Annotated in this window: 49 protein-coding genes and 1 riboswitch (2 of these 50 running past the window's edge); of the genes, 17 read left to right on the top strand and 32 right to left on the bottom strand. The window is 72.1% G+C overall.

Annotated elements, in window-relative coordinates:
* On the top strand, positions 1 to 1,501 hold the 3' portion of the coding sequence (locus tag ABZT14_RS02635) for an LCP family protein (protein WP_356295815.1). It extends 197 nt beyond the left edge of the window; only the last 1,501 of its 1,698 coding nucleotides appear in the window; its start codon lies off the left edge, out of view; the stop codon is at positions 1,499 to 1,501.
* A 359-nt stretch (positions 1,502 to 1,860) separates the two neighbouring features.
* On the opposite strand, the gene ABZT14_RS02630 is transcribed toward ABZT14_RS02635, so the two are convergent.
* On the bottom strand, positions 1,861 to 2,907 hold the full coding sequence (locus ABZT14_RS02630) for a glycosyltransferase family 2 protein (RefSeq protein ID WP_356295812.1): 1,047 nt from the start codon (positions 2,905 to 2,907) through the stop codon (positions 1,861 to 1,863).
* A 308-nt stretch (positions 2,908 to 3,215) separates the two neighbouring features.
* Here ABZT14_RS02630 and ABZT14_RS02625 point away from each other — a divergent pair, with 308 nt between their 5' ends.
* Positions 3,216 to 4,679: an LCP family protein gene (locus tag ABZT14_RS02625; RefSeq protein ID WP_356295809.1), complete on the top strand. Its 1,464-nt coding sequence runs from the start codon at positions 3,216 to 3,218 to the stop codon at positions 4,677 to 4,679.
* Positions 4,680 to 4,691: 12 nt separating this feature from the next.
* On the opposite strand, the gene ABZT14_RS02620 is transcribed toward ABZT14_RS02625, so the two are convergent.
* The gene (locus tag ABZT14_RS02620) at positions 4,692 to 5,240 is read right to left on the bottom strand and encodes an acyl-CoA thioesterase (RefSeq protein WP_356295807.1); all 549 of its coding nucleotides are present in this window, start codon (positions 5,238 to 5,240) and stop codon (positions 4,692 to 4,694) included.
* A gap of 224 nt (positions 5,241 to 5,464) precedes the next feature.
* Between ABZT14_RS02620 and ABZT14_RS02615 the strand changes: the two genes are divergently transcribed.
* Positions 5,465 to 6,616: an LCP family protein gene (locus tag ABZT14_RS02615; protein WP_356297016.1), complete on the top strand. Its 1,152-nt coding sequence runs from the start codon at positions 5,465 to 5,467 to the stop codon at positions 6,614 to 6,616.
* A 107-nt stretch (positions 6,617 to 6,723) separates the two neighbouring features.
* Here the strand turns inward: ABZT14_RS02615 and ABZT14_RS02610 are convergent, their stop codons facing one another.
* Together ABZT14_RS02610 and ABZT14_RS02605 are read right to left on the bottom strand one after the other, a co-directional pair.
* Positions 6,724 to 7,092, bottom strand: a complete 369-nt coding sequence (locus ABZT14_RS02610) for a VOC family protein (protein ID WP_356295804.1) — start codon at positions 7,090 to 7,092, stop codon at positions 6,724 to 6,726.
* A gap of 87 nt (positions 7,093 to 7,179) precedes the next feature.
* Positions 7,180 to 8,520 carry a UDP-glucose/GDP-mannose dehydrogenase family protein gene (locus tag ABZT14_RS02605; RefSeq protein ID WP_356295801.1) on the bottom strand — a complete coding sequence of 447 codons (1,341 nt, stop codon included), beginning with the start codon at positions 8,518 to 8,520 and terminating at the stop codon, positions 7,180 to 7,182.
* A gap of 174 nt (positions 8,521 to 8,694) precedes the next feature.
* Between ABZT14_RS02605 and ABZT14_RS02600 the strand changes: the two genes are divergently transcribed.
* The gene (locus ABZT14_RS02600) at positions 8,695 to 9,852 is read left to right on the top strand and encodes an acyl-CoA dehydrogenase (protein WP_356295798.1); all 1,158 of its coding nucleotides are present in this window, start codon (positions 8,695 to 8,697) and stop codon (positions 9,850 to 9,852) included.
* 99 nt (positions 9,853 to 9,951) lie between these two features.
* Here the strand turns inward: ABZT14_RS02600 and ABZT14_RS02595 are convergent, their stop codons facing one another.
* The gene (locus ABZT14_RS02595) at positions 9,952 to 11,145 is read right to left on the bottom strand and encodes a hypothetical protein (RefSeq protein WP_356297013.1); all 1,194 of its coding nucleotides are present in this window, start codon (positions 11,143 to 11,145) and stop codon (positions 9,952 to 9,954) included.
* Between the two features lie 454 nt (positions 11,146 to 11,599).
* Between ABZT14_RS02595 and ABZT14_RS02590 the strand changes: the two genes are divergently transcribed.
* The 3 genes from ABZT14_RS02590 to ABZT14_RS02580 all read left to right on the top strand — a co-directional run bounded on the left by ABZT14_RS02590 (position 11,600) and on the right by ABZT14_RS02580 (position 14,041).
* Entirely contained in the window at positions 11,600 to 12,595 is a 996-nt protein-coding gene (locus tag ABZT14_RS02590) for a hypothetical protein (protein WP_356295795.1), read from the top strand.
* A gap of 207 nt (positions 12,596 to 12,802) precedes the next feature.
* Positions 12,803 to 13,573, top strand: a complete 771-nt coding sequence (locus tag ABZT14_RS02585) for a hypothetical protein (RefSeq protein ID WP_356295792.1) — start codon at positions 12,803 to 12,805, stop codon at positions 13,571 to 13,573.
* A gap of 111 nt (positions 13,574 to 13,684) precedes the next feature.
* A complete protein-coding gene (locus ABZT14_RS02580; protein ID WP_356295789.1) occupies positions 13,685 to 14,041 on the top strand; it encodes a hypothetical protein in 357 nt (118 codons plus the stop codon).
* Positions 14,042 to 14,141: 100 nt separating this feature from the next.
* Here the strand turns inward: ABZT14_RS02580 and ABZT14_RS02575 are convergent, their stop codons facing one another.
* The 3 genes from ABZT14_RS02575 to ABZT14_RS02565 all read right to left on the bottom strand — a co-directional run bounded on the left by ABZT14_RS02575 (position 14,142) and on the right by ABZT14_RS02565 (position 16,367).
* Entirely contained in the window at positions 14,142 to 15,242 is a 1,101-nt protein-coding gene (locus ABZT14_RS02575; protein WP_356295786.1) for an NlpC/P60 family protein, read from the bottom strand.
* Between the two features lie 6 nt (positions 15,243 to 15,248).
* A riboswitch (cyclic di-AMP (ydaO/yuaA leader) is annotated at positions 15,249 to 15,402 on the bottom strand.
* A gap of 171 nt (positions 15,403 to 15,573) precedes the next feature.
* Positions 15,574 to 16,125, bottom strand: a complete 552-nt coding sequence (locus ABZT14_RS02570; RefSeq protein ID WP_356295783.1) for a hypothetical protein — start codon at positions 16,123 to 16,125, stop codon at positions 15,574 to 15,576.
* Positions 16,122 to 16,367 (bottom strand): helix-turn-helix transcriptional regulator, encoded by a 246-nt coding sequence (locus ABZT14_RS02565; protein ID WP_356295780.1) that lies wholly within the window; start codon positions 16,365 to 16,367, stop codon positions 16,122 to 16,124. Before ABZT14_RS02565 ends, ABZT14_RS02570 begins: the two co-directional genes overlap by 4 nt.
* Before the next feature lie 1,030 nt (positions 16,368 to 17,397).
* Between ABZT14_RS02565 and ABZT14_RS02560 the strand changes: the two genes are divergently transcribed.
* Complete coding sequence (locus ABZT14_RS02560; RefSeq protein ID WP_356295777.1) at positions 17,398 to 18,108, top strand: DUF3060 domain-containing protein; 711 nt, start codon at positions 17,398 to 17,400, stop codon at positions 18,106 to 18,108.
* Between the two features lie 93 nt (positions 18,109 to 18,201).
* Here ABZT14_RS02560 and guaA read toward each other — a convergent pair whose 3' ends face one another.
* Entirely contained in the window at positions 18,202 to 19,791 is a 1,590-nt protein-coding gene (gene guaA / locus ABZT14_RS02555; RefSeq protein ID WP_356295774.1) for a glutamine-hydrolyzing GMP synthase, read from the bottom strand.
* Between the two features lie 457 nt (positions 19,792 to 20,248).
* Here guaA and ABZT14_RS02550 point away from each other — a divergent pair, with 457 nt between their 5' ends.
* On the top strand, positions 20,249 to 20,536 hold the full coding sequence (locus ABZT14_RS02550; RefSeq protein ID WP_356295771.1) for a chorismate mutase: 288 nt from the start codon (positions 20,249 to 20,251) through the stop codon (positions 20,534 to 20,536).
* A 594-nt stretch (positions 20,537 to 21,130) separates the two neighbouring features.
* Here the strand turns inward: ABZT14_RS02550 and ABZT14_RS02545 are convergent.
* The 7 genes from ABZT14_RS02545 to ABZT14_RS02515 form a co-directional block, all read right to left on the bottom strand.
* Positions 21,131 to 23,038: a GMC family oxidoreductase gene (locus ABZT14_RS02545; protein WP_356295768.1), complete on the bottom strand. Its 1,908-nt coding sequence runs from the start codon at positions 23,036 to 23,038 to the stop codon at positions 21,131 to 21,133.
* Positions 23,039 to 23,109: 71 nt separating this feature from the next.
* A complete protein-coding gene (locus tag ABZT14_RS02540; RefSeq protein ID WP_356295764.1) occupies positions 23,110 to 24,744 on the bottom strand; it encodes a succinic semialdehyde dehydrogenase in 1,635 nt (544 codons plus the stop codon).
* 163 nt (positions 24,745 to 24,907) lie between these two features.
* Complete coding sequence (locus tag ABZT14_RS02535; RefSeq protein ID WP_356295761.1) at positions 24,908 to 26,479, bottom strand: serine/threonine-protein kinase; 1,572 nt, start codon at positions 26,477 to 26,479, stop codon at positions 24,908 to 24,910.
* Between the two features lie 95 nt (positions 26,480 to 26,574).
* Positions 26,575 to 28,071, bottom strand: a complete 1,497-nt coding sequence (locus ABZT14_RS02530; protein ID WP_356295759.1) for a serine/threonine-protein kinase — start codon at positions 28,069 to 28,071, stop codon at positions 26,575 to 26,577.
* Positions 28,072 to 28,192: 121 nt separating this feature from the next.
* Positions 28,193 to 30,583 carry a protein kinase gene (locus tag ABZT14_RS02525; RefSeq protein ID WP_356295757.1) on the bottom strand — a complete coding sequence of 797 codons (2,391 nt, stop codon included), beginning with the start codon at positions 30,581 to 30,583 and terminating at the stop codon, positions 28,193 to 28,195.
* Positions 30,584 to 30,827: 244 nt separating this feature from the next.
* Positions 30,828 to 32,546, bottom strand: coding sequence for a protein kinase (locus tag ABZT14_RS02520; protein WP_356295755.1), 1,719 nt, complete (start codon positions 32,544 to 32,546; stop codon positions 30,828 to 30,830).
* Positions 32,547 to 32,917: 371 nt separating this feature from the next.
* Entirely contained in the window at positions 32,918 to 34,624 is a 1,707-nt protein-coding gene (locus ABZT14_RS02515; protein WP_356295752.1) for a glycerol-3-phosphate dehydrogenase/oxidase, read from the bottom strand.
* 223 nt (positions 34,625 to 34,847) lie between these two features.
* Here ABZT14_RS02515 and ABZT14_RS02510 point away from each other — a divergent pair, with 223 nt between their 5' ends.
* Complete coding sequence (locus tag ABZT14_RS02510; RefSeq protein WP_356295749.1) at positions 34,848 to 36,128, top strand: nucleotide sugar dehydrogenase; 1,281 nt, start codon at positions 34,848 to 34,850, stop codon at positions 36,126 to 36,128.
* A 145-nt stretch (positions 36,129 to 36,273) separates the two neighbouring features.
* Here ABZT14_RS02510 and ABZT14_RS02505 read toward each other — a convergent pair whose 3' ends face one another.
* From ABZT14_RS02505 to ABZT14_RS02490, 4 genes are all read right to left on the bottom strand, one after another.
* A complete protein-coding gene (locus ABZT14_RS02505) occupies positions 36,274 to 37,389 on the bottom strand; it encodes a GuaB3 family IMP dehydrogenase-related protein (protein WP_356295746.1) in 1,116 nt (371 codons plus the stop codon).
* A gap of 102 nt (positions 37,390 to 37,491) precedes the next feature.
* On the bottom strand, positions 37,492 to 38,994 hold the full coding sequence (guaB, locus tag ABZT14_RS02500; RefSeq protein WP_356295743.1) for an IMP dehydrogenase: 1,503 nt from the start codon (positions 38,992 to 38,994) through the stop codon (positions 37,492 to 37,494).
* Between the two features lie 92 nt (positions 38,995 to 39,086).
* Positions 39,087 to 39,689 carry a sigma-70 family RNA polymerase sigma factor gene (locus ABZT14_RS02495; protein ID WP_356295740.1) on the bottom strand — a complete coding sequence of 201 codons (603 nt, stop codon included), beginning with the start codon at positions 39,687 to 39,689 and terminating at the stop codon, positions 39,087 to 39,089.
* Positions 39,690 to 39,942: 253 nt separating this feature from the next.
* Positions 39,943 to 40,554 (bottom strand): response regulator transcription factor, encoded by a 612-nt coding sequence (locus ABZT14_RS02490; protein WP_003948568.1) that lies wholly within the window; start codon positions 40,552 to 40,554, stop codon positions 39,943 to 39,945.
* 382 nt (positions 40,555 to 40,936) lie between these two features.
* On the opposite strand from ABZT14_RS02490, the gene ABZT14_RS02485 reads away from it, so the two are divergent.
* Positions 40,937 to 41,251: a WhiB family transcriptional regulator gene (locus tag ABZT14_RS02485; RefSeq protein WP_356295739.1), complete on the top strand. Its 315-nt coding sequence runs from the start codon at positions 40,937 to 40,939 to the stop codon at positions 41,249 to 41,251.
* A 29-nt stretch (positions 41,252 to 41,280) separates the two neighbouring features.
* Here ABZT14_RS02485 and ABZT14_RS02480 read toward each other — a convergent pair whose 3' ends face one another.
* Positions 41,281 to 42,174 (bottom strand): LysR family transcriptional regulator, encoded by an 894-nt coding sequence (locus ABZT14_RS02480; RefSeq protein ID WP_356295736.1) that lies wholly within the window; start codon positions 42,172 to 42,174, stop codon positions 41,281 to 41,283.
* A gap of 36 nt (positions 42,175 to 42,210) precedes the next feature.
* On the opposite strand from ABZT14_RS02480, the gene ABZT14_RS02475 reads away from it, so the two are divergent.
* Together ABZT14_RS02475 and ABZT14_RS02470 are read left to right on the top strand one after the other, a co-directional pair.
* Positions 42,211 to 42,936 (top strand): MOSC domain-containing protein, encoded by a 726-nt coding sequence (locus ABZT14_RS02475; protein ID WP_356295733.1) that lies wholly within the window; start codon positions 42,211 to 42,213, stop codon positions 42,934 to 42,936.
* A gap of 88 nt (positions 42,937 to 43,024) precedes the next feature.
* Positions 43,025 to 43,822 (top strand): SDR family NAD(P)-dependent oxidoreductase, encoded by a 798-nt coding sequence (locus ABZT14_RS02470; RefSeq protein ID WP_356295730.1) that lies wholly within the window; start codon positions 43,025 to 43,027, stop codon positions 43,820 to 43,822.
* 137 nt (positions 43,823 to 43,959) lie between these two features.
* Here the strand turns inward: ABZT14_RS02470 and groL are convergent, their stop codons facing one another.
* Both groL and groES read right to left on the bottom strand, forming a co-directional pair.
* On the bottom strand, positions 43,960 to 45,576 hold the full coding sequence (gene groL, locus ABZT14_RS02465) for a chaperonin GroEL (protein WP_356295728.1): 1,617 nt from the start codon (positions 45,574 to 45,576) through the stop codon (positions 43,960 to 43,962).
* A 120-nt stretch (positions 45,577 to 45,696) separates the two neighbouring features.
* Positions 45,697 to 46,005 carry a co-chaperone GroES gene (gene groES / locus ABZT14_RS02460; RefSeq protein ID WP_356295725.1) on the bottom strand — a complete coding sequence of 103 codons (309 nt, stop codon included), beginning with the start codon at positions 46,003 to 46,005 and terminating at the stop codon, positions 45,697 to 45,699.
* A 396-nt stretch (positions 46,006 to 46,401) separates the two neighbouring features.
* Between groES and ABZT14_RS02455 the strand changes: the two genes are divergently transcribed.
* A complete protein-coding gene (locus ABZT14_RS02455) occupies positions 46,402 to 46,944 on the top strand; it encodes an AAA family ATPase (RefSeq protein WP_356295723.1) in 543 nt (180 codons plus the stop codon).
* A gap of 72 nt (positions 46,945 to 47,016) precedes the next feature.
* Here the strand turns inward: ABZT14_RS02455 and ABZT14_RS02450 are convergent, their stop codons facing one another.
* Entirely contained in the window at positions 47,017 to 48,015 is a 999-nt protein-coding gene (locus tag ABZT14_RS02450) for a polysaccharide deacetylase family protein (protein ID WP_356295721.1), read from the bottom strand.
* Positions 48,016 to 48,023: 8 nt separating this feature from the next.
* Here ABZT14_RS02450 and ABZT14_RS02445 point away from each other — a divergent pair, with 8 nt between their 5' ends.
* Entirely contained in the window at positions 48,024 to 49,391 is a 1,368-nt protein-coding gene (locus tag ABZT14_RS02445) for a methyltransferase domain-containing protein (RefSeq protein WP_356295718.1), read from the top strand.
* A 337-nt stretch (positions 49,392 to 49,728) separates the two neighbouring features.
* Here the strand turns inward: ABZT14_RS02445 and snpA are convergent, their stop codons facing one another.
* Entirely contained in the window at positions 49,729 to 50,400 is a 672-nt protein-coding gene (gene snpA / locus ABZT14_RS02440; RefSeq protein WP_356295715.1) for a snapalysin, read from the bottom strand.
* A 254-nt stretch (positions 50,401 to 50,654) separates the two neighbouring features.
* Between snpA and ABZT14_RS02435 the strand changes: the two genes are divergently transcribed.
* A complete protein-coding gene (locus tag ABZT14_RS02435; protein ID WP_356295712.1) occupies positions 50,655 to 51,650 on the top strand; it encodes a LysR family transcriptional regulator in 996 nt (331 codons plus the stop codon).
* Between the two features lie 33 nt (positions 51,651 to 51,683).
* On the opposite strand, the gene ABZT14_RS02430 is transcribed toward ABZT14_RS02435, so the two are convergent.
* The 3 genes from ABZT14_RS02430 to tsaB are packed head-to-tail and all read right to left on the bottom strand — an operon-like array spanning position 51,684 to position 53,129.
* Positions 51,684 to 51,959 (bottom strand): hypothetical protein, encoded by a 276-nt coding sequence (locus ABZT14_RS02430; RefSeq protein ID WP_356295709.1) that lies wholly within the window; start codon positions 51,957 to 51,959, stop codon positions 51,684 to 51,686.
* Between the two features lie 28 nt (positions 51,960 to 51,987).
* Positions 51,988 to 52,470 (bottom strand): ribosomal protein S18-alanine N-acetyltransferase, encoded by a 483-nt coding sequence (rimI, locus tag ABZT14_RS02425; RefSeq protein ID WP_356295706.1) that lies wholly within the window; start codon positions 52,468 to 52,470, stop codon positions 51,988 to 51,990.
* Complete coding sequence (gene tsaB, locus ABZT14_RS02420) at positions 52,467 to 53,129, bottom strand: tRNA (adenosine(37)-N6)-threonylcarbamoyltransferase complex dimerization subunit type 1 TsaB (RefSeq protein ID WP_356295703.1); 663 nt, start codon at positions 53,127 to 53,129, stop codon at positions 52,467 to 52,469. Before tsaB ends, rimI begins: the two co-directional genes overlap by 4 nt.
* 195 nt (positions 53,130 to 53,324) lie before the next feature.
* On the opposite strand from tsaB, the gene ABZT14_RS02415 reads away from it, so the two are divergent.
* Positions 53,325 to 53,894 carry a hypothetical protein gene (locus ABZT14_RS02415; protein ID WP_356295700.1) on the top strand — a complete coding sequence of 190 codons (570 nt, stop codon included), beginning with the start codon at positions 53,325 to 53,327 and terminating at the stop codon, positions 53,892 to 53,894.
* A 323-nt stretch (positions 53,895 to 54,217) separates the two neighbouring features.
* On the opposite strand, the gene ABZT14_RS02410 is transcribed toward ABZT14_RS02415, so the two are convergent.
* The 4 genes from ABZT14_RS02410 to alr all read right to left on the bottom strand — a co-directional run.
* Positions 54,218 to 54,445 carry a hypothetical protein gene (locus tag ABZT14_RS02410; protein WP_356295697.1) on the bottom strand — a complete coding sequence of 76 codons (228 nt, stop codon included), beginning with the start codon at positions 54,443 to 54,445 and terminating at the stop codon, positions 54,218 to 54,220.
* 370 nt (positions 54,446 to 54,815) lie between these two features.
* A complete protein-coding gene (gene tsaE / locus ABZT14_RS02405; RefSeq protein ID WP_356295694.1) occupies positions 54,816 to 55,352 on the bottom strand; it encodes a tRNA (adenosine(37)-N6)-threonylcarbamoyltransferase complex ATPase subunit type 1 TsaE in 537 nt (178 codons plus the stop codon).
* 57 nt (positions 55,353 to 55,409) lie between these two features.
* Positions 55,410 to 56,711, bottom strand: a complete 1,302-nt coding sequence (locus ABZT14_RS02400) for an alpha/beta hydrolase (RefSeq protein ID WP_356295691.1) — start codon at positions 56,709 to 56,711, stop codon at positions 55,410 to 55,412.
* A protein-coding gene (gene alr / locus ABZT14_RS02395; protein WP_356295687.1) for an alanine racemase crosses the window boundary here: on the bottom strand, positions 56,708 to 57,057 show its 3' end. It continues 934 nt past the right edge of the window; only the last 350 of its 1,284 coding nucleotides appear in the window; its start codon lies off the right edge, out of view; its stop codon occupies positions 56,708 to 56,710. The genes ABZT14_RS02400 and alr overlap by 4 nt, the downstream gene beginning before the upstream one ends.

Genomic DNA, 57,057 nt, shown 5'->3' with positions numbered 1-57,057 from the left:
CTCCGCCGACGGGGGACGCCGGCGCCCCCGGCGCAAACGCCGGGTACTCCTCTGGTTCGCCGGCGGTCTCGCCCTGCTGATCCTGGTGACCGCCGGCGGCGGCTACCTCTACTACGAGCACCTCAACGGCAACCTCACCAAGGACGCCCTCAACCTCGGGGACAGCAAGCTCAACAAGACCAACCCCAACTCCGAGGGCCAGACCCCCCTGAACATCCTGCTGTTGGGCTCCGACTCCCGTAACTCGGACCGCAACGCCAAGCTGGGCGGCTCCCACATCGACCGGGGCCGCGAGCCTCTCGCCGACGTACAGATGCTGCTGCACGTCTCGGCGGACCGCAGCAACATGTCCGTGCTGTCCATCCCCCGCGACACCAGGGTGGAGGTGCCCAAGTGCACCGACACGGACGACGGCAAGGTCTACAAGCCGATGACGGAGCGGATCAACACCAGCCTCCAGCGCGGGGGCCCCGGCTGCACCGTCGCCACCTGGGAGAACCTCACCGGCATCCCCATCGACCACTTCATGATGATCGACTTCGCCGGTGTGGTGTCCATGGCGGACGCGGTGGGCGGGGTGCCGGTCTGTGTGGACCGCAACGTCCACGACCGCCAGTCCCAACTGAAGCTGAAGAAGGGCACGTCCGTGGTCAAGGGCGAGCAGGCCCTGCACTGGCTGCGCACCCGGCACGGCTTCGGCGACGGCACCGACATAGGCCGGGCCCGGGCCCAGCACATGTACATGAACTCGATGGTGCGGGAGCTGAAGGCCGGAACCAAGCTCCGTGACCCCGGCAAGATGCGCAACCTGGCCGAGGCCGCCACCAAGGCGCTCACCGTCGACGAGGGCATCGGCACCGTCAGGAAGCTCTACGACCTGGGCAACGACCTGAAGCGGGTGCCCACCAAACGGATCACCATGGCCACCATGCCGTGGGTGTACTCCTCCGGGGGCACCGTGGTGCCCAAGGAGCGGGAGGCGGACCAGGTCTTCTCGATGATCCGTCACGACGTGGCACTGGACGGCCGGGACAAGAAGAGCAAGAAGCCGGAGCCCACCAAGACCTCGACTCCCAAGGAGGAGCTGTCGGTTCGGGTGATGAACGGCACCGCCACGGCCGCGCGGCCCGCCGTACCCGGTCGGGCCTCCACCATCACCGACGCCCTCAAGGCCAAGGGGTACGAGCGGTCGGCCGCCGACCAGACCCCCAACCCGCAGACCGACACCACGGTCAGCTACGCGGAACGGGAGCAGCGCGGGGACGCGCTGGCGCTGGCCAAGGCGATGGGGCTGCCGGAGAAGGCGGTCAAGCACTCCTCCGGGGTCAGCGAGGTGACCCTGGTGGTCGGCGCCGACTGGCGCGAGGGCAAGAGCTTCCCGGCCGCCGAAGGCGGGGGCAAGGGCGGAGGCGACGAGGACAAGACGCCGGACAGCGCCGACGCCCTCAACGGCTCGGACCGCAAGGCCTGTATGAAGGTCAACCCGCAGTACAGCTGGTGACCTGAATGAGCGCCGGGGGCGCTGAGCTGGTGCCCCCGGCACCAGCCCAGCGCCCCTCGCTGTCACCGGACGGGCCCCGGTAGCCCCGCCTGGGGGCGCCGGCTCGGCGCCGCGACGGGTTCCCGACACCGGCGGTACCCGGTGCCGTGTTGCCGGTACGCCGCCCCCACCGGACGGCGCCGTCTCCCCGGCCCACGGGCCTAGGGGGCGGACAGCCGGCGGACCACGGCGGGTCCGGTCGGGGGTGGCCCCGGCCCCACCCGTACGGACGCCCCGCGTCCGCCCCCGGAGACCCGCTCCGGGAACGGGCCCCGAGGTGGGGAGCGACACTCCCGGCTCGGCCCGGTGGGCGGGCCGGGTCAGTCGGCGGCGGGCACCGGGGAACGACGGCTGGCGATCACCTGGCGGGCCAGCTTGCGCGGGCTGGTGAGGAAGCCCCAGCCCCAGGACATGTGCATGGTGGCGAGTGCCAGCGGGATGCGTACCCGGGCCCCGACCGGCAGGCCACGGCCGGCCGGCAGCGAGCCGACGACAAGGGCGGCCAGGTAGCCGCCGGGGACCAGCAGCGCCCAGGGGGTGACGGTGACGCCCAGCAGGGTGCCGGCGGCGATGGCCACCAGCGCGGTGGGCGGCGCCAGGTAGCGGGGGTTGATGGAACCGGAGTGGTAGCGGGCGACCACGTGCCGCCAACGGCCGTAGTTGCGGTACTGCTTGGCCAGTTCCCGGACGTTGGGGCGGGGGCGGTAGGACACCCGCAGCTCGGGGGAGAACCAGACGATCCCGCCGGCTCCCCGGATGCGGAAGTTCAGTTCCCAGTCCTGGGCGCGGATGAACTCCTCGTTGTAGCCGCCCTGTTGCTCCAGCACCTCGCGGCGGAAGACGCCCAGGTAGACGGTCTCGGCCTCGCCGGCCCGTCCTCCGGTGTGGAAGGCGGCGTTGCCCACGCCGATCTTCGAGGTCATCGCGGCGGCCACCGCGTGCTCCCAGTCGTTCTCCCCCTCGGCGTGCATGATGCCGCCGACGTTGGCCGCCCCGGTCTCCTCCAGCAGTCGTACGGCGGTGGCGATGTAGTTCGGGGAGAGCATCCCGTGTCCGTCCACCCGCACCACCACCGGATGGCGGGAGGCCCTGATCGCGGCGTTCAGCGCGGCCGGGGTGCGTCCGGTGGGGTTGGGCACGGTACGCACCCGGGGGTCCTCCCGGGTCAGTTCGGCCGCGATCTCCTCGGTACGGTCCTCGGACGGACCGACCGCGATCACCACCTCCATCTCGCCCCCGTACTCCTGCTCCAGGATGTGCCGTACCGAGGTGCGCAGGTGCCGCTCCTCGTTGAGCACCGGCATGATCACGGAGACGGGCGGCTGGGCCGGGGTCGTCTCCGGGGGCTTCGAGGGGGTCGCGTTCACTTCACAGGCCTCGCGGTCGCGGTCGGTTCCCCGTCTCCCGGGGCGGAGACGGCCACTACCCCACCCCGGGGTCGGAGGTGGGAGACGACGGCCACGTTACCGCGAACGGGCGACCCCGAAGGACGCCGGCGGACGGGCCACGACAGCGCCGGCGGCGTGTAAGCCCGGGCCCCTGGGGCGACAGGCATACGGTACGACGACCAGGGAAGCGGCACCGCCTCGTCCGCCCGGAACCGTACGCCGGTGGCGCCGCCCCAGCCCCGAGGCGTGTCCCAACCCCCGCCCCGCAGCCCGGAGGTGACCCCGCTTTGTCCGTACCGGTACGTCGCGCCCCCCGCCCCGCCCGCCCTCGGCGCTCCCGTTCCCGGCGCCCCCGCTGGGGACTGCGGGTGGCCGCCGGGCTGAGCGTCCTGACCCTCGGGGTGAGCGGGGTGGGCCACGCGGTGGTGTCCGAACTGGACACCGGGGTGCGCCGGGTGGACCCCTTCGCCGGGCTCACCGACCGGCCGGACAGCGCCAAGGGACTCAACCTGCTGGTGGTGGGGACGGACAGCCGCAAGAACGTGTCGGCCGAGGACCGCAAGAAGTACCGGCTGGGCAACAACGACTGCGACTGCACCGACACCATGCTGATGGTGCACCTGTCCGGCGACCACAAGCGAGCCAGCGTCGTCAGCCTGCCCCGGGACTCCTACGTGCGCCTGCCGGCGCACACCGACCGGCAGACCGGGAAGCGGAAACCCGCCCAGCCGGCCAAGCTCAACTCCGCGTACACCCTGGGCGGTCCCCAGCTGACCGTCCGCGCGGTGGAGCGGCTCACCAAGGTCCACGTGGACCACTACCTGGAGGTGGACTTCACCAGCTTCATGCGCACCGTGGACGTGCTGGGCGGGGTGCGGGTGTGTACGGTGCGACCGCTCAAGGACGACTACAGCGGCCTTGACCTGCCGGCCGGCAGCAGCGATCTGAACGGCGGCGAGGCGTTGCAGTACGTCCGCGCCCGGCACCTGGACGGCGCCTCCGACCTGGGGCGGATGAAGCGGCAGCAACGTTTCCTGGCCTCGGTCATCGCCAAGGCCACCGACAGCGGGGTGCTGATGAACCCGGTGAAGTTCAACCGGCTCGCCTCCACCCTGCTGTCCTCGGTACGCGCCGACCACGGCTTCGGCAGCGACCAGATGATCGCGCTCGGCCGGGCGATGCGCGGCTTCACCCCCTCCTCCTCGGAGTTCGCCTCGGTACCGCTGAGCGACACCGACTACCGGGTCGGCAACCTGGGCTCCACGGTCCGCTGGGACTCCGAGAAGTCCGCGGCCCTCTTCCAACGGCTGCGCGAGGACCGGCCGTTGGCGCAGAAGAAGCCGAAGCGCAAGAAGACCGTGCCGGTCCAGGTGAGCCCCCAGCAGGTCCGGGTCCGGGTGGAGAACGCCACCGAGAAGGCCGGCCTCGGCCGGGAGGTGGACAACCGGCTCCGTGGCACCGGGTTCGCCACCACCGGCACCCCCGGCAACGCCGAGGGCGACGACCAGGCCAAGCACACCGTCATCCACTACGACCCCCGCTGGGAGCGCTCCGCCCACTCACTGGCCGCCGCCCTGCCCGACGCGCGGTTGAAGAAGGCCAAGGGCCAGGGCCAGGTCATGCGGGTGGTGGTCGGCGAACAGGGCCAGCGGGTACGGGCGGTGCGAGCCGGCGACCCGGTGCTGGACGCCGGCACCATGCAGAACGGCGGCTTCTCCACGGTCACCGGGGACGAAGCGGCCTGCGACTGACGAGGGCCGCGCTCAGTCCTGGAGCCCCTCGCGACCGCGTCGCTCCCGCAGCTCCCGGATGGCCCGGCGACGGGCCAGCCGGTGGGAGCGACGGATCTGGGCCTCCTGGTACCGCCGGTGGTCCCGCTCGCTCTCCGGCAGCACCGGCGGTACCGCCCGGGGTTTGCCGTCGGGCCCGACCGCGGCGAACACCAGGTAGGCGGAACCGACCTGGCTGGCGGGCGTGGACTCGTTCCAGCGCTCGGCCATCACCCGCACCCCGACCTCCATGGAGGAGCGGCCGGTCCAGTTCACCTGGGCGTGCACGTGCACCAGGTCGCCGATGCGGACCGGCTCCAGGAACACCATCTCGTCCATCGAGGCGGTCACCGCCGGTCCCTCGGAGTGCCGTCCGGCCACCGCGCCCGCCGCGTCGTCGACCAGTTTCATGATGACCCCGCCATGCACGGTGCCCAGCAGGTTGGTGTCGTTTCCGGTCATGATGTGGGACAGGGTGGTGCGCGAGGCGGAGGTGGGTTTGCCCTGGAGCGCGGCGGATTGGGATGTGGCCTGGTCGGTCATGGGTTCACTGTATGTCGGGCGCGAACGTCAACATCCGCGTGTGGGGCCGCCGTACGAGCTGGCCGGAATTGCATCAGCTGTGCAACAGGGGTGGGCGGATCTCGTACCCGACCTGTCAGGGCCCTGGCGCGAAGGGGCAGACTGCCCCTATGAACCAGTGGCCCGAAATGAATCGGGACCGGCGCTACGGCGGGCAGCCCGCCCAGCCGGCCCCCACCAGTGAGATGCCACACCAGGCCGGCGGTGTGCCCGCCCAGTCCAGGGGATACGACGACGTGTACGGCTCTCAGAACGCGCCCGGCTACGACTCGGGCTACAGCGAGGGCAGGGTCTACGGCGGCGACTCCGGCTGGAACGGGGGCCAGGGTGGACCTCCCCCCGGGTACGACGAGCGCCCCCAGGCCGACTGGGGTCGACGGCTCAAGGTCGGCGCGGTGGTACTGGTGCTGGTGCTGCTGGTGTGGTCGATCGGCACCTACGCCTACGCGGAGTCCAAGCTCCGCGACGAGGTGGACCTCGGCAAGGTCGAGGACCGCCCGGAGGCCGGCGAGGGCACCAACTACCTGATCGTGGGTTCGGACAGCCGGGAGGGCATGACCAAGGAGGACCAGAAGCGGCTGCACACCGGTGCGGTCGACGGCCAGCGCACCGACTCCATGATCATCCTTCACGTCGGGGACAACGGGAACACCATGGTGAGCCTGCCGCGTGACTCCTGGGTGACCATCCCGGAGTTCACCGGCTCCGACTCGGGCAACCGGATCAAGGCGAGTAAGAACAAGCTCAACGCCGCCTACTCCATGGAGGGCCCCTGGCTGCTGACCCGGACCGTGGAGTACAACACCGGGCTGAAGATCGACCACTACGCCGAGATCGGCTTCGGCGGCTTCGCCAAGATCGTGGACGCGGTCGGCGGGGTGGAGATGGACATCCCCGAGGACATCAAGGACCGCGACTCGGGCGCGGACCTGAAGAAGGGCAAGCAGACGCTGAACGGCGCCGACGCGCTGGCCTTCGTCCGTAACCGCAAGCAGGCCGGCAGCGACCTGGTGCGGACCCAGAACCAGCAGAAGTTCCTGTCCGCGCTGGCCAACCAGACGGCCACCCCCTCCACGATCCTCAACCCCTTCCGGCTGTACCCGACGATGAGCGCCGGCCTGGACTCGCTGGTCGTCGACTCCGACATGGGCGTGTGGACCCTGGGCAAGATGTTCTGGGCGATGAAGGGCGTGTCCGGTGGTGACGGCAAGCAGCTGAACATGCCGACCACCTCGACCCCCGCCCCGATGGGCTCCCTCCAGTGGGACATGCCCAAGGTCAAGCAGCTGGTCTCCCAGCTGAAGAACGACGAGAAGGTCACCGTCTCCAGCCAGTGAGACCCCCGCCCCGGGACACCGGCCCACGGGCCGGACGGACGGAGGCGCGTTCGAGGGGGCCGGCGGTTCGCCGGCCCCCTCGGCGTTCGTCAGTCAGCCAGGCGGAGTCAGTCACACAGGCAGAAGGGGTGCCCGACCGGGTCGAGGTAGACCACGAAGTTCCGGGCCCCGTCCCCGTCGTCCTGCACCAGTCGGGCACCCAGCTCGATGAGCCGGGCCCCGGCCTCGGGCCAACGGTCCCGGGGCAGGTCGAAGTCGAGGTGGGCCTGCTGGGAGTGCTCCTGGCCGGGCCAGCGCGGTGGGATGTACCCCTCGGACCGCTGGAAGGCCAGCACCCGGGTCCCCTCCGGTGACTCCACCTCCACCCAGTCGCCCTCGCCCCGCACCGTGCCGCCGATGACCGTGGCGTAGAACCGGGCCAGTGCGCCGGGGTCGGGGCAGTCGAGTACGTAGACGCCCAGGGACGCGATCGTCATGCGCTCCTCCTTGGTGTGGGGGCCCGGAACCGAACCCCCACCCAGGATGGCCCCGGGGTCTAACAGCGGCCCGCCGGGGCGCACCGCTCAGGCGGTGGGGCGCCCCAGCGCGCGTACGTTCCAGCCGGCCTTGCGCCACAGCTGGAGGTCCAAGGTGTTGCGCCCGTCCAGCAGGCGCCGCTCGGCCACCGCCTCGCCCAGTTCCGCCGGGTCCAGCTCCTGGAACTCCCGCCACTCGGTCAGGTGCAGCACCACGTCCGCGTCCCGGGCGGCCTCCAGGGCGGTGTCGGCGTAGCCGAGGGTGGGGAACAGGGCGCGGGCGTTCTCCATGCCCTTGGGGTCGTAGACGGTGACCTGGGCGCCCTGGAGGTGGAGTTGCCCCGCGACGTTGAGCGCGGGCGAGTCCCGTACGTCGTCGGAGTCGGGCTTGAAGGTGGCGCCCAGGACCGCGACCCGCCGGCCCAGGAGGCGCCCGCCCACGGACTGCCGGGTCAGCTCGACCATCTGCGCCCGGCGCCGCATGTTGATGGAGTCGATCTCCCGGAGGAAGGTCAGCGCCTCCGAGGCCCCCAGCTCGCCCGCGCGGGCCATGAAGGCGCGCAGGTCCTTGGGCAGGCAGCCACCGCCGAAGCCGATGCCGGCGCGGAGGAACTTGCGGCCGATGCGGTCGTCGTGGCCGATGGCCTCGGCCAGCTTCACCACGTCGCCGTCGGCGGCCTCGCACACCTCGGCCATCGCGTTGATGAAGGAGATCTTGGTGGCCAGGAACGAGTTGGCGGCGGTCTTCACCAGCTCGGCGGTCGGGTAGTCGGTGACCACCAGGGGGGTGCCCTCGGCGAGGGGCTGGGCGTAGACCTCCCGCATTCGGCGTTCGGCGTCCTCGCTCCTCAGGCCCACCACGATGCGGTCGGGGTGGAGAGTGTCCTGGACGGCGAAGCCCTCGCGGAGGAACTCGGGGTTCCAGACGAGTTCGACCTCCGAGCCGGCCGGGGCCAGCTCGACGAGCCGGGCGGCGAGCCGTTCGGCGCTGCCCACGGGCACGGTGGACTTGCCGACCACCAGGGCGGGCCGCCGCAGCTGGGGGGCCAGGGCCTCCACGGCGCTGTCCACGTAGCTCATGTCGCAGCCGTACTCGCCGTGCTTCTGCGGGGTGTTGAGGCACAGGAAGTGGACGTCGCCGAACTCTCCGACCTCCTCGTAGGAGGTGGTGAAGCGCAGGCGGCCGGTGGAGCCGGGGAGGCCCTGCACGTGGCGGGCGAGCAGTTCCTCCAGGCCGGGCTCGTACATCGGGGCGCGGCCGGACTCCAACAGCGCGATCTTCTCGGGGACCACGTCCAGTCCCAGCACCTCGAAGCCCATGTCGGCCATGGCGACGGCATGGGTGGCGCCGAGGTAGCCGGTGCCGATGACGGTGATCCTGGGCGGCATGGGATGCCTCCTGCTCGCTGGGTGGGTGCGCGCTACGGCGGCGCGGGCGCCGCGCGGGCGAGCATAGCGGCCGGCTGTCGCCAACCTCACGCGTGCCGGGTGAAGAGGACCCCACTAGAATTGAGTTACTTAACGGTAATTAGCTGAGGCAGCAGCACAAGGGAGTGAGACACCGTGGCGGGAACGCCTGATTTCGACCTCTACCAGCCGTCCGAGGAGCACGACATGCTCCGTGACTCGGTGCGCTCGCTCGCGGAGGCGAAGATCGCCCCGTTCGCCGCCGAGGTGGACGAGGACGCCCGCTTCCCCCAGGAAGCCCTGGACGCCCTGGTGTCCAACGACCTGCACGCCGTCCACGTGCCCGAGGCCTACGGCGGGGCCGGCGCCGACGCCCTGGCCACCGTGATCGTCATCGAGGAGGTCGCCCGGGTCTGCGCCTCGTCCTCGCTCATCCCGGCGGTCAACAAGCTGGGGTCCCTGCCCCTGATGCTCTCCGGCTCCGAGGAGCTGAAGTCCCGGTACCTCGGCCCCCTGGCCAAGGGCGACGCCCTGTTCTCGTACTGTCTGAGCGAGCCGGACGCCGGCTCCGACGCCGGCGGCATGAAGACCAAGGCCGTACGGGACGGCGACTCCTGGGTGCTCAACGGCGTCAAGCGCTGGATCACCAACGCCGGCCACTCCGACTTCTACACGGTCATGGCGGTCACCGACCCCGAGAAGCGCACCAAGGGCATCAGCGCCTTCGTGGTCGAGAAGACCGACGAGGGCGTCTCCTTCGGCGCACCGGAGAAGAAGCTCGGGATCAAGGGCTCCCCCACCCGCGAGGTCTACCTCGACAACGTCCGTATCCCCGCCGACCGCATCATCGGTGAGGAGGGCACCGGCTTCGCCACCGCGATGAAGACCCTGGACCACACCCGGATCACCATCGCCGCCCAGGCCCTCGGCATCGCCCAGGGCGCCCTGGACTACGCCAAGGGCTACGTCCAGGAGCGCAAGCAGTTCGGCAAGCCCATCGGCGACTTCCAGGGCGTGCAGTTCATGCTCGCCGACATGGCCATGAAGCTGGAGGCCGCCCGGCAGCTCACCTACGCCGCCGCCGCCAAGTCCGAGCGGCTGGACAACGACCTCACCTTCTTCGGCGCCGCCGCCAAGTGCTACGCCTCCGACGCCGCCATGGAGATCACCACCGACGCGGTGCAGTTGCTGGGCGGCTACGGCTACACCCGCGACTACCCCGTCGAGCGAATGATGAGGGACGCCAAGATCACGCAGATCTACGAGGGCACCAACCAGGTGCAGCGCATCGTGATGGCCAGGAACCTGCCGTAACGCCTCCCCGGCCGTGACCGGCCCTCGGGGCACCCGCCCCGGGGGCCGTCGCCTGCCCGCGGCGAACGCCGCGCGCCGCCCCGCGAGGGCGGCGGGGCGTCAGTCCAGGACCTCGATCGGGTAGCGGTTGGTCTCCACTCCGGCCGCCGTGACCACCTGGACCTCCACCCGGCCGGGTTCCACCTCGGCCGGGACCGGCACGGTGAGGACCGCGTCGCGGGGGTTGCCGAAGCCCCTCGGCTCGGGGATCAGCGGGGCGCTGACGTGGACCGCGCCCACCCGCACCGCGACCCGGGAGAGGCGGTCGGGGTCGCCGGCCCCGCTGGGGACGAAGCCCGCGCCCCGGATCTCGATGTCGTCCCCGGGGCGCAGGGGCCCGTCCAGGGCGCCCAGTTCACGTGCCCGGACCACCGAGGTGATCACCGGCCGGCCGCCCTCGGCGTACTTGGCGGCCAGGTAGGTGGCCGTGGACAGCAGGACCAGCAGGGCGAGGCCCCAGGGCAGGTCGGGTACCCGCTCGGGCTGGCGGGCCAGCCGTACCGCGCAGAACACCCAGGCGACACCGTTGAGCAGGACGTACTGGATGTCCGCGAAGCTGCCGCGACCGGAGTCGTCGGTCAGCAGGTCGGCCGCGTGCGGACGGTCGGCCCGCACCTTCTGGAGACGTTGGGCGGCGATCCGCACCGTCACCGTGCGGCGTACGAAGACCGCCACCGCGCAGGTCAGGGCCAGTACCGTCAACACCCCGGCGGCCCGCTCCAGTTGCATTCCGTCCAACAGCCGCTGCCGGCGCTCCCCTCCGCTGGCGAACCCCAGCTCCAGGGCCAGCACCAGGGTGGCGTAGGTCAGCAGGGACACCCAGCCGGCCGCCACCACCCGGGAGGTCGACAGCCGGTTGTCCTCACCCAGCAGGGGCGCCAACAGCCCGCCACGGCGCCGGTGGTGGTAGGCGGCGAGCAGCGCCACCCCGGCCACGACCAGCGCGGCCAGCAGTCCCGCCGTACGGGCCAGGGTCCAGCCGGCGACCACCGCGGTGGACACCTGGGCCACCAGCAGCAAGGCCACCGCGCCGCCGACCGTGTACAGGCTGGGGCGCCACAACCCGGACAGCCAGCCGTGCCCCGCCACGTCCCGCAGCCGGGCCAGCTCCCTGGCACGGCTGGCCAGTTCGTCGGAGATCCACTGACGGCGGGCGCTGGGCGAGCTGACCACCGAGTCCGGTACGCCCTCGCCGGCGGCGAGTTGCCGGTGCCGTTCCTCGTACTCCGCCCGGGCCCGCCGGTACCGCTCCAGGGCGGTCGGCTCGGGCGGTTCGGCCGGGGTCTCCTCGGCGCCGTCGGGCTCCGAGGGCTCCCGGGAGGTCTCGGCTTCCCCGGCCCCCTCGGTCTCGGATCGTTCCTCCGAGGCGACCGGTTCGCTCCGTTCGGACGCGCGGGGCGGGGGCACCTCGCCGGGGTCGGTGGCGGCGGACGCCTCGGCGTCCGACCGCTCGGCGGTGGTCGGCTCGCCCGGGCCGTCGTGCTCCGGGCCGTCTCCGGTGGTGTCGACGGCCACTCTCACTCACCCCTCCCGCGCCGGGCACCCCTCGCGCCCCGCGACAAACGACGGTACGGATTCTGCCTTACCGCCCCCGTGGCGCACCGGGTGGGGAGGGCGCCGGAAAACGAGCGGGTACGCCGGCGGGAAGCTGCCGTATGCTCCGTGAGCGCCCGGGTCGACGGGGCGTTTCACCACGGGGGAGAACGCCATGAGCAAACGCCAGGTGTCGAGGATGCTGCGCGAGATGGCCAGCCAGGACACGGTGCAGGTCACCAGCAAGACGACGGTGACGAAGCTGGCCCGACTGGCCCTGATCGCCGAGCAGTTCGGCTTCATGTACGGGGACGCCGAGCAGGTGGGCAGTGGCCAGAACGTACGCACCGTGATGACCCTCCACCGCGACCTCAGCCCGGAGGCCCAGCGAAGGGCGGCGGAGAACTTCGCCCGCTTCCCCCAGGCCGGCAACGGCGGCGACCTCCCCGGGATGCAACCCGGCGGCCGGTTGCGGCCCCTGCCGGACGCGGCCGACCACCTGGAACTCCTCAAGGCGCGCGTCAACTTCGACCTCACCGGGGACAGGGGTGAGAAGCGGATGCTGTGGGGCGTGGGAAGCGTGATCTTCGGCTTCGCCTTCACCGCCGTCCTCCACTGGTCGGAGCCCGACTTCGTGCTCGTGGTGCTGTGGGTGACCCTGGGCTGCCTGTTCCTCCTGGGCATCGGCTTCGTGTGGAACCGCCGTCGCAACGCCCGCTTCCAGCGGGTGCTGGTGGGGGCCGGGCTGACCCCGGTACGGGACGGACAGGGGCGGCTCCGGTACCTGCCTCCGGGCGGCCAACTCCCCGGTCACCACAATCCGTTCGCCCCTCAGGGGTTCGGGTTCCCACCGGTGCCCGCACCCTCCGCTCCGGGACACCCCTCCCCCACGCCGCAGCCCGCGCAGCCACCCATGCCCCCGCAGGCGCAGCCGCCCGGGCAGTACGGCCAGCCGCCCCACGCCCCGGGACCGTACGGGGCACCGGCCCAGCCCTACGGTCAGCCACCCGCGTACCAGCCCCAGCAGGGGCCGGCGTCCGCGCCGAACCCGGGACAGGGTGGGCACCCCACCCACGCTCCGGGACCGTACGGCGCTTCCCCCCAGCCCTACGGCACCCCTCCGACGCCCCATGGGAAGGCCCCCGGCCACCAGCCCCACGGGCAGGGGTAGTTGCCGGGTGGGACGTCCGTGACCCCTGGCTGACCAGCGACCCGGCCCCTCACCGCCACCGCGACAGCGCTACCCGACCCACCCCGCCGGCCCTGCCGCACAACCAGGCGAGGAAAGCGGAGGAAAACCGACGGAGAGCGGTTCGGCCAAAGCCCCTATCCTCCGTGGGGCCGTTCAGACGAGCGGCCCCACTAGGGGGAGGACCTCGTGAGCAAACGCCTGGTGTCGAGGATGCTTCGCCAGATGGGCAGCCAGGAGACCGTGCGGGTCGTCGGCAAGATCCCGGTGAGGCGACTGGCCCGACTGGCCCTGGTAGCCGAGGAGTTCGGTTTCGCGTACCAGGACACCCACCACGCGGGCGAAGGCCAGTACACGCGGAACGTGATGATCCTCGGCCGCGACCACAGCCCGGAGGCGCAACGGAGAGCGATGGAGAACTCCGTCCGCTTCCCCCAGGCCGGCAACGGCGGCGACCTCCCCGGGATGCTACGGGGTGGCACCCTGCGGCCCCTGCCCGATGTCGCCCCTCGCCTGGAACTGCTGGAGGCGCGCATCAACTTCGACCTCACCCGGCCGCCCACCCGGAACGAGGCACTGGCTCTGGCGGTGTTGGCCGTCCTGGCCCTCGCGGTCAACGTCGTGGCGTTCAGGTCCGACCCCGACTTCCTGCTGATGATCCTTTGCCTGTACCTGGGCGTACTCGCCCTGGGAAGCGCCCTCTTCCTGTGGGCCCGTCGACGCAACGCCCACTACCGACAGGTGTTGGACCAGGCGGGCTTGGTCCCGGTACCAGACCGGGACGGCCGCCTCCGCTACCTGCCTGGGCCACCCGACGACACCCCGGCCGTTCCCCGGTACGTCGTGCCCCCACCACCCCCGCGCGCGCCCACACCACCCCCGTACGCGCCACCCCGGCCGGTCCATCCGCCGATGCCCCCGCAGGCGCCGGGGCACCCCCGGCAGGGGGCCCGGGACTGACCTCGCGGGGCCCCACGGCTGACCGGTTCGCGGACGCACCGGGCCCCGGGCCTTCGGCCGAGGGGGACCTCGGTGAACGGGTGCCCGGAGGCCGGTGGTTAGGCTGCGGCCATGGACGTACTGATCCATCTGTTCGTCGGGCTGCACATCATCGGGATCGCCGCGCTGCTGGGCGGGTTCCTGTTCCAGTTGAAGGCCATCGGGCCCGGAGAGGCCCGGGTCTCCCCCGGCATGTGGCACGGCGCGCTGACGATGCTGCTGACCGGAATGATCCTGGTCGGCCTCAACCAGGCCGACGACAACCCGGTCAACAACCTGAAGATCGGGATCAAGACCGCCGTGCTCGTGGTGGTGATGGCGCTGGTCTACCTCCAGCGGGACGAGGAGCGGGTACCCGCACCCCTGTTCACCGCCATCGGCGCGCTGACCACGGTGAACATCTTCGTGGCCGTGCTGTGGACGAGCTGAGGCGACACCGGGCGAACACCCGGCGCCCCGACCACGGTCACGCCTGACGCCCCGCGACGAACGGGGACGCCGGCGTGACCGTGAAGTGTGGTCCGGCGCCTCAGGCCGGGCGCACCGCGCTGTGGAAGGGCATGTAGTCGATCGACTCGTAGCGGATGTTGGTACCCGGCTTGGGCGCGTGGATCATCTGCCCACCGCCCACATAGATCCCGACATGGCTGATGTCGTCGTAGAAGAAGACCAGGTCGCCCGGGAGCATCGACGACTTGGACACCTTGGTCCCGACCTCGACCTGGTCCCAGGTCGTACGGGGCAGCTGCACCCCGGCCTCGGACCAGGCGTCCAGGGTGAGCCCTGAGCAGTCGTAGGAGTTGGGGCCGGTCGCACCCCAGACGTAGGGCTTGCCCAGCTGCTTCTTGGCGAAGTCGATGACCTTGCGGGCCTTGGCGGAGTAGCTGCCGTCGTCGGGCACGTCCTGCGGCGGGGGCTCCTTCTCCCGTTCCTTCTCCCGCTCCCGCTCGCGCTGTTCGGCCTTGCGGCGGGCCTCCTCGCGCTTCTTCCGCTCGATGGCCGCCAGCCGCGCCTTCTCCTCGGCGGTCAGCTTGGACAACAGCTTGCGCGCCTCGGCCAGCTTGCCCTGGACCGTCTGCTTGTCCTCGCGCAGGGTGGCCTGCTTCTCGCTGAGGGACTTCAGGCTCTTGCCGGCCTCCACCCGCTGCCGGTTGGTCTGGCGCTGCTGCTCCTGGAAGTCCTTGACCGCCTCCTTCTGGCGGCCCGTCATCCGGTCCAGCAGGTGGGACTGCTTGAAGAAGCCCTGGGGATCCTGGGTCAGCAGCAGGGTGGCGGTGCCGGACACACCCCCGGTGCGGTACTGCGCGGTGGCGTAGTTCCCCAGGGTGCGGCGGGCGTCGTTGAGCTTCTCGGTGCGCTGAGCGGCCTTGTCCAGCAGCTTGTTGACCTTGGTGCGCTGCTGGTCGGTCTGCTCCTTCTTGGCGTTGTACTTCTGGGTGGCGGTGCCGGCCTCCCGGTACAGGGTGTCGACCCGCTCCTTGACCTCCTCCAGGGAGGGCTTGTCGTTCGGTGCGGCCTGGGCGCTCTGGGCCAGCATTCCGACCGAGGCGAGGGCGACGGTGGTGACTCCGACCGCCGGACGGCGGGAGTGGGCGAGTATCCCGCCGCGGGGTTTGCGATGCGACGCCAAGGTCGCGGCTCCTTCCGTGGACCGCCTACCGGGTTAGCTGTCGGGTTCGGGCTTCGGAAGGTCGCCCTACGGAGGACACGCGTCGCATGTCCCCTGATTCACCCCGGTGTTGCCTGTGGGTCCCCGGTTCCGGTGAGACCGGACTCGACGGGGCAACCCGTGTCGACGCCTTCGCCGACTGGGGGTACGGGTCGCCTGGCAGGGCACGGTAGCCAAGAAGTGGGGTTGCTGTGAAGCCTGGGGCTCGATACGTCCGATATCTCATCGTTACCCCACGTCCGGCCCCAGCGCCCCGGTCATCCGCGGGGGTTGCTCGGCCCGTCGCGACCGCCTACACCTCGTCCCCACCCAACGGCTCGTCCTCCACCCGCAGTACGGCGATCCACAGCGGCGACAGGAAGTGGGTCACCAGCAGGAGGAAGCCCAGCGCCGCCATCGGCCCGGACAGCTCCCGCAACGAGGAGCCCAGGGCGTGCGCGGCCACGCAACCCACCAGGGCGACCAGCAGCCCCCAGCGGGTGAGCTGGTACGCCCGCGCCATCACCACGCCGCGCTCGGCCTGTTGGCGCTCGTCCAGCATGTGGGGGCGCAGTTCCAGCAGCCCCCGCGTGGCCGAGTTCAGCATCCCGGTCAACGGCACCCACATCACCAGGGACAGCAACAGAGCCAGCGCCCACCAGGGTTCGCCGAGCGCGCACATGGCGATGGCGGAGCCGGCCATCAACGAGGTCACGGCGATGTGCCCCAGCACCAGTGTCGTGCGGCGGGTACGGGTGGCATGGAGGTGCCGCCCCTCCTCGCGGTTCATGGTGCGCAGCGTCCACCGGTCCCGGCGGCTGGGCTCGCGCCCCGTTCCGGCGGCGGGGTTGTGGGGACGGGTCATGTCTGCCTCCCGTAGATCTCGTCGGTTAGGGGGGTGAACGGTTTCAGGGAGAACAACGCCTCCACCGGCAGGCCGAAGAACGCGGCGATCCGCAGGGCCAGGTCGAGACTCGGGTTGTACTGCCCGCGCTCGATGTAGCCGATCGTCTGGTAATGGGCCCCAACCGCCTCGGCCAGCTTCTGACGGGAAACCTTCCTCTCCGCCCTCACCACCGACAGCCTGTTGTGCACCTGCTCGCTCATGTATAAGGAGTACTACATTTCTCAGCGGTACCGCAACAGCGGGGACTGACCTCACAGGAACCCACCGAACAAAGCGACCCTCGGAAGCCTCGGCCGACCGGGCGCCCAGGGCCCCCAACTCCGCCGCCCACCAAGCCCGTTGGGAGTGGGGCGGGGTACGGGCCAGGGGGCGACCGGACATCGGACCGGCTGGGACCCGGGGCACCCGGAAGTACGCGGCGACGCCCGGGGGCGGGGCGCCGGGGCCACCCTCGGGTCGCCCCCCTTGTGGCCCCGCCTCGAACCGGTCGACCCCAACGAAGGGTGGGAGCACTGCCGTCGGCCGACCCCCGTCCGACGGGATCCGCTCACCACCAGGGGCGCCCCACAGGGAGCGTGCCGCCGCTCCCTCCATGCCGCACCCCCTGACGGCCGCGACCGCATCCAGACCCTCGGCGTCGGACAGGTCGCGAGGCCGGAGCCTCCGCCGTACCCCCTTCCCGAAACCCCTTCCCTACAGAGACTCCTGGAGACGTACGGAGAAAGGGGCCGCGCCCAGGAGCCGGCAACCTCGTACGGAGCGAGCCGGCCACCACGGGCCGAGCCCCTCCCTCACACGAGGGAGCGCATCCCGCACGAGGAACCGTCAGGAAACCTTCCTGTCCCCCTCGACCGGCGAAGGGCACCGGCCCGTACCCCCCACCCGCCTCCACGACGGAACCCGAGGCGAGCCCCAAGTCACCGCCCCCACGGAACCGTTGGGAAACCTTACTTACCGTCCGTCGGGCATCCCTGACGCGTCCTCACCCCCCGGCACACGCCCGTCCGGCGGCAGGTGGCACCCCACCCGACGGCTCCGCCCACCACCCCGTGACCCGGCCTACAAGTCCCCGTTCCCACAAGGCTGTTGGGCACCGTGAAAGCCACTAGGTTGGCCCACCCGGGGTTCCCCTGGGCAGGTCGGTAGGGAAGGCTGTGCCCTCGTTCCCGTCCGATCCGTAGAGCCCGGAAGCCCCAGAAGTCCCCCGAAGACGCCGCACCGAGGAGTCCCGTGAAAGCCCCGAGCCCCAGGCCCCGTCACCTGCTGCTGGTCACCGCCCTGCTGGCCCTGGCCGCCTGCTCTCCCGAAGGGACCGACTCCGACTCCGGCGACGGCGGGAAGTCGGGCGAGCGGACCGTGATCAACGGAACGTCGGAGCGTCGCACCGTGGACTGCGGATCGGGCGGGGAGGTCAGCCTGTCCGGCGCCTCCAACAGCGTGACGCTCACCGGGGAGTGCGCCAAGGTCGACGTCACCGGGGCGAGCAACACCCTGAACGTCCAGAAGGTCGGCACCCTCAACGTCACGGGCGCCGGCAACACCGTCACCTGGGAGGAGGGCCTCGACGGGAAGAAGCCGAAGGTCAACCTCAACGGGGCCGGAAGCAGGGTCAACCAGGGCAGGGTGAAGGGCGGGACCGACCAGGAGGACGGCGGAACGGGCCAGGAGGACGGCGACACCGGCTCCGGCGACCGCTTCGTCGCCGGCAGCGAACGCAGGGAGAAGGTGGAGTGCGAGGGCAACCAGGTCCTGACCGTCACCGGCTCCCGTAACACCCTCACGGTGCGGGGCTGCGAGAAGGTCACGGTGATCGGGACCGGCAACACCGTCGCGGCCGACCAGGACACCACCGAGGTACGGCTCATCGGCAGTCAGAACACGCTGTCCGCCCCCGGCTCCCCCAAGGTCACCGACCTGGGAACCGGTAACAAGGTGAACTGACCCGGACCGGACGGTACGGACCGCCCGCCGACGGTCCCGGACGCGGGGGTGGTACGACTCCACCCCCGCTACTCCCCCACGGGGAGGGGAGGTTCACTCCCACTCGATGGTGCCCGGCGGCTTGCTGGTGACGTCCAGCACCACCCGGTTGACCTCCGCGACCTCGTTGGTGATCCGGGTGGAGATCCGCTCCAGCACGTCGTACGGCAGACGGGACCAGTCGGCGGTCATCGCGTCCTCGGAGGAGACCGGGCGCAGGACCACCGGGTGACCGTAAGTACGGCCGTCCCCCTGGACCCCGACCGAGCGGACGTCGGCGAGCAGCACCACCGGGCACTGCCAGATGTCCCGGTCCAGTCCGGCCGCTGTCAACTCCTCGCGGGCGATGGCGTCGGCCTCCCGCAGCAGGTCCAGCCGCTCGCGGGTGACCTCCCCGACGATGCGGATGCCCAGTCCGGGCCCGGGGAAGGGCTGGCGCTGCACGATCTCCTCGGGCAGGCCCAACTCCTCGCCCACGCGCCGCACTTCGTCCTTGAACAGCTGGCGCAACGGCTCGACCAGCTCGAACTCCAGGTCCTCGGGCAGCCCGCCCACGTTGTGGTGGGACTTGATGTTGGCCGTACCGGAGCCGCCACCGGACTCCACGATGTCCGGGTAGAGCGTGCCCTGCACCAGGAAGGCCACGTCCGCCCCCTCCTGACCCGCCTCGACGACCAGTTCGGCCTGGGCCTGCTCGAAGACCCGGATGAACTCCCGGCCGATGATCTTGCGCTTCTCCTCCGGGTCGGAGACCCCGGCCAGGGCGTTGAGGAACCGCTCCTGGGCGTCCACCACCCTCAGCTGCACCCCGGTGGCGTTGACGAAGTCCTTCTCGACCTGTTCGGTCTCGCCCTTGCGCATCAGCCCGTGGTCGACGTACACGCAGGTCAGCTGGCTGCCGATGGCCTTGTTCACCAGGGCGGCGGCCACCGCCGAGTCGACTCCGCCGGACAGCCCGCAGATGGCCCGCTTGTCGCCGACCTGGGCGCGGATCGCGGCCACCTGCTCGTCGACCACGCTGGTGGTGGTCCAGGAGGGGGTGATGCCCGCGCCCCGGTACAGGAAGTGCTCCAACACCTGCTGGCCGTGGGTGGAGTGCATCACCTCGGGGTGGTACTGGACGCCGAACAGCGACCGTTCCTCGTCCTCGAAGGCGGCCACCGGAACGGTGTCCGTGGCGGCCGTGACCGTGAAGCCCTCGGGGGCGGCGGAGCAGGCGTCACCGTGGGACATCCAGACCGTCTGCTCCTCGGGGGTGCCCTCGAAGAGGGTGGAGCTGCCCCGGGTCACCGTCAGCGTGGTGCGGCCGTACTCCCGGGCCCCGTTGTTGTCCACCGTGCCGCCCAGCACCTGGGCCATCAGCTGGAAGCCGTAGCACATCCCGAAGACCGGGACCCCGGCCTCGAACAGCGCGCGGTCGATACGGGGCGCCCCGTCGGCGTACACCGAGGAGGGGCCCCCGGAGAGGATGATCGCCGCCGGTTCACGGGCCAGCATCTCGGCGACCGGAGTGGTGGAGGGGACGATCTCGCTGTAGACCCTGGCCTCGCGTACGCGTCGGGCGATGAGCTGGGCGTACTGCGCGCCGAAGTCGACCACCAGGACGACGGCGGATGCTCCGGTTTCGGGGGGCGTGGGTGCCACAGGCTGCCTTTCGGCGGAGGGGAGGGACGTGCGCTGCTCCGCACCTGTGCGGGCCGGCCCTCCCGGGAGTACGGGCGGACGCTGGCGATTCTACCGGTGCCCTCCGGCCCTTCCGGTGCCGACGGTCACCGCTCCGGCGCCGGTGGGAGCCCCCTGGGTGCCGTCGGACCGGGCCGGCTCTCCTCCCCGGGGGCGGCCGGATGGTCCAGGACCTGACGTAGGTCTCCCGGCATTACACCCGCGACTCCCGGCGGTTCCGACGAGGTGCATACTGGGGGCGTGTTCACCACCCGCGCCCCTCGATTTAGCTATGGCACCGGCCCGGCCGGCTGCCAGCTGGAGCGATGGTGCGCTCAGTGAGCCACTGACATCCGACAGGCGCCCCGGGTCCCGTACCCGGGGCGCCTGTGGTGTGCCGGGTGACGTGGTCCCGGGGCCCGAGCCCCGAGGGGAAACCGTGACACACACCTCCAGCGCTCCCGCCCCGGCTCCCGAGCGGTCGGCCGACTCGGCCATCGCCGACAGCCGGCGGAGCATCGACGACCTGGACGCCCGGATCATCGCCCTGGTACGGGAACGGATGGCCGTCTCGGCCGACATCCAACGGGCCCGCGTCCAGGACGGTGGACGCCGGGTGAACCTGACGCGGGAGATGGAGATCCTCCGCCGGTACCGCGAGGAGCTGGGCCGCCCGGGCACCTCGCTGGCGATGACCCTGCTGGAGCTGTGCCGGGGCCGGGTCTGACCCTCATGGCAGCCGCCGGGGCACGGGAGCGGGTGGACCACCCCGCCCACTCCCCCCGCTCCGGGGTGCGCCATCCCGTCCACCCGGGCGGGGAGTCGACCTCGGCTCCGACCAGGGGCGGATGGGCGCGCGGCCGGTCACCCGTACGGAGCGTGACCGGGGCTGGGGCCCTTCGTTGGACCCGGTGTCTCAGCATGGCCGGGCGCCCGGCGTCGCTGGGATCACAGTACCGAGGCGATGGGACGCCCGTGGGCCACCGAGACGGTGGGCACGACCGCGTCATGGGACCGCGCCCCGGTGCGGTGACCGGTCGGCAGGGGACAGCAGCCCGGTCACTTCCCTCGCCAGCGGCGAGGACTCAGCGGCCGGTTCCGGGGACGCTCGGACCGGCCGCTCCGCGGACCGTTCCCCGGCCGTACCGGACGGGGCCCGTATCGCGACCCCCCGCACAGCACCGGCCCCGCGCGCCGGCGACGCCGGACGGCCCCCCGAGTCACCGCGCCCCACTCGGAGCGCGGTACCTCCGCGTACGGCGACCCGGTTCACGCGACGTCAGGCGCCGCCTCCCCCGCCTCGTACGGCGGACCAGACCGGTCAGTTCGGCTCGGCGGTGGCTGAACCCCCCGACGTGACCTCCGAGTTCGGTTCCTTCGCGGTGCCCGCCCCGGTGGTGGGTTCCCCGTCCGGTGCCCGACGCGGCACCACGGGCACCGGCAGCACCGTGACCCGGTACGCCCCGAAGGCGTCCTCCGGTACGGCAGGGCTGCGGGGCGCCACCGGCTCGACCTCGACGTAGTCGCCGCCCTGGGCGGGACGGGGGTCCTCCTCGCCCTTGTTGGGCCACAGGGACATGGCCCGTTCCGCCTGGGCGGTGATGGTGAGGGAGGGGTTGACGCCCAGGTTGGCGGAGACGGCCGAACCGTCCACCACATGGATACCCGGGTGCCCGTACAGCCGGTGGTAGGGGTCGATGACCCCGGTGTCGGCGGAGTCGCCGATGGGGCAGCCGCCGAGGAAGTGGGCGGTCAGCGGGGTGCCCATCAGTTCGCCCACGTTGGTGCCGGCGAAGCCGTTGATCTCCTCGGCCAGGTGGTCGGCGGCCTCCGCGCCCTGGGGGATGAACAGGGGGTTCGGTTCGCCGTGTCCCTGGCGCGCGGTGAGCAGGCCCTTGCCCAGCCCCTTGTCCCGCCGGTGGGTGGTGAGCGAGTTGTCCAGGGTCTGCATCACCAGGCCGATGATGACCCGCTCGGACCACTTGCGGTTGGACAGGGACCGGGCGAACCGCACCGGGTGGCGGGCGCACTGGACCAGGTAGGCCAGCAGCCGGGGCAGCCTGCTGTCATGGGGGACCTGCATGATCGTCATGGCGCCCATGGCGTTGGAGCCCTTGCCGTACCGGACCGGTTCGATGTGGGTGTTGTCGTTGGGGTGGATGGACGAGGTGATGGCCACGCCCCGGGTGAAGTCGAGCCGGGCCCCCCGCCCGTACTTCCTGCGGTAGCGGCGCTGGTCGGTGAGGGCGCCCACCAACCCCTCGGAGTTGGTACGGGTCAGCTCGCCGAGCCGGGGCGAGATCTCCGGCAACGCCCTGGTGTCCCGCATCCGGTGCAGCAGCGACTGGGTGCCGTAGGTGCCGGCGGCGATGACGACCCGGGCGCAGCGCAGCCGTCGGGTGGGCGCGCGCCGTCCCTTGTCGGTGCGCCGCACGGTGACCAGGTGGCCGCCGTGGCCGTCCTCCCGGACGTCGGTGACCGTGGTGAGGGGGTGGACCTCGGCGCCGGCCTTCTCGGCGAGGTGGAGGTAGTTCTCGTTGAGGGTGTTCTTGGCTCCGTGACGGCAGCCGGTCATGCACTCGCCGCACTCGGTGCAGGCGCGGCGGCTGGGTCCCTGTCCGCCGAAGTAGGGGTCGGGCACCTCCTGGCCGGGGTCGGCGGTGGGCCGGCCGTCGGCGTCCTTGCCGTCGCCGAAGAAAACGCCGACCGGGGCGAGGTGGAAGGTGTCCTCGACTCCCATCCGGGCGGCGGTGGCCTTCAGGTGGACGTCGGAGGGGGTCATGGTGGGGTTGACGCGTACCCCGAGCATCCGTTTGGCCTGGTCGTAGTAGGGGGCCAGTTCCCTCTGCCAGTCGGTGATGTGGCCCCACTGCCGGTCCTGGAAGAAGGCCGCGGGCGGTACGTAGAGGGTGTTGGCGTAGTTGAGGGAGCCTCCGCCGACTCCGGCGCCGGCCAGGATCATCACGTTGTTCAGCAGGTGGATGCGCTGGATGCCGTAGCAGCCGAGGTGGGGCGCCCAGAGGTAGTTCCTGATGTCCCAGGAGTTCCTGGGCAGGGTCTCGCGGGTGAAGCGTCGGCCGGCCTCCAGTACGGCGACGCGGTAGCCCTTCTCGGCCAGCCGCAGCGCGGAGACCGAGCCGCCGAAACCGGAGCCGACGATCACCACGTCGTAGTCGTGGTCGGGTGGGTCGGCGGGGGTGTTCGCGCGGGGGTTCTGCTCCTGTGACACGGGGTCCTCCGGGGGCGGCTCGGCTCCGGCAGCGGTCGGGTGGGCTGGGGACTGGGCGCGGGCGGCCGGGGTCAGCGGAAGCGCAGCAGCTTCATGGCCTTGAGGGAGCGGCTGAGGAAGGCCGCGTACTGGGCGTCGTCCATGCCCAGGGAGGGGGCCATGGGCAGCAGTCGCTGGTGCGCCACGGTCTGGGACTCGGTGTACTTCAGGATGCCCTCCGAGCCGTGCCGGCGGCCCAGCCCCGAGTCGCCCATGCCGCCCATGGGGGCGCGGACGCTGCCGTAGGCGGAGGCGTAGCCCTCGTTGATGTTGACGGTGCCGGTGCGCAGCCGGGCGGCCACCTGGTGGGCGCGGCGTGAACTGCCGCTCCAGACGCTGGAGTTGAGGCCGTACGGGGTGGCGTTGGCGCGCTCGATCACCTCTTCGGTGTCGGTGAAGCGGTACACGGACACCACGGGACCGAAGGTCTCCTCGGCGCAGACGGTCATGGACGGCTCGACCCCGTCCAGCACCGTCGGCTCGTAGAACAGCGGCCCGACGTCGGGGCGGGGGCGGCCCCCGGTGAGGACCCGGGCGCCCTTGTCCACGGCGTCCTGGACGTGGCGGGTGACGTTCTCCAGTTGCCGCGCGGAGACCAGGGAGCCCATGTCGGAGCCGTAGGCGAGGGCGCCACCGAGGCGCAGGGCACGGGTACGTTCCACCAGCCGTTCCAGGAAGCGGTCGGCGATGTCCTGGTGGACGTAGAGGCGCTCGATGGAGATGCACAGCTGGCCGGCGGAGGAGAAGGAGCCTCGGATGGCGCCGGCGACGGCCTTGTCCAGGTCGGCGTCGGGCAGCACGATCATGGCGTTCTTGCCGCCCAGTTCGAGGGAGCAGCCCACGAGTCGGGCGGCGGCCTGCTGGGCGACCCGGCGTCCGGTGGCGGTGGAGCCGGTGAAGGAGACGTAGTCGGCGCGTTCCACCACGGCGGGGCCGACGACCGGGCCGTCCCCGATGACGACCTGCCACACGTCCTGGGGCAGTCCGGCCTCGACCATCAGCTCGCGGGCCCACAGTCCGGTGAGGGCGGTCTCCGTGTCCGGTTTCATCACCAGGGCGTTGCCGGCGACCAGGGCGGGCAGGGCGTCGCCCACGGACAGTTCGAGCGGGTAGTTCCAGGGGGCGATCTGGCCGACCACGCCACGGGGGTGGCGCAGTTCGGTGATCTTGGTGAGGGTGGGGATGGCGCCGGTGTGCCGGCGGGGGCGCAGGTAGCCGGGGGCCTTGCGCCCGTAGTGGCGGGCGGCCATGACGACGGCCTGGATCTCCTCGTGGGCGTGGAGTCGGGTCTTGCCGGTCTCCAGCTGGATCAGGTCCAGCGCCTCGGTCTGTCGGCTCAGCAGCAGGTCGTGGAAGCGGAGGAGTACGGCGGCCCGGCGGCGTACCGGGAGGGCGGCCCAGCCGGGGGCCGCCGCGCGGGCGCGCTCGAAGGCGGTGGCCACGTCCTCGGGGCTGGACTCGGGGAGTTCGGCCAGTCGTTCACCGGTGACCGGGCTGTGGTTGTCGGTGGTGCCGGAGGCCACCACCGACCGGGTGAGCCGGTCGACCAGCTCCCGGGTCACCACGTCCGAGGCGGTGCGGGTTCCTTCGGGGGCCACGGCTCGGGGGTTGCCGGGCTGCTCCTGCTCGGGGGCGGTGGTCGTCGCGTGGGTCTGCGGCTCGGTCATATCGGGAGGGTACGACCGGGGCAGCGACTGGTATACCCGTCGGTAACGGGTTTTCACCGCTCATCCACAATCGCGCCAGCGGCCACTGGCACCCTCACTCCCGGTGCCCCCTGGTGAGGTCCCGCTCACCAGGGGTTATACCGGCCGGGCGCACCGCGCCGTCTCACAGCCCCTTCAGCTCCAGGGACCGCACGGCGTTGTCGAAGATCCGCTCGCCCTCGGCCCGGCGTTCCTTGTCGGTCGGCATGTCGACGTACAACTGCCACTCGACGCCCTCCCCGCCGTTGACGAACAGTTCCTTGCGGAGGCAGCGCAGAATGCCCTCGCGTTCGCCGTACGGCTTGTAGGTCGTGTCGATCCGGGCGGCGTCCGCGTCGTGGAAGGTCGACTCGTTGACCCGGACCACGGCATCGGACATCTCGTATCCGTTGTCGAACGCGCCCTCCTTGTAGAAGTCCTTCCGCTTGTTGGCCTCGTCGACCACCGAGCCCTTCAAGCCGGTGGGCCGGGTCAGCCGCAGCCGGATGGAGTCGTCGGCGGTGGCGAACTCCACCGCGCCCTTCTCCACGCTGCGCTGGAGCTTCTCGGGTACCGCCAGGGACGCCCGGACCCGCTTGGTCTCGTCGTAGCGCTGGTAGCCGTCGGGGAGGTCGTCCCCGGTCAGGTTCCACACCAGCAGCAGGGCCACCACCACGGCCAACACCCCGCCACCCAGGCCCAGTTGGGCCTTGCGGTGGGTACGCAGCCAGCCCGGTGTCCGCGCCCACAGGGAGCGCGGGGACCACCCGGCACCGGCACGGGGCGGTGGCGGCGCGGCGACCTGGGACAGCACCCTGGCCGTCTCCCGCGCGTCCGGCCGGCGGTGGGGCTCCTTGTGCATCAGCCGCACGATCAGCTGGTCCAGGACGGTGGAGCCGCTGTCGGGCGGTGACGGCTCGTGGGACAGCACCGCCTGGAAGGTCGCCTGCGCGTTGCTGCGACGGAACGGGGAGACGCCCTGTACCGCCGTGTACAGCAGCGCACCGAGCGACCACAGGTCGGACGACGACCCCGGCGCCCGCCCCAGCACCCGCTCGGGGGCGACGTACTCCGGGGAACCGACGAAGGCGCCGCTCTCGGTCAGCCGGCTCTCCCCCTCGACCTGGGCGATGCCGAAGTCGGTGAGCACCACCCGGTCGTGACGGCCCAACAGCACGTTCTCCGGCTTGACGTCCCGGTGCTGCACCCCCCGCTCGTGGGCCTCGGACAGGGCGCCGGCCACCGCCAGGCCGACCCGGGCCGCCTCGGCGGCGCTGAGGGTGCCGTCCTCCAACTGGGCGGCCAGGGAACGGCCGTTGACCAGTTCCATCACGATCCAGGGCTGCCCACCCTCGACCACCACGTCGTGCACCGTCACCACCGAGGGGTGGTCGATCATGGCAGCCGCGCGGGCCTCCCTGCGCATCCGCTCGTGCAGCGTTCCCCGGCTGGCCTCGTCCAGATACTCCGGTGGGCGGGGCTCCTTGACCGCCACCCACCGGCCGATCACCTGGTCCTCGGCCCGCCAGACCGTGCCCATCCCCCCGTGGCCCAGCCGGGACAGCAGGCGGTAACGGCCGCCGATCACCCGGTTCTCGTCCGAGGGGGCGGGGGAGGCCGCCACGGTCGGCTGGTATCCCTCGGAACGCTGCGGTGGAACGGGCGGCTGTAGCCCGTAACTCGTCGGCTCCTGGTCCTCACGGTGCGGCTCGGTCATCTGCTCCGTCCTCGCTTCTGCCCTCGTCCGGCGTCGGCCGGCTCCCCCGTCGCGTCGACGTGGGCCGGTCTCCCGTCAACGCGGGGAACGCCTCGTCAACGCGGAGGAATACGGCGGAAGTTGTCCAGCACGGTGTCCAGACACCGCCGTCCCTCCGCCCACCGGTCCACCGGCGCCGAGACCCACACGTCGTACAGCTTGCCGTTCTCCACCCAGCTCCGGTCCACGGTGTGCCGAGGGCCGCCGCCGCCCTTCCCACCGTTCCAGGTGAACTCCCACTGGGCGGCTGGCCGTTGGCGCTGGGTGGTCTCGCTCACCCGACCCTCCCGGTAGCCCGGGTAGTCTCGCGGGCCCCGGGAGTGAGCGCGACGCATTTCCGCCAACGAGCCGTCAGGGGGCACGTCCTTGACGTGGAAACCGACACGTACGGTCCGGCCACGGGAGTAGTAGAACACCCGGGGCGGCTCCGCGGAGCGGACGTACCCCTCGGGAACCTGGGTGCGGAACCCCAGCGGGTCCGACACCCAGCGAAACCCCTCCCGCGCCCGCTCCCCGGAACCAGGGGAGGCCGAACCCTCTCCGGCGCTCTCCCTCGCGGTCGGCGACCCCGGAGGCTCACGCGTGGTGTCCCACCACACTCCCCCGGCGACCAGACCCGCCACCAGGGTCCCCGCCACCACGCCGGCCACCACCCGTCCCCGGCCGCGTCGGGCGGGTGGTCGGGCGCCCGGGCCCTCCGGTGACCGTCGGGTGGGTCCCTCGGTACGGCCCGACTCCAGGACGTCCGTCAGCAACCGCTCGACCTCCGGCGCCGTCAGCCGCGCCCCCGGGTCACGGCGCAGCAGACCCTCCACCACCGGGCGCAGCGGGCCCAGCTCGGGCGGCAGCACCAACTCCTCGTGCACCACCGCGTACAGCACCGCGGTGACGGCCCCCCGGTGGAACGGCGAGCTGCCGTGCAGCAGCGTGCACAGCAGCACCCCCAGGGACCACAGGTCCGAGGACGGGCCGGTGGACTCGGGGTCCACCATCCGCTCCGGCGAGGTGTACTCCGGGGAGCCCACGAACGCCCCCGGCTCGGTGACCGTGGAGGTCACCCCGGCCACCTGGGCGATGCCGAAGTCGGTGAGCACCACCCGACCGGTGCCGTTCTCGATCAGTACGTTCGCCGGCTTCAGGTCCCGGTGCAGCACCCCCGCCTCGTGGGCGGCCCGCAGCGCCCCGAGCAGCTCCAGCGCGATACGGGCGGCCCGCTCCGGCTCGGCCCGCCAGCCGTCCGCCAGCTCCTCGGCCAGGGAGCGGCCCTCGACCAGTTCCATCACGATCCAGGGGCGGTCGTCCTGCTCCACCACGTCGTGCAGCACCAGGATGTGCGGGTGCTTCAACTGGGCGACCGCCCGGGCCTCGCGCAGTGCCCGTTCCCGGGTGGAGGCGCTGGGCCCCTCGACGTCCCAGCGCAGTTCCTTGACGGCCACCCGCCGGCCCAGCAACTGGTCCTCGGCCCGCCACACCACGCCCATGCCGCCCCGACCGAGCCTGGGGCCCAGCTGGTAGCGGCCCGCGAGCAGCGCGTCCCCCGTCGCCGCGTCCATCCCGGTGCCCCCTCTCGGCCTGTCGTCCGGCACATGATGCCAAGCCTCCCGCCGCCCACCCAGGGGGGTGTCCCCGTTCACCGGAGGGCGGCGGTCCTCGGAGGAGGGCGGGACGCGTCGCTCAGTCGGCCTTCCCGGTGTACTGGTAGGTGTCCACCAAGGCGTCGAACCGCTCGTCGATCCGCTTCCTGTCGGACAGCTCGCCTCGGACGATCACCAGGTGGTACCGCCCGTCGATCAGCACCGCCCGGTTACGCAGATACGACCGGAGGGCTCCGTTCCCCCAGGAGAAGGCGCCCTGCGCCATGGGCGTGGAGCCGACGGTGATCTCCCGCTGCTTGCCGGTCTCGGCCCAGTCGGCGGACCGGAAGTCGGCCAACTCCGGCTCCTTTTCCCGCTGGTAGTCGGCGGGAACCTGGCCGAAGCGCTTGGCGCTGTCCCGGCCGGGCACCACGGTCAGCTCCAGCCCGTCGCCGAGGAACCGCACCTGGCCCCGGGAGTTCTTGCCCTTCTTCTGCCAGCCCTGGGGCACCGCGATCTGGAAGCCCGACGGGTCCCGCCGGGTCTGGTACCCCGGTGGCGCCTTGTGGCTCGGCTGGGCACTGGGCTCGTCCCCACTCCCACCGGAGGAACCCTCGCTGGAGTTGTCGGGGTTGACCGAGCCGCGCTGGTTGCCGGTGTCGCCCTCCGGGAGGAACAGCGTCACGAAGGCCACCGCCGCCACCAGGGCCAGCATCACCAGGCCCACCAGCCAGCGCCCCAGATGGCGTGGACCGCGCCCGGAGGCGGCCTCCTCGCGGCTGCGCCGTGGTTCGGGTGGCGGAGGGGCGGCGGCCCGGCGTTCGGCCTTCCGCTCGGCGCGGGCGGCCCGGCGCCGCCGTACCAGCTCGAAGCGGGGCCGCTTTATGGGCAGCCGTCGGGGGTCGTGGGGGGCGCTGCCCAGGCTGTGGGGCGGGGTCAGCACGGTGTGCTGGCCCACGCCGGGCTCGGGGGCGGAGCGCACCAGGGAACGCAGCCAGCCGCGCAGCTCCTCCAGGTCCGGCCGCTCGGTGGCGTCCTGGCGCAACAGCGACTCCACCACCGGCCGCAGAGGGCCGCACTCCTCGGCGAAGGCGGGGGGTTCGGCGCACACCATCTGGGCCAGCTCGGCCGCGTCGTCCTCCGGGTACGGGGCGTGCCCCTGCACCGCGCGGAACAGCAGCACCCCCAGCGCCCACAGGTCGGCGGGCGGCCCCACGGGTGGGGCCAGGCGCCAGTTCTGGTAGACCGGCCCGGCCTGTTCCGGGGCCCAGCGCTCGGTGACCGCGCCGACCAGGGTGAGCCTGGCCTGACGGGCGCGTTCGGCCTCCAGGGCGGTGGCCGGCCCCCGGTAGCGGCTCTCCTCGCCGGCCGGGTCCCAGCCGGCGACCGAGGCGTAGCCGGCCCGAGGGGCGCCCTCGGGGTCGACGTGCTGGTAGGCGGTCGGGTGGGGTTCGGGCTGGGGGCTGGGGGGCGGGGCGCTCAGCGGGGGCCAGTCACGGTCGGGCTCCTCCAGCTCGTCGATGGCCTCCTCGCCGGGTCCCAGCTCCCACTTCTCGTCCTCGTCCTGGTAGTGCCGGCCGTGCTGCGGCATCCGGTCCGGGGTGTGGGGGCGTATGGCGTAGCTGCCCCGGCCGCCGTCCTCGGGCAGGACGCTGGGGCCGGCCTCGCCGGAGCCGGAGAGGCCGAACCCCGCGACGTAACGCTCCCGTTGGTACTCGTCCTGGTGGGCCGGGGTGCCCTCGGGGGCGGCCGGCCGCAGGTGGTGGGCCTCCCATCCGCCGCCCTCCTCCAGCTCCGGTCGCCGGGGTGCGGGCGGGCCCTCCAGGGACCGGGGCGGGGCCGGGGTCGAGTCGGCCCGCTCGTACCGGGGCGGCAGCGGGAGTTCCGGGTACTCCGGCGGAGGGGCCTCGCCCTGCCGGCCCCCGGGCGGGGGCAGCGGGTCGTAGCCGCACAGCGCCTCCTGGGCGGCGGCCACCGCCAGCCCGGTCAGCAGCGCGCGGCCGTCCTCGCAGATCAGCACGGTGTCGGCGGTGATGTTGCGGTGGGTCCAGCCCTGCTCGTGCAGAACCCGCAACGCGGCCAGCACGTCGGAGCCGATCTCGGCGGCCCGGTGCGGGCTCAGCGGCTCCTCCTCCAGCAGCTCGGCCAGGGACTGGGCGGGCACCAGCTCGCTGACGATCCACAGCCCCTCGTCCTCGACGAACACGTCGAAGACCTGGTCCCGTCGGGGGTGGTCGGGCAGTCGGGCGGCGGCCAGGGCCGCGTCCACCGCGCGCCGTATGGCGGGGTCGGCGGGACGACGGGTGGCACGGGAGTGGCCCCAGCCACTGTCGTCCAGCACCTCTCCCTCGACCACCTCGGGCAGGGGGACCTGGGTGATGAGCACGTCCTGGCCGCTGGCGGTGTCAAAGGCCGGCCAGACGAGGAACTCCCACTCCTCCTCCTCGGCGGAGGTCAACGACAGGCGGTAACGGTCGGCCAACAGCCGCATCAGACCCCCCTCTTCCGCTCAGCAGCCCTTCGCTGCGGTGACTCGACAGCCGTTCACGGCGACCCGACGGACCCTCACGTCGGATGCCCCGTCAGGCTCCCGGAAGGTTCTCGTACCCAGTTGGACGGCGAGTACTGTCCGCGAGTGGCCAAACACACGACGGTGACTCTCTCATGCCTCTGTGACATCGCGCCGTGACTTACGGAATACACCGGTGCCCAACCCCCTTGCGGGGAGGGGCGTTTCAGCCCTTCGGCTGGAACGTGCGGAACGCGGTCTCGCGCAGCACCCGGCACTCCTTCTTGTCCCACTTGTCCGCGTCACAGGTGATCATGATCGCGTAGCCGTGGGTGGAGTCGGCCTTGAAGCCCCGGTTGAGCACCCGGACCTTACGGCCGCCCTCCTGACGTTCGAAGGTCCAGTCGGCCACCGTCGGGTAGTCACGCCACTTCACCGACTTGATGCCCACCCGGTGGTAACCGGAACTGCCGGACCGCACCGCCGACTCCAACTGCCGCCAGGCGCCGGCCGCGTCGCTGCCGGGCTTGGCGTTGAAGTCCACCTGGATCCTGGGGTACCCGCCAGCGCTGTACTTGCCGCCCGAGTTCTGGCCCGCTATGCCGGTGCGCCGGAAGTCGGAGGGCATGGCCATACCGAAGTGGAACTGGTCGTCCCCGGTGGCGCGGTACCCCTTGGGCAGCTTCGACTTGGGCGACTTGGAGGCCTTCGGCAGCTTGGAACGCTCCGACTCGGGGTCCTTGTCGTCCTTGTCGGCGCCCTCGGGCTTGCCGGCCTTCTCGGACGAACGGCTGGGCTCCGCCGCCGTGTTGCCCCGGCCGTCGTCGGTGCCCTTGCCGTCCTTGGAGTCGTCCCCCGAGGCGTTGACGGCCAGCGCCACCCCGAGGACCACCAGCGCCACCAGCACGGCACCGGCCGCGTACCAGACCCGTCGGGGCAGCTGGGCCAACGCCCCCACCCCGCCCGAAGCGGGAGCGGTCGCCGGCTCGGGAGCACCGGGCTCCGAGGCCGGGGCACGGGTGGCCGCCGCCGGTCCGGCCGCCGGAGTGCCCAGCACCGCCGTACGGCTGGCCCGACGCTCCTTCACCAGGCTCGGCGGGGGGCCGGAGGCCACCGCCCTCAACAGCGGGCGGGCGCTCGCCTCATCGAGCCGCTTCTCGGGGTCCTTGGCCAGCAGGCCGTGGATGACCTCCGCCAACTCCCCCGCCTGGCGCGGCGTTTCCAGTGGTTCGGTCATCACCGCCGTCAGGGTGGCCAGTGCCGAGCCCTTGTCGTACGGGGGGTGGCCCTCCACCGCCGCGTACAGCAGACCGCCCAGCGACCACATGTCGGCCGGCGGTCCCGGGGGGTTGCCGCGCGCCCGCTCCGGCGAGATGTACGAGGGAGCGCCCACCAGCATCCCGGTGGAGGTGACCGAGGGGTCGCCCTCCACCTTGGCGATGCCGAAGTCGGTGAGCACCACCCGGTCGGTGTCGTCCTCTATCAGCACGTTGGAGGGCTTCACGTCACGGTGGACGATGCCCTCCCGGTGCGCGGCACGCAGCACGTCGAGCACCGCCAGGCCCACCTCGGCGGCCCGGCTCGGGGAGAGGGGGCCGTCCTGCCGCACCTGGTCGGCGAGGGAGCGGCCCTCGATGAGTTCCATCACGATCCAGGGGCGGTCGTCCTCGTCGACCACGTCGAAGACGGTGACCACGCCTCCGCTGCGGATCCGGGCGATCGCCTTGGCCTCGCGGAGGGTCCGGGTGATGAGACGGCGCTTCTCCTCCTCCTCGACGCTGGAGGGGAAGCGCAGTTCCTTCACGGCGACCGTACGGCCCAGGATCTCGTCCCTGGCCCGCCAGACGGTGCCCATGCCCCCGCTCCCCAGGACACCGCCGAGCCGGTAGCGCCCGCCCAGCAGCCGCCCGGTTTCCTCGCCCTCACCCGTGTTGTCCTGGCCCATGTGACCCCAAAGTCCCCTCTTCGCGCTCCAGCCGCCCCTTGGGGAACCCGAACCCGTGAGACCTCACGCCCCCGTCGAACAGTGGCGGGCGCGACAGCGTGCCGGACGGTGCCCCTCGACGCACCATTGTCGCCTATTCCAGCGGCTCCCGGTGACGCGGGAGGCCCAACCGAACGGCGTCCGGCGCCCGTTGCCCCCACCTGCGCGGTCGCCCCACGGCGGTGGTGTCCGCTCCCCGCGGTCTCCGCCGGGGGTCAGCCCGCCGCCGACCTCGGGGTCACGCCCCACACCCCTCCGGCGGGCCGCGGTTCGGCGCCCACCGGGGTGGGTGGACCGCCCGGTTCCCAGGCGGCGGTCCACCCTCGCCCCGCTCAGAGCGGCACGATGTCCGGGGCGCCCAGCCGCGCGGCGTCGGCGGTCTGGTCGTCGGGCTGCCGCTGCGACTCCCGTTCGGCCTCGACACGCTTGTGGTAGTGCTCGACCTCACGCTCGATCTGGTCCTTGTCCCAGTCCAGGACGCGCGCCATCAGCTCCGCGCACTCCCGGGCGCTGCGGGTGCCCCGGTCGAAGGTCTCCATGGAGATCCGGGTACGCCGGGTGAGCACGTCGTCCAGGTGTCGGGCGCCCTCGTGGGTGCAGGCGTAGACGATCTCGGCCTTGAGGTAGTCGTCGGCGGCCGGGAGCGGCTCCCCCAACGCCGGGTCCTTCTCCACGAGTTCGAGCAACTCCTCGGTGAGCGCCCCGTACCGGTTCAGGAGGTGCTCGACCCTGGCCACGTGCAGCCCGGCGCGCACCGCGAGGCGGGCCCGGGTGTTCCACAGGGCGTGGTATCCCTCGGCGCCGACCAGGGGCACCTCCTCCGTGCAGCAGTCGGCCACCCGGTAGTCCAGGCCGCGCACGGCCTCGTCCACCGCGTCCTTGGCCATCACCCGGTACGTGGTGTACTTGCCGCCCGCCACGGCCACCAGCCCGGGCACCGGGTGGGCCACCGTGTGCTCCCGCGACAGCTTGCTGGTGGCGTCCGACTCCCCGGCCAGCAAGGGCCGCAGTCCGGCGTACACCCCCTCCACGTCGTCCCGGGTCAACGGCACCGAGAGCACGCGGTTGACGTGCTCCAGCAGGTAGTCGATGTCGGCGCTGGAGGCGGCGGGATGGGCCTTGTCCAGGTCCCAGTCGGTGTCGGTGGTGCCGACGATCCAGTGCCGTCCCCAGGGGATGACGAACAGCACGCTCTTCTCGGTGCGCAGGATCAGCCCGGTGCTGGAGTTGATGCGGTCCTTGGGGACCACCAGGTGGATGCCCTTGGAGGCCCGTACGTGGAACTGCCCGCGCTCGGCGATCAGTCCCTGGGTGTCGTCCATCCACACACCGGTGGCGTTCACCACCTGACGGGCCCGCACCTCGAACTCCCCGCCCATCTCCAAGTCCTGGATACGGGCGCCGACCACCCGCTCCCCCTCGCGCAGGAAGCCCACCACCCGGGCGCGGTTGGCGGTGTGGGCGCCGTAACTCGCGGCGGTGCGGACCAGGGTGGCGACGTACCGGGCGTCGTCCATCTGCGCGTCGTAGTACTGCAGGGCACCGACCAGGGCGTCCCGTCGCAGACAGGGAGCGGCCTGCAGCGCGTGACGGCGTGACAGGTGACGGTGGTGCGGCAGTCCCCGGCTGCGCCCGGAGGCCATGCCGAGGGTGTCGTAGAGGGCCACGCCGGCGCCGGCGTACAGCCGCTCCCACCCCTTGTGCTGCAAGGGGTACAGGAAGGGCACCGGCTTCACCAGGTGCGGGGCGATCCGCTGGATCAGCAGGCCCCGTTCCTTCAGAGCCTCCCGCACCAGGGCGAAGTCCAGCATCTCGAGATACCGCAGCCCACCGTGGATCAGCTTGCTGGAGCGGCTGGAGGTACCCGACGCCCAGTCACGCGCCTCCACGATGCCGGTGGACAGCCCACGGGTCGCCGCGTCCAGCACGGTGCCGGCGCCCACCACTCCGCCACCGACGACCAGTAGGTCCAACTCCCGCTCGGCCATCTTGGCCAGCGCCTCCGCGCGCTGTTCCGGTCCCAGTGTCGCTGTCCTCACGCTGCCTCCCGTCGTGGTACGGCCACGGAGACGGCCGCCGTTACGACCCGTCTCCCCCATCGATGCTCCCCCATGTCACTGACTTTGGCCGGCCAGGGCGTGCGCCTACCGGACAAATCCCCACAACCTTCATATAGGCCCTTAACCTGACCTGGAGCGCCGCGCAACCGGTCACCCCCCGGTCGAGCGGCCGGCCACCTCCAAGGGAAGGGAGACCGCCACCATGCCCGTCGATCTCGCCGTACTGGGCCTCGGCCACCTGGGTCTCCCGGTCGCCCAGGCCGCCACCGCGGCCAGGATCAGCACCCTCGGTCACCATCCCGACCCCCGGGTGGTACGCGAACTCAACGCCGGCCGCTCCCCGGTGGACGGTTCGCTCAGCGCCGCCGAGGTCCGCCGGATGCTCTCCCACGGTTTCCGCGCCACCACCGATCCCTCCGCCCTCGCCCGCGTACGCACCTGTGTCATCTGCGCCCCCACCCCGGCGGGTCCCGGTGACGCCCCGGACCTCGCCGAGGTACGCGAGGCCGCCCGCACCCTCGCCCCCCATCTGCGGCCCCGCACCACCGTGATCCTGGAATCGACGGTGTACCCCGGCTGCACCGAGGAATACCTCCGTCCGCTCCTCGAAGAGGGATCCGGCCTGCGCGCCGGCCGCGACTTCCACCTCGCCCACTCCCCCAGCCGCCACGACCCCGGCAACCGTCACCACCACTTCGGCAACACCCCCAAGGTCATCGGCGGTCTCACCCCCGCCTGCACCGAGGCCGCCGCCGCCTTCTACGGAAGGCTCACCGACAAGGTCGTACGCGCCCGGGGCCCCCGCGAGGCCGAGGCCAGCAAACTCCTGGAGACCCACTACCGCCACGTCAACATCGCCCTCGCCAACGAGATGGCGATCCTCTGCCACGAACTCGACGTCGACCTGTGGGACGTCATCCGCTGCGCCGAGACCAAACCGTTCGGCTTCCAGGCGTTCCGCCCCGGCCCCGGAGTCGGCGGCCACACCCCGCCCCTGGACCCCGGCACCCCGGACGAACCCGGCAACCGGAGCCACCCGGGCCGCGGCCTCGGCCACCCCCTGCGGATGGTGGAGCTGGCCCGCAAGGTCAACAGCCGGATGCCCCGCTACGTCACCCAGCGGGCCGCCGCCCTGCTCAACGAGCACGGCAAGTCGGCCCGGGGCGCCCACGTACTGCTGCTCGGGGTCACCTACAAGCCCGACCTGGCCGACCAGGAGGGCTCCCCCGCCCCCGAGATCGCCGGCCGGATGACCGACCTGGGCGCCCGCATCAGCTACCACGACCCCCACGTGCACCACTGGCGGGCCGGGGGCCGGTCCGTCCCCCGGGCGGACGCCCTCTACGAGGCAGCCGCCCAGGCCGACCTCACCGTGCTGTTGCAGCACCACCGCACCTACGACCTCCAGGGGCTGGCCGCCAAGGCCCAACTGCTGCTGGACACCCGGGGCGCCAGCCCCACCGGGGCCGCCCACCGGCTGTGACCCGACCCCCGGGCACCCCGACGGAGCGGCACCGCCCGGGAACAGGGCGACCCCGCGAGGGGCGGAACGCACCGAACCCCCGGGCACCCGTGGTGCCCGGGGGTTCGGTGGAAGCGGTCGGCCGGCGTGGGTGCGGCCCGGTCGCTCAGCGGGAGCGGGAGACCGTGACCTCCACCCGCTGGAACTCCTTCAGCTCGGAGTACCCCGTGGTGGCCATGGCCCGCCGCAGCGCGCCGAAGAAGTTCATCGACCCGTCCGGGGTGTGCGAGGGGCCCAACAGGACCTCCTCGGTGGAGCCCACCACCCCGAGGTTCACGCGCTTCCCTCGGGGCACGTCCTCGTGCACGGCCTCCATGCCCCAGTGGTGCCCCCGGCCGGGGGAGTCGGTGGCCCGGGCCAGCGGGGAACCGATCATCACCGCGTCCGCCCCGCAGGCCACGGCCTTGGGCAGGTCGCCGGACCAGCCCACGCCGCCGTCGGCGATCACGTGGACGTAGCGGCCACCGGACTCATCCAGGTAGTCCCGGCGGGCCGCCGCCACGTCCGCCACGGCGGTGGCCATCGGCACCTGGATGCCCAGTACGTTGCGGGTGGTGTGCGCCGCGCCCCCGCCGAAGCCGACCAGCACCCCGGCCGCCCCGGTGCGCATCAGGTGCAGGGCGGCGGTGTAGGTGGCGCAGCCCCCGACGATGACCGGGACGTCCAGCTCGTAGATGAACTGCTTGAGGTTCAACGGCTCGGCGGCGCCCGAGACGTGCTCGGCGGAGACGGTGGTGCCCCGGATGACGAAGATGTCGACCCCGGCGTCCACCACGGCCTTGGAGAACTGGGCGGTGCGCTGGGGGGACAGCGCGGCGGCCGTCACCACCCCGGCGTCCCGTACCTCCTTGAGCCGCTGGCCGATCAGTTCCTCACGGATGGGGCGGGAGTAGATCTCCTGCATCCGTCGGGTGGCGCGCTCCCCGTCCAGCTCGGCGATCTCCGCCAGCAACGGCTCGGGGTCGTCGTACCGCGTCCACAACCCTTCGAGGTTGAGCACCCCCAGGCCGCCGAACTTGCCGATGCGGATCGCGGCCTCGGGCGAGACCACGGAGTCCATCGGGGCGGTGAGGAAGGGGAGTTCGAAGCGGTAGGCGTCGATCTGCCAGGCGATCGAGACCTCCTTGGGGTCGCGGGTACGCCGGCTCGGCACCACGGCGATGTCGTCGAAGGCGTACGCCCGACGTCCGCGCTTTCCGCGTCCGATCTCGATCTCAGTCACGTGCTGTTGCCCTTCCTTCTGGTCCGCCCCGCCAGTATCGCCGACCGCCGCCCACGCCCGGAGTTCAGCCCCGGGGGAGGGCGGCGGCGGGTGGCGGGAGGCTCAACGCCGCGAGTAGTTCGGCGCCTCGGTGGTCATCTGGATGTCGTGCGGGTGGCTCTCCTTCAGCCCCGCCGCCGTGATCCGCACGAACCGTCCACGTTCCTTCAGCTCGGGGACCGTGCGCCCTCCGACGTAGAACATGGACTGCTTGAGTCCGCCGATCAGTTGGTGCACCACCGCGCTGAGCGGGCCACGGTAGGCGACCTGCCCCTCGACTCCCTCGGGGATCAGCTTGTCGTCCCCGCTGACCTCCTCCTGGAAGTAGCGGTCCTTGGAGTAGGAACGGTCCTCGCCACGGGTCTGCATCGCGCCCAGCGAGCCCATCCCCCGGTACGACTTGAACTGCTTGCCGTTGATGAACAGCAGCTCGCCCGGGGACTCCTCGCAGCCGGCCAGCAGGCTGCCCAGCATCACCGTGTCCGCCCCGGCCACCAGGGCCTTGGCGATGTCCCCGCTGTACTGGAGGCCGCCGTCACCGATCACCGGCACCCCCGCCTCCCTGGCGGCCAGGGAGGCCTCGTAGATCGCGGTCACCTGGGGCACCCCGATACCGGCCACGACCCGGGTGGTGCAGATGGAGCCCGGCCCCACCCCGACCTTGACCGCGTCCACCCCGGAGTCCACCAGGGCCTGGGCGCCGTCCCGGGTGGCGACGTTCCCGCCGATCACGTCCACCGAGTGGTTGGACTTGATCTTGGCGACCATGTCACCGACCAGTCGGGAGTGGCCGTGCGCGGTGTCCACGACCAGGAAGTCCACCCCGGCCTCGATCATGGCCTGCGCCCGGTCGTAGGCGTCCCCGGCCACCCCGACGGCGGCGCCGACCAGCAGCCGGCCCTCGGAGTCCTTGGCGGCGTTGGGGTACTTCTCGGCCTTGACGAAGTCCTTGACCGTGATCAGTCCCTTGATCACGCCGTCGTCGTCCACCAGGGGCAGCTTCTCGATCTTGTGCCGGCGCAGCAGCTCCATGGCGTCCTCGCCGGAGATACCGACCTTGCCCGTGACCAGCGGCATCGGGGTCATCACCTCGCGCACCTGCCGGGCGCGGTCCATCTCGAAGGCCATGTCCCGGTTGGTGACGATGCCCAACAGCCGGCCGGCCGCGTCGGTCACCGGCACCCCGCTGATGCGGAACTTGCCGCACAGCTGGTCGGCCTCCCGCAGGGTCGCGTCCGGGCGGACGGTGACCGGGTCGGTGACCATGCCCGACTCCGAACGCTTCACCTGGTCGACCTGGGCCGCCTGGTCCTCGATCGCCAGGTTGCGGTGCAGTACGCCGACCCCGCCCTGACGAGCCATGGCGATGGCCATCCGGGCCTCGGTGACCCGGTCCATCGCGGCGGACAACAGGGGAACGTTGACCCGCACGTTGCGGGACACCTGGGAGCCGGTGTCGATGCGCTGCGGAGACATGTCCGACTCACCGGGCAGCAACAACACGTCGTCGTATGTCAGCCCGAGGGTGGCGAACTTGGCGGGCAATCCGTCGACGCTGTCAGTCATGTCACTTCCCTTGCTTGCCTGGCGGAGGCGTCCATGCTATCGGCCTCCGGGGAGCCTCCGGCACCGCGCGTATGGGGACCGGGGGCCGGCGCTCACTGTTCGGCGAGCGTCCGCAGCCTGGTCAGCGCCCGGTGCTGGGCCACCCGGACCGCCCCGGGGGACATCCCCAGCAGTTGTCCGGTCTCCTCGGCACTGAGCCCGACGGCCACCCGGAGGAGGACCAACTCCCGCTGGTGTTCGGGGAGGTTGGCCAGCAACTTCTTGATCCACTCGGCGTCGCTGCTGAGGACGGCGCGCTCCTCGGGGCCGAGGGAGTCGTCCGGTCGCTCGGGGATCTCGTCCGAGGGGATGGCCGTACTTCCGGGGCCGCGCATGGCCGCCCGCTGGAGGTCGGCGATCTTGTGCTGGGCGATGGCCACCACGAAGGCCTCGAAGGGCTTGCCGGTGTCGCGGTAGCGCGGCAGGGCGCACAGCACCGCGAGACAGACCTCCTGTGCGAGGTCGTCCACGAAGTGCCGCGCGTCGCCGGGAAGTCGGGTGAGGCGGGTACGGCAGTACCTCAGGGCCAGGGGGTGTACGTGCGCCAGCAGGTCGTGCGTCGCCTGCTGGTCCCCCTCGACGGCACGCCGCACCAGTGGCCCGACCTGCCCGCGACCACCGGTCGCAGGCGTCCCCGAACCCTCGTCGTCGCGCACCGACCCATGGTGCCCCGGGGGATCCTGATCCGTCACACCACGCTGATAGTTGTGCACCGAAGCGTTATGAGTGGGCGCACCGACCGTCATCTCCGGGGCACTCCTCTCACGCCTGTCCCGTCGCTCCCCGAGGAACTCCATTACTCCAGGATGCGTCATCCCGGAGATTACGAAGCCGCGCGGTCCCGCGCCGACCCCGGAGTAAGGCCCCGCCCACCCTGGAGAGGGGTGGGCGAAGCGGTGGCCCGGGACACTACCGGACGAGTCCCCAGCGGAATCCGAGAGCCACGGCGTGCGCCCGGTCGGAGGCGCCCAGCTTCTTGAACAGCCGTCTGGCGTGGGTCTTCACGGTGTCCTCGGACAGGAAGAGTTCCCTGCCGATCTCGGCGTTGGAGCGGCCGTGGCTCATGCCCTCCAGCACCTGGATCTCCCGTGCGGTGAGGGTGGGGGCGGCGCCCATCTCCGCCGAACGCAGACGCCGGGGCGCCAGCCTCCAGGTCGGGTCGGCCAGGGCCTGGGTGACCGTCGCCCGCAGTTCGGCGCGGGAGGCGTCCTTGTGCAGGTACCCCCGGGCCCCGGCGGCCACCGCGAGGGCGACCCCGTCGAGGTCCTCAGCCACCGTGAGCATGATGATGCGGGCGCCCGGATCGGCGGACAGCAGACGGCGTACGGTCTCCACACCGCCCAGGCCGGGCATTCTCACGTCCATCAGGATCAGGTCCGAACGGTCGGCCCCCCAACGGCGGAGCACCTCCTCGCCGTTGGCCGCCGTGGTCACGCGCTCCACGCCGGGCACGGTCGCGACCGCGCGGCGAAGCGCCTCTCGGGCTAGCGGGGAGTCGTCGCATACGAGGACGGAAGTCATGAACGCCCCCCGCTTCTGATGCGCATCACCTTGAGCCTCCAGGCTGTTACGAGTCGTCACATACGCGAAAGCGGGTTCGCGTCGGAATTACCTCCGACCTTCCGCCAATCGCCTCGCCCTCCTCAACGACGGTCACCCAAAAGAGTTACGGGTTTCCGCAGCGTTATTGAACACCGTAAGTGAGGCGCCGAACACGGCGCCAGCCCCTCCCTGGCTGGGCACCTTGCGAACTCTTTGCCCTAATTTCCGAGCTTTCCTTTCCCTACGCGCAGTCCATGGGTAGATTCGCAGAAGAGTCATATTTAACGATTCTCCGACCTATGCGGTACGTTCGTCACTGCTCACGGCTTTTCGACCGACCAGCGCTTCGAGGGGACGAGCCATGGCAGATTTCTCCCGACTTCCCGGCCCCAACGCCGACCTGTGGGACTGGCAACTACTCGCCGCCTGCCGAGGCGTCGACAGTTCCCTGTTCTTCCACCCCGAGGGAGAGCGGGGCGCCGCCCGCAGCGCACGGGAGGCCTCCGCCAAGGAGGTGTGTATGCGCTGCCCGGTCCGCGCCGAGTGCGCCGCCCACGCCCTGACGGTTCGCGAGCCCTACGGCGTCTGGGGCGGCCTCACCGAGGACGAGCGCGAGGAACTGATGGGCCGCGCCCGGCATCGCCTGGTCGCCACCACTCATGGGAGCGCTGGCTGAGCCTGCCCGGCCCTCCCGGTCCTCGGGGCCTACCGACGCGCGTCCACCAGCTGACGCAGCAACTCCCGCACCGACGGCACGCCCTCCAGATCGGGCAGGGTGAGCGCCACGACCTCGCGGGCCGCCTGGTCCAGCGGCACCTGTTCGACCCCTCGGGCCGGCACCGCCTCCAGGGCCAGCGCCGGCAGTACGGCCACACCCAGGCCGGCCGCCACCAGGTGGAGGACGGCCGGATAGTCGTCGGTGGCATAGTCGACGCGGGGGCGGAAGCCCACCGCCTCGCACATCCGCAGCAGATGCCCCTGGCACCGGGGGCAGCCGGCGATCCAGGGCTCGTCCGCCAGCGCGGCCAGGGACAGCGGTCCGGGCCCGGCCGCCGCGTGCCCCGAGGGCAGCACCGCCACCAGCGGGTCGGCGAACAGCCGGGTGACCCGCAGATCGGTCCACTCCCCCTCCGGGGGTGACGGCGGTCCGTGGCGGAATGCGAGGACCACCTCGGCCTCGCCGGAGCGCAACAGCTCGACGGAGCGCGGGGGTTCGGCCTCCGTCAGGGACACCCGTACTCCCGGATGAGAGGCGCGCATACCGGCCAGGGCACCGGGCACCAGGGTCGCGGAGGCGCTGGGGAAGGACACCAGCCGTACCTGGCCGGCGCGCAGCCCGACCAGGGCGGCCACCTCGGCCTCGGCGGCGCCCAGACCGGCGAGTACCGCACCCGTGTGGCGGACCAGTACCGAACCCGCTTCGGTGAGCCGTGCCTCGCGGCCGTCACGGACCAGGACGGTGGTGCCCACGGACTGCTCCAGGGCGCGAATCTGCTGGCTGACGGCGGGTTGGGTGCAGCCCAGCTGGCGCGCCGCGGCGGAGAAGGAACCGGTGTGCACCACGGCCCTGAGCACCCGGAGATGACGCGCCTCGATCACGTATCGAGCATAGGCTGAACGCCGGAGGCGACGACCATGAGAGCAATCGGTGACCCGGACGACTCGACTCTGACCCCCGGCCCCGAGCGGCTGCTGTCCGTGAACCTGGGCAAGCCGACCAAGGTCGACTACACCACCGCTCCCGACAGGCTGACCGGTATCGACAAGCGCCCCGTCAGCGGGCCGGTGACGGTGTTCCCCCCTGGCCCGAAGGGCAGGGACGGCAGTGGACTGCGCGGGGACGCGGTCTGCGACCGCAGGCACCACGGGGGCACCGACCAGGCGGTGTACGCCTTCGCCAGGGAGGACCTGGACGACTGGGAGGGCGAGGTGGGCCACGAGCTGGCCAACGGCGCCTTCGGCGAGAACCTCACCACCCTCGGGGTGGACGTCAACGGGGCGCGGATCGGGGAACGGTGGCGGGTGGGCGCCCGGGTGGTGCTGGAGGTCAGCGCGGCCCGTATCCCCTGCCGTACCTTCGCCGGCTGGTTGGACGAGAGGGGATGGGTGCGGCGCTTCACCCAGCGGGCCCGCCCGGGGGCGTACCTGCGGGTGATCGAGGTCGGGGAGGTCCGGGCCGGCGACCCGGTACGGCTGGTGCACCGGCCCGCCCACGAGGTGACCGTCTCCTTCCTGTTCCGCGCGCTGACCACCGAACCCGCACTGCTGCCACGGTTGTTGGCGGCCGGGGAGGCGCTGCATCCCGAGACGAGGAGGAAGGCCGAGACGGCCCTCGCCAGGTCGGACCGGCGGGCCGGCTGAGCCGTGCGGGGCGCCGGGCTCCCGGCTGTCACCGCCTCGCGGGTCGGTCCCGTCCAGGGCCGGGGCGGGCGGCCCTTAGGGTGCCCGCATGAGAACGGTACTGATCACCGGGGCGACCGCCGGACTGGGCGCGGCCTTCGCCCGGCGGGCCGCCCGCGACGGACACGCGGTGGTGCTGGTCGCCCGGGACGGGGAACGACTGCGCCGGGTGGCCAACGAGTTGACCGCCACCCATCGGACGCCCACCGAGGTGCTGCCGGCCGACCTGGGTACCGAGGAGGGCCTCCGGGCGGTGGAGCACCGGCTCTCCGACGCCGGGAGCCCGGTCGACGTACTCGTCAACAACGCCGGCTTCGGACTGCGTGACCGCTTCCTCCAGGCGTCGCTGGAGCAGGAGTTGACCATGCTGCGGGTGCACTGCGAGGCGGTGCTGCGGCTGACCACGGCGGCGGTGACCGGGATGCGGGAGCGCGGTCGGGGCGCCGTGGTCAACGTCGCCTCGGTGGCCGCCTTCGTGCCGCGCGGTACCTACGGGGCCAGCAAGGCCTGGGTGGCCCAGTTCACCCAGGGCGCGGCGGTGGACCTGGCCTCCGAGGGGGTACGGCTGATGGCGCTGTGCCCCGGGCTGGTGCGTACCGAGTTCCACCAGCGGGCCGGGATGGGCACCGAGGACGTACCGGGCTGGATGTGGCTGGACGCCGACCGGGTGGTGGACGCGGCGCTGCGCGACCTGGCCCGTGGCCGGACGCTGTCGGTGCCGGACCTGCGGTACAAGACCTTGGCCGGGGTGACCAAGCTGGTGCCCAGGGGGTGGCTGGGCCGGGTGTCCTCCCGCTCGACCGGGCGGTACGGGCCCAGGCGCGGCGACCGGACCACGACCGACTGACCCCCGGCGGCCCCCGACGACCGCGACGGCGCGGGGCCGCACATACGCCGAGGGCCCGGCCTCCGGGAGTGTTCCCCAGGGGCCGGGCCCTCGTGAGCGCGTCAGGTCAGCGCTGGTTCAGCGCTGGTTGAGCCTGCTCAGTGAGCGTGACCGTGGCCGGCGTCGCCCTCTTCCTCTTCCTTCTTCTCGACGACCAGGGTCTCGGTCGTCAGCAGCAGGGAGGCGATGGAGGCGGCGTTCTCCAGGGCGGAGCGGGTGACCTTCACCGGGTCGATGACGCCGGCCTTCACCAGGTCGCCGTACTCGCCGGTGGCGGCGTTGAAGCCCTCGCCCTTGGCCAGCTCCGAGACCTTGGAGGTGATGACGTAACCCTCCAGGCCGGCGTTCTCCGCGATCCAGCGCAGCGGCTCGACCACGGCGCGACGGACCACGGCGACACCGGTGGCCTCGTCGTCCTTCTTGTCCAGCGAGCCCTCCAGCACCTTGCCGGCGTGGACCAGGGCGGAGCCACCACCGGAGACGATGCCCTCCTCGACCGCGGCGCGGGTCGCGGAGATGGCGTCCTCCAGACGGTGCTTCTTCTCCTTCAGCTCGACCTCGGTGGCCGCGCCGACGCGGATCACGCAGACGCCACCGGCCAGCTTGGCCAGCCGCTCCTGCAGCTTCTCGCGGTCCCAGTCGGAGTCGGTGGCCTCGATCTCGCCCTTGATCTGGGCGACCCGGCCCTGGACGTCGTCGGACTTGCCGGCGCCGTCCACGATGGTGGTGTCGTCCTTGGTGACGGTGACCCGGCGGGCGGTGCCGAGCACCTCCAGGCCGGCCTGGTCGAGCTTGAGGCCGACCTCCTCGGCGATGACGGTGGCGCCGGTGAGGGTCGCCATGTCGCCGAGCATCGCCTTGCGGCGGTCACCGAAGCCGGGGGCCTTCACCGCGACGGCGTTGAAGGTGCCACGGATCTTGTTGACCACCAGGGTGGACAGGGCCTCGCCCTCGACGTCCTCGGCGATGATCAGCAGCGGCTTGGAGCTGCCGGCCTGGATGACCTTCTCCAGCAGGGGCAGCAGGTCCTGGATGGAGGAGATCTTGCCCTGGTGGATCAGGATGTACGGGTCGTCGAGGACGGCCTCCATCCGCTCCTGGTCGCTGACCATGTACGGGGAGAGGTAGCCCTTGTCGAAGGCCATGCCCTCGGTGAAGTCCAGCTCCAGGCCGAAGGTCTGGGACTCCTCGACGGTGATCACACCGTCCTTGCCGACCTTGTCCATGGCCTCGGCGATCAGCTCGCCGACCTGCTTGTCCTGGGCGGACAGCGCGGCGACGGCGGCGATGTCCTCCTTGGAGTCGATCGGCCGGGCGGTGGCCAGCAGCTCGTCGGAGACGGCCTTGACGGCGGCGTCGATGCCCTTCTTCAGGGCGGCGGGGGAGGCGCCGGCGGCGACGTTGCGCAGACCCTCGCGCACCAGGGCCTGGGCGAGCACGGTGGCGGTGGTGGTGCCGTCACCCGCGATGTCGTTGGTCTTGGTCGCCACCTCCTTCACCAGCTGGGCGCCGAGGTTCTCGTAGGGGTCCTCGACCTCCACCTCACGGGCGATGGTCACGCCGTCGTTGGTGATGGTGGGGGCACCGAACTTCTTGTCGATGACGACGTTGCGGCCCTTGGGGCCGATCGTCACCTTCACGGTGTCGGCGAGCTGGTTGACGCCGCGCTCCAAGGCGCGACGGGCGTCCTCGTCGAACTTCAGGATCTTCGCCATGGCTGGATGTCCCTCGTATTCCTTCGGTCCTGGGAAACGAACGACGCCCCAGGCCCCGGCTGTCTACGGATTCCCGTTCAGACGCGGGCCCAGGGCGCGTTCGGCAAGCGAACGAGTGGCTTACTTCTCGACGATCGCGAGCACGTCGCGGGCCGAGAGGACGAGGTACTCCTCGCCGCTGTACTTCACCTCGGTGCCGCCGTACTTGCTGTAGAGCACGATGTCGCCGACGGAGACGTCAAGCGGCAGGCGCTTGCCGTCCTCGAAACGGCCCGGGCCCACGGCCAGGACGGTGCCCTCCTGGGGCTTCTCCTTGGCGGTGTCCGGGATGACCAGGCCCGAGGCCGTGGTCTGCTCGGCGTCGAGCGGCTGGACCACGATGCGGTCCTCAAGCGGCTTGATGGCAACCTTGGAACTGGCGGTCGTCACGATCCGACCTCCCCCTTCGGAGATCTCACGGGGCTGAAATGTCTGGGGTGGCGACCTGGTGGATCCGTCGTCGCGGGTGCCGGATCCGCCTGTCGCGCGGTGATTGGCACTCTTCATTGGGGAGTGCCAACGCCGACATTATGCGTCGGTTAGCACTCCGTCAACTAGAGTGCCAACGAAGTGGCCCGGTGCGTCACTTCGACCGCACCCCGGAACGCCGCTGACCTGCGCCTCATCCCCTCAGGCCCCCTCGTGGGACGGCGCAAAAACCGCTTGGCCGCCCTCGCGGCGCCGCCTACGCTGACCCGGCCCGGGTGGCGCCACCCACCCCCGACGGCCGGCACCCACGCTCCCGCTCCCGGACGCGGTCGGCCGACACCCGGAAGTGAGGTCCACGTGGTCCAGGAACCCGGCCCCGCCGTGCTGTTGCTCACCGGCGTCATGGCCTCGGGCAAGTCCACCGTGGCGCAGGCCCTGGCCGAGCGGCTGCCCCGGTCGGTCCACCTACGCGGAGACGTCTTCCGCCGCATGATCGTCTCCGGCCGACAGGAGACCCTGCCCGAGGAGAACCCGGAGGCACTGGCCCAGCTGCGCACCCGTCACCGGCTGACCGCGACGGTGGCCGACGGGTACGCCCGCGAGGGGTGGACGGTGGTCGTCCAGGACGTCGTACTGGGCGGGGAGTTGAGCCACTTCGTGACCTCGGTGCGCACCCGTCCGCTGTACGTCGTGGTGCTGGCGCCCTCCCCCCGGGCGGTGCGCGCCCGGGAGGCCGGCCGGGCCAAGTCCGGGTACGGGGCGTGGACCGTCGAGGCGCTCGACCGGGCCCTGCGTACTGGTACACCGGACCTGGGCCTGTGGCTGGACACCTCCGACCAGTCCCCCGAGGAGACGGTCACCACGATCCTGGAACAGCTGCCCCACGCCCGCGTCGCCTGACCTCCGGGGCTCTGGGGCACGGGGCCCCGAGGCGCCGGAGCACGGGCCCCGGCGCCGGGCACGTCGGGCTCGTCAGAGGTAGTCCTCCAGCCGGGCGACCGCGAACCCCTGGTCGGTGGCCTCCTTGAGGATGCGGCGGATGGCCTGGGGCATGGTGCCGTTCCAGTCGCCGGGTCCCCGGAAGTGGGTGAGGATGATGTCGCCCGGGCGCAGCCTGTCGCCGTCGCGGTACTCCAGCCGGTCCGGGAACGCCTCCTCGCTCCACAGGGGCACCACCTCCACCCCACAGGAGGCGGCGACGTCGAGGGTCCGGCGGTCGTACGCCCCGAACGGGGGTCGGAAGAAGCGGGGGCGCTCCCCCAACTCCCGTTCCAGGTTGTCCTGTTGGTCACAGATCTCCCGCCGTTGCTGACGGGTGGAGAGGCGCGGCAGGTAGGGGTGGGTGAGGGTGTGGTTGTGGGCGGCCACCCCCTGTCGGCGCAGCGTGCGGAAGTACGGGTAGCCCCCGCCCACCTCGTCGTGGGTGAGGAAGGCGCTGATCGGGACGTCCAGGTCGGCCAGCATCCTGGACAGGGCGGGGCTCTGGTGGTCCCCGTCGTCCACGGTGATGAACACGACCTTCTCCCGGGTCGGGACCCGGGTGATCACCTTCGGGACGCGGTCCTCGCCGGGTGCGGCGCGGAAGCCGTGCGGGGTGTGGAGTCGGGGCTTGACGGCCGGCGGGGGCGGCGGCGTCAGGGGTGGGCGCGCCAACTTCCAGTGCTCGGCGGCCACTTGGCGGCGCCGGTGCTCGGCCAGGAGCCGCTCGGCGTAGTGGGTCAGGGAACGGGCGGGCGGGGCGTGGTCGGGGGGTCGGGGGTCGGCGCTCTCCACCGAGGAGCCTGGGTCGGCGCGGTCGCCCTCGCCGGGGGCGCGCTGCGGGTGCGGGTCGCCGCAGGCGGTGGCGGTCAGCGCCAGCAGCAGAGCGGCCACCGCCCCACGTACCGCGACCTGTCGGGAGTCGGGTGGGTGAGCGTCGCCCGGCTGACAGAGGGCGTCACCCCTTTTGTACGCCTGTCGTACAAATCGCATACCTCGGCATGGTTCCAGGGGGACCACGAGCCGTACGTCAGACACCCCGGCGCGGCGGCGGCATCCACCCGTTGGCCCACAATGGGCCGGTGAACGACCACCCTGACGCCCCTCTCGCGGCCCTGCTCTCCCCCGAGGGGCAGCGGCTGCTGGCACAGCTCCAGGACCACGACCCCGCCGAGGAGTTGACCCTCGCCACCCGGCTGCGGCGCGACCACCCTCCCGAGCTGGTGTCGGCCGCGCTGGGCCAGGCCCGACTGCGCCAGCGGGCCCGGGCGAAGTTCGGTGACCGGGACGCGGCCCGGATGTACTTCACCCCGAACGGGGTGGAGCAGGCGACCCGGGCCACCGTGGCCGCCCACCGCGCGGAGCGGTTCCGGGGGCTGGGCGTGACACGGGTCGCGGACCTGTGCTGTGGGGTCGGCGGCGACGCGGTGGCGCTGGCCCGGGCCGGGCTGAGGGTGCTGGCGGTGGACCAGGATCCGTTGACCTGCGCGGTGGCCCGGGCGAACGCCGAGGCGCTGGGGCTGGCGGACCTGATCGAGGTGCGGTGTGGGCGGGTGGAGGAGGTCGAACTCGCCGGCCAGGAGGCGCTGTTCGTTGATCCGGCCCGCCGGATCAACAGCTCAGCTCCGGCTCGGCGGATCAACAGTCCCGCTCCGGCCCGTGGGGGTGACGGCCCGGCTCCCGGCGGCGGAGGCGGCCGGGGCCACGGGGGTGGGCGGATCTTCGACCCGGAGGCCTACTCCCCGCCCCTGTCCTGGGCCGTCGAGGCGGCGCGCCGGGTCGGGGTGGCCGCGCTGAAGGTGGCGCCGGGCATCCCGCACGAGCTGGTGCCCGAGGAGGCCGAGGCGGAGTGGACCTCGGACCGGGGCGAGGTGAAGGAGGCGGTGCTGTGGTTCGGCACCGGAGCCCCGGGGACGGTGACGGCGACCGTACTGCCCTCGGGGGGCTCGCTGTCGGTGGCCGGGGGTGAGGCGGCTCTGGGCGTGCCCGAGGTGGGGCCGGTGGGGCGTTACCTGTACGAGCCGGACGGTGCGGTGGTACGCGCCCACCTGGTCGCGGCGGTCGCCGAGGAGGTGGGCGGCCGGCTGGTCGACCCGACCATCGCCTATGTGACCGGGGACGCGAGGGTGGAGAGCCGGTTCGCGACCGGGTACGAGATCACCGACGTACTGCCGTTCCACGTGAAGCGGCTGCGGGCGCTGCTGCGGGAACGTGAGGTGGGGTCGTTGACGGTGAAGAAGCGCGGCTCGGCGGTGTCGCCGGAGGAACTGCGCAAGAAGGTGCGGCCGAGCGGGCCGAACGCGGCGACGGTGTTCCTCACGCGGGTCGCGGGCGCCCCGACCATGCTGGTGGGGCGCCCGCTTCCCTGAGCGTTCCGCTCACCTGGCGTCGTCGCCCCCGAGGGAGGGGACCGTCGGGGGTGGCGCGAGCGGGCCAGGGTGGGGGTGGCGGATCGTTCTCCCCGCTGACGGGGAGGGGCCCTGGAAACGGGTGGAGCCCGGAGCCGGGGCCCTCGAAGAACGGTGGCGGCCCGGGGGCCGCGTGGGAGGCTCACCGTTCGGTCGTGGGGAGGTCGTAGGGACGGGGTGGGGTGTCGGTAGGCGCGTGGGGGTGGAACGGGACACCCGGCCGGCGTGGGTCAGGCCGGGTGTCCCGGGTTCGTGAGGGCGCCGAGGCGCCCTACGAGGGACGGCCGTTCACCCGGGTTTACCGGAAGGCGGCCTTGCCCAGCGGGCTCTTGTCGAAGGCGCTGAGGACACCGTTCTGCCACAGCTGGTCGACCTGGGAGATCTCGTTGGCGTCCGGCTGCGAGTTGGTGCAGGAGGTGCCGGGGCCGCCACCGGACATCAGCTCGCTACAGGGGCCCTCGTAGTGGTCGGGAAGGCCCAGGACGTGCCCGGTCTCGTGGGCGGTGACCCGGGTGGAGTCGTACTCCTGGTTCTGCGCGTAGTCCAGGAAGATGTAGCCGTGGCCGTGGCCGTCGGTGCTGGCGTAGGAGCCACGGGGGTCGTCGCCCTCGCGGTACTCGAAGTCGGCGTTGGCACCCTCCTGGAGGGTGACGTTGCTGACCGAGGAGTTCCAGATGTCCGTGCTGCGGGCGATCTGGGCGCTGAAGGTGGGCGCCTGGCTGGCGTCGTAGGTGACGGTGACGGCGGTGGCGCCCGGGTTGGCGGCGCGCTTGGCCTTCACCGACTTCCATACGGCCTCGAAGAAGGCCTTGTTGCCGGCCTCGTTCTCGCCGGTGTAGCTGGCGGTGGCGGACGGAGCCTTGTGGGGGGTCGCGTGGGGGGTGGTCGCGGAAGCGGTACCCGCGGTGAGTCCGGCGGCGGCGAGGCCGAGACCCAGGGTTACCGCAGCCGCGGAGGCGAGAGATCTCAAGGGAACTCCAACTCGTTGTCGGGGGCCCCACCGCCCCGCTCCGTCGAGCTGAGGGGGGTGGCTCAAGACGGCAGGACCCCTGCATGAATGCGCATACCGACGAGGAGAGTCTGTGACATGAGCGCGGATTGCGGACGATGCCGGTACGCGATAGCCCAAACGCATACCCGGAGAGTGACCGCTCACCAAGCTGAGAGCTACCACTCCCCTCCGCGCTCTGGCGACGCTGTCTGAGGTGCCGTTATGCTCCGCGGGTGGAGCTCGAAGTCAGGCATCTTCGCGCCCTGTGCGCGATCGCCGAATCGGGCAGTGTCCGTAAGGCAGCGCGTCAGCTGGGGATGACGCAGCCTTCCTTGACGACACAGCTCCGGCGAATAGAACAGGCAGTCGGTGGTGAGCTGTTCACTCGGGGACGCGAGGGGAGCAAGCCCACACCGTTGGGACGTTCCGTGCTGGGCCGTGCCCGGCCCATCGTGGCCGAGATGGACGCCCTGATGAACGAGGTCAGAGAGGCGGCCGGTCACGCCTCGGGGGGACAGAGACTCCGCGTCGGCAGCACCGGCAGCCGTACGCTCTCCCGCTGGCTGCGCCGTCTGCACGAGCGCCTGCCGGAGACCGACACCACCATCCACATCGACGTGTCCGCCAACGCCCTGTTGCAGATGCTGGCCTCCAACCAGTTGGACGCGGTGTACGCGCACGAGGTCGAGGGCTCCCCGCTGAACTTCCCCGAGGGCATCGAGACCCGGGTGCTGTTGGAGCGCGAGCCGCAGTTCATGGCGGTGACCGAACGCCATCCCCAGGTCCACAAGGACGAGTTCGACCTGATGGACCTCGCCGACGACCAGTGGATGGTGGACCCCACGGTGGACGGCGAGTGGATCGGCATCCGCCGCCTGTTCGCCACCCAGGAGCTGAACCCCCGGGTGGTGCACGGGGACTACATGACCGCCGGCGACCTGGTGACCGCCGGCGAGGTGATCACCCCCTGCCAGCCGATCTCGGTGGGACGCCCCGGCATGGCCATCCGGCCCATCGCCGGGGACCCCCTGGCGGTACGGCTGGTGCTGGCCGTACGGACCGGAGGTACGGCTGACATCGATGTCCTGTTCCCGGAACTCCAGCACGCCTACATCGAGGCCGCTCAGGACAGTGCCGTCTACCAGTCCTGGCTGGAGCGCCACCAGACCACCCTGGAGGGGATGTTGGGGATGGAGGACCCCACCCCGACCGCCTCGGTACGGGGCTGAGCCGGGCCCCCGCCCGTACGGTGCCGGGAGCCGTCAGTCGACCCTGGTGAAGCGCCAACGGTGCACCGGGCGGGCGAGCAACGCCGGTGGCGGCTCGGGGAGTTCGGGCGGTGCGGCCTCCCGGTCGGTGTCCCACCAGGTGATGACCAGCACCCTGCCCCCGGGCGCGGTGAGGTGTTCCCTGCGCAGCGGCTCCCCGGGGGCGGCCGAACCGTCTCCGACGGGTTCGGCGGCGCGGGCCCACTCCAGCAGCCGTTCGCCCCGGCCCTCGGCGGCCTTGGCCTCCCACATCAGCGCGGTCACCGTCACCGTCCGCTCCCTTCTCCCAGTCACCCGGTCACCCGGCCACGGGGGCCGGGCGGCGCATGACCAGGGCGTCGACCTTCCCGTTCTGGTAATAGCCGCGCCGTACGCCCAGGGGGGCGAAACCGAAGCGGTGGTAGAGCCGTTGGGCCCGCTCGTTGTCCACCCGCACCTCCAGCAGCACCTGGGCGCAGGCGAACTCCTGGGCCGCCGCCAGCAGTCCGGCCAGCAGTCGGGAACCCAGCCCGGTGCCCTCGTGGTCGGGGTCGATCCCGATGGTGAGGATGTCACCGGTGTCGTCGATCACGCCCAGCCCCCCGTAGCCCACCAGGCCCCGGGGGCCCTGGAGCACCAGGTAGCGGCGGGTGGCCGACGGCCCGTGGGCGTGGGCCAGTTCGGACCAGAACATCGCCTCCGACCAGGCGTCCTCGGGGAACAGCCGGTGTTCCAGCTCCAGTACGGCCGGCAGGTCCCACCAGCGCAGCGGCCTGAGGTCCACCGCCTCCGGCTCGCTCACCGGGGGGTGACCACCTTGTAGCCGGCCGGCACCTTGGCGTCCGGGCGCCGCAGGTACAGCGGCCGGGGCGGCAGCAGTTCCTCGCCGGCCGCCAGCCGCTCCGCCGCCAACTGGGCCAGCGCGCCGGCCGACTGGTGGGCGGGCGCCCCCTCCAGCAACCCGGGGAAGTGCTCGGCGTACAACTGGGCGCCGGCGCCGAGGGCCGGTAGCGGGCCCACGAGAGCGGCGACCTCGGCCGGGGGGTGGACCTGGGGCTCACCGACCCGGGTGCGGTGGTCGGCGTACCGGGCCCAGTAGACCTCCTTGCGGCGGGCGTCGGTGGCGACCACGAAGGGGCGGTCCAGCCCGGAGGCGTAGGCCAGCCCGTCGAGGGTGCACAACCCGTGCACCGGCAGGTCGCGGGCGGCCCCCAGGGCGGCGGCGGTCGCCAGCCCGACCCGCAGTCCGGTGTACGGCCCCGGCCCGACGCCCACCACCACGTCGGTGAGCTGGTCCAGGGTGCGCCCGGCCTCGGAGAGCACCTGGTCGACGGCGGGCAGCAGCAGTTCGCCGTGCCGTCGGGCGTCGACCCGTTGGTGGCTGGCGAGCGTACCGGCGGTGCCGTCGTGCAGGGCGACGGTGACGGCGGGGGTGGCGGTGTCCAGAGCGAGCAGCAGCACCCGCCCAGGGTACGGCGAACACCGGGAGCCAGGGACCCGGGTACGTCCGCCGTCACCCGCACCGGCGCGCACCGCCCCGGGAGCGAACAGGGGAACCCCGTGGGGGCCGGGATCACCTCGCGCCGGATGGCGGCTGGCTGCTGCTAACGTCGGGCCCGCAGCATCCAGGACCAGCCCGGAAGGTGGCGGCGCAAGGTGGCAAGCGAAAGCGGCGGCAGACCCGGAGTCGTGGTGGCCGCACTCACCGCGACCGCGCTGGCGGTCGTCGGCTTCCTGGCCCTGCAGGCGAACGCGGCGGCCGACCGCGACCACGGTGACCGTCGCCCCCAGGGCGCGCCCTCCTCGGACGGCAAGAGCGAGAAGGAGCGGCCCAGGAAGCCGGCCGCCGTGCCAGCCGACTCGGGCGAGGGCCGCCGGATCGTCTACTCCCTGAAACTGCAACGGGTGTGGCTGGTCGGCGAGGGCGAGAAGGTCACCCGCACCTACCGGGTCACCGCCAGCGCGGTCAGCCCCAAGCCGGGCCGCTACCAGGTCGGCACCCGCTCCGCCCACATCACCGGCTCCGACGGGGTGCCGGTGGAGAACGTCGTACGGTTCGCCACCGTGGAGGGGGTGACCATCGGATTCAGCGCCGCCCTCAACGGTTCCACCGCCGCGCCCGACCCCGACGGCCCCAAGACGGGGGGCATCCGCGAGTCCCGCGCCGACGGCAAGGCCCTGTGGGCCTTCGCCTCCACGGGCACCCCGGTGTACGTCGTCCCCTGACGTTCGGGGCGCCGCCTCACGGCCGGTGCCCCACCTCCGCGTACCCGGAAACGGTCGGTGCCCCGGGTCAGCTCGGAGGGGCCCCGGGACCGAGCACCGGCCGGCGATCGAGGAGCGCACCGCGAGCCGCGGGGCCGGGCCACCCCCGGCGGGGAGGTGCCGGACATCGCCCGGGGCACGCCGAGAGCGGACCCCGGAAGATCGGTGAACGCGCCCACGACAACACCACGGCGCCCCACCGACAAGCACCGCGACCACGTAGCGAGGCGCGACAAGGCGCGGGGCAGAACGGGCGCGCCTCTCAGCGGCCCAACGACGCGGCTCTAGGCGGCCCGGGGGCCGGCGCCCCGGACGATCCGCTCGCCCAACGGCTCCGCGCCTGGCGCGAGTTCGGCCGAGTCCGCCCCCTCGGCGACTTCGGTGACTCCGGCGACCTCGCGTACAGGCTCCGGGGCCGGCGGCGTCGACACCAGGCGGGCGGCGGCAGAGGCCGCCAGCAGTTCACTCATCGATACGGCGCCCGGCTCGGGCCGTCCCTCGTGGGCCGTCATGGTTCCTCCCGTGAACTCCGGGACAGGACAGGTTAGGGTCGCCTAACCAACCGTCTTGTCCCATGTGACCACGGCACACCCCACGGGCGCAATATCTTCCCGACAGCCTGTCGGAACGAGTCGCCGCTCCCACCCCGTACCGGAACGGGAACGTCACGCCCCGGTCAGCACGTGAGCACGGAATGGCACGAAAGGTACGGGAAGACGCGGAGCGGCGCGGAGGATGCGGAGGGGCGCACCGTTGCCCGGCCGGGCGCACGGGACCACGGGGCCACGGGGCCACGGAGTCAGGAGTCACGGGGCCATCGGATGGGGCCCTACGGAAGTCCCCTCGGAAGGCCCTTCGCGGTGTCCCGGTCAGCGGTCCCGGTCAGCCCAGGGGCGACAGCGAGCGGTCGTGCCAGGCGGGGCCGACGGCCGTGAGACGTACCGTGCGGGGGTCCTCGGCGACCTCCTCGCCCTCCGGGGGCGCCTGGGAGGCCAGCGCGGAACCGGCCGACCGCTCGATACGGACCTCCAGCCGGCTGTCCGCCAACCCCTCGACCTTGCCCTCGCCCCACTCCACGACCACCACCGAGCGCGGCAGGGACAGCTCCAGGTCGAGGTCCTCCATCTCGTCCAGGCCGCCCTCCAACCGGTAGGCGTCCACATGCACCAGGCCCGGGCCGGAGCCCAGCGGGGGATGCACCCGGGCGATCACGAAGGTCGGGGAGGCCACCGATCCCCGCACGTCGAGGCCCTCCCCCAGTCCCCGGGTCAGGGTGGTCTTGCCCGCGCCCAGCTCCCCGCTGAGCAGCACCAGGTCGCCGGGCCGCAGCAGGCCGGCCAGGTCGCGTCCGAGCTGCCGCATCCGGTCGGCGGTGTCCACGGTGAGGAGGTGCGGGGCGAGCTGCTGCGGTACGTCCATGGGACCGGATGGTACGCGTCCGTCGCGGTGCCCCGGTCCCGGTTCCGGGCCGTCCGGTCAGCGCCGCCGGGTGGCCTTCCGCCGAGGGGGCAGGGTCCGTTCCAGCAGCCGGGCCAGCTGGTCGTTCACCAGCCCGGGCTGTTCCAGCAACAGCAGGTGGCCCGCGCCCTCGGCCACCACCAGTTCGGCGCCCGGCAGAGCCGAGGCGATCCGTTCGCTGTGCTCCAACGGCGTCACCAGGTCGCGGTCCCCGCACAGCACCACCGAGGGGCGGTCCGCGAAGCGGGCCAGCGCCTCGGCCCGCTCGTGGGTCACGAACCCGGGGTAGAAGTCGGCCACCACGTCGATGGGTACCGACTCCAGCAGCCGTTCGGCGAAGCGGGCCACCCCCGGGTCGACCTCGGCGCCGCCGCCGAAGGAGTACCGGCGTACCACGTGGGCGAACAGGTCGGCGGTGGCCCGGCGCCCCCGTTCGACCAGGTCACTCTGGGCGGCCATCGCCCGCAGCATCCCCGGCAGCAGCCGTTGGGCGGCCCGCGCCCCGGCCGCCGGCAGGCCGTAGCTGAGGTTGCCCAGGTCACCGGCCGAGGTCGCCAACAGGGCCACCCCACGCACCCGTTCGGTCACCAGCTCCGGGTACTGCGCGGCCAGGGCCATCACCGTCATCCCGCCCATGGAGTGGCCGACCAGCACCACCGGCCCCTCGGGTACGGCGGCGTCCAGCACCGCCTTCAGGTCCCGCCCCAACTGGTCGAAGTGCACCGGCTTTCCGGGGACGCCCCGGCCCGAGCGGCCGTGTCCGCGCTGGTCCCAGAAGACGGTACGGATCGCACCCCGGAAGGCGGCCCGTTGGAAGTGCCAGCTGTCCTGGTTGAGGCAGTAGCCGTGGCAGAACACCACGGTGGGTGGCGGCTCCCCGGACCTGGAGGGCAGCAGGCCCAGCAGCCGGCGTCGGGGAACCCGTACCGCCTCCCGCAGCCGCACCTTCGGGACCGTGGGGCCGCCCGCGCCGTCGCCGGGCACGGGGGCCTCGACCGCCTCGTCACCGTCGTCCTCGGTGGGGGACGCGGTGGGCTCGTCCACCTCGTAGTACAGCTCGGTGCCGTCGTCGGCCAGCACCGTCCCGGGGGTGCCGCGCAGGGTGCCGTAGGGGCCGGCCGCGTCCAGGGCCAGCCGTGCCTTGCGCCGCATACCCCGCTGCACGGTGAGCCGGTCCACGGCCACGCTGGCGGCCACCAGGCCGACGGCCGCGCCGGCGATGCCGGCCCGTCGGGCCCAGGTGGCCACACCCGTACCGTCGTCCACCGACGCGGCGACCTCCCGCACGGCCTCGACCGTGTTCCTGTCCCCCGTGGTCATCCCTGAGCCCCCGCACTCTGCTGGATGGACGCGCCTTCCGGTACCGGGGCGCCTGCCCCGCCGGGACGGGTACTACGCCTGGCCGGGTCGGCGGCGGTGGCGTCGCCGGCCTCGCTGTCGCGGTAGACCCGGGGCACCCGGGAGCCGACGCGGGTGACGATCTCGTACCCGATGGTGCCCGCCGCCTCGGCCCAGTCCTCGGCGGTGGGTTCGCCCTGGTCTCCCGGCCCGAACAGCACCGCCTCGTCCCCGGCGGCCACCGTGCCGGCCGGCTCCCCCGCGAGGTCCACCACGAACTGGTCCATGGCCACCCGGCCGGCGATGACGCGCCGGCCGCCCCCCACCA

This window comes from Streptomyces sp. NPDC005438, assembly GCF_040606315.1.
GTDB lineage: Bacteria > Actinomycetota > Actinomycetes > Streptomycetales > Streptomycetaceae > Streptomyces.
Note: the sequence above shows the minus strand (reverse complement) of the source record. Positions and strands in the feature narration are given on the sequence as shown.

Excerpts from the sequence above, each read along its gene's own strand:
- ABZT14_RS02485 (WP_356295739.1), top strand. The coding sequence starts at position 40,937 with ATGGCAGATTTCTCCCGACTTCCCGGCCCCAACGCCGACCTGTGGGAC.
- ABZT14_RS02410 (WP_356295697.1), bottom strand. The coding sequence starts at position 54,445 with ATGACGGCCCACGAGGGACGGCCCGAGCCGGGCGCCGTATCGATGAGT.
- groL (WP_356295728.1), bottom strand. The coding sequence starts at position 45,576 with ATGGCGAAGATCCTGAAGTTCGACGAGGACGCCCGTCGCGCCTTGGAG.
- ABZT14_RS02535 (WP_356295761.1), bottom strand. The coding sequence starts at position 26,479 with ATGACCGAGCCGCACCGTGAGGACCAGGAGCCGACGAGTTACGGGCTA.
- ABZT14_RS02565 (WP_356295780.1), bottom strand. The coding sequence starts at position 16,367 with ATGAGCGAGCAGGTGCACAACAGGCTGTCGGTGGTGAGGGCGGAGAGG.
- ABZT14_RS02540 (WP_356295764.1), bottom strand. The coding sequence starts at position 24,744 with ATGACCGAGCCGCAGACCCACGCGACGACCACCGCCCCCGAGCAGGAG.
- ABZT14_RS02520 (WP_356295755.1), bottom strand. The coding sequence starts at position 32,546 with ATGGGCCAGGACAACACGGGTGAGGGCGAGGAAACCGGGCGGCTGCTG.
- ABZT14_RS02620 (WP_356295807.1), bottom strand. The coding sequence starts at position 5,240 with ATGACCGACCAGGCCACATCCCAATCCGCCGCGCTCCAGGGCAAACCC.
- ABZT14_RS02580 (WP_356295789.1), top strand. The coding sequence starts at position 13,685 with ATGGACGTACTGATCCATCTGTTCGTCGGGCTGCACATCATCGGGATC.
- ABZT14_RS02400 (WP_356295691.1), bottom strand. The coding sequence starts at position 56,711 with ATGACCACGGGGGACAGGAACACGGTCGAGGCCGTGCGGGAGGTCGCC.
- ABZT14_RS02490 (WP_003948568.1), bottom strand. The coding sequence starts at position 40,554 with ATGACTTCCGTCCTCGTATGCGACGACTCCCCGCTAGCCCGAGAGGCG.
- ABZT14_RS02610 (WP_356295804.1), bottom strand. The coding sequence starts at position 7,092 with ATGACGATCGCGTCCCTGGGCGTCTACGTACTCGACTGCCCCGACCCC.
- ABZT14_RS02450 (WP_356295721.1), bottom strand. The coding sequence starts at position 48,015 with ATGCGATTTGTACGACAGGCGTACAAAAGGGGTGACGCCCTCTGTCAG.
- ABZT14_RS02475 (WP_356295733.1), top strand. The coding sequence starts at position 42,211 with ATGAGAGCAATCGGTGACCCGGACGACTCGACTCTGACCCCCGGCCCC.
- ABZT14_RS02470 (WP_356295730.1), top strand. The coding sequence starts at position 43,025 with ATGAGAACGGTACTGATCACCGGGGCGACCGCCGGACTGGGCGCGGCC.
- tsaE (WP_356295694.1), bottom strand. The coding sequence starts at position 55,352 with ATGGACGTACCGCAGCAGCTCGCCCCGCACCTCCTCACCGTGGACACC.
- ABZT14_RS02530 (WP_356295759.1), bottom strand. The coding sequence starts at position 28,071 with ATGGACGCGGCGACGGGGGACGCGCTGCTCGCGGGCCGCTACCAGCTG.
- guaB (WP_356295743.1), bottom strand. The coding sequence starts at position 38,994 with ATGACTGACAGCGTCGACGGATTGCCCGCCAAGTTCGCCACCCTCGGG.
- ABZT14_RS02525 (WP_356295757.1), bottom strand. The coding sequence starts at position 30,583 with ATGCGGCTGTTGGCCGACCGTTACCGCCTGTCGTTGACCTCCGCCGAG.
- ABZT14_RS02510 (WP_356295749.1), top strand. The coding sequence starts at position 34,848 with ATGCCCGTCGATCTCGCCGTACTGGGCCTCGGCCACCTGGGTCTCCCG.
- ABZT14_RS02570 (WP_356295783.1), bottom strand. The coding sequence starts at position 16,125 with ATGACCCGTCCCCACAACCCCGCCGCCGGAACGGGGCGCGAGCCCAGC.
- ABZT14_RS02605 (WP_356295801.1), bottom strand. The coding sequence starts at position 8,520 with ATGCCGCCCAGGATCACCGTCATCGGCACCGGCTACCTCGGCGCCACC.
- ABZT14_RS02445 (WP_356295718.1), top strand. The coding sequence starts at position 48,024 with ATGGTTCCAGGGGGACCACGAGCCGTACGTCAGACACCCCGGCGCGGC.
- ABZT14_RS02590 (WP_356295795.1), top strand. The coding sequence starts at position 11,600 with ATGAGCAAACGCCAGGTGTCGAGGATGCTGCGCGAGATGGCCAGCCAG.
- ABZT14_RS02615 (WP_356297016.1), top strand. The coding sequence starts at position 5,465 with ATGCCACACCAGGCCGGCGGTGTGCCCGCCCAGTCCAGGGGATACGAC.